This window comes from Sphingobacterium sp. InxBP1, assembly GCF_026191775.1.
Lineage (GTDB): Bacteria > Bacteroidota > Bacteroidia > Sphingobacteriales > Sphingobacteriaceae > Sphingobacterium > Sphingobacterium thalpophilum.
This window is the reverse complement of sequence record NZ_JAINDX010000035.1, coordinates 1-57,671: the sequence shown is the minus strand read 5'-3', so window position 1 is coordinate 57,671 and position 57,671 is coordinate 1. Positions and strand designations below refer to the sequence as shown.

The 57,671-nt window shown below is 43.9% G+C and carries 51 protein-coding genes (1 of these 51 running past the window's edge); 17 read left to right on the top strand and 34 right to left on the bottom strand.

Annotated features, from left to right (window positions below; translation table 11 throughout):
- On the top strand, window positions 1–529 hold the 3' portion of the coding sequence (locus K7A41_RS01060) for an N-acetylglucosamine kinase (protein ID WP_028071358.1). The gene continues 338 nt to the left of window position 1, outside the view; 529 of the gene's 867 nt are visible here — the last part of the coding sequence; the start codon falls outside the window, past its left edge; it ends in the stop codon at window positions 527–529.
- A gap of 11 nt (window positions 530–540) precedes the next feature.
- Entirely contained in the window at window positions 541–1,062 is a 522-nt protein-coding gene (locus K7A41_RS01055) for a glutathione peroxidase (protein ID WP_265712229.1), read from the top strand.
- Between the two features lie 55 nt (window positions 1,063–1,117).
- On the opposite strand, the gene K7A41_RS01050 is transcribed toward K7A41_RS01055, so the two are convergent.
- Together K7A41_RS01050 and K7A41_RS01045 are read right to left on the bottom strand one after the other, a co-directional pair.
- Window positions 1,118–2,254: a serine hydrolase domain-containing protein gene (locus K7A41_RS01050; protein WP_265712228.1), complete on the bottom strand. Its 1,137-nt coding sequence runs from the start codon at window positions 2,252–2,254 to the stop codon at window positions 1,118–1,120.
- Window positions 2,255–2,286: 32 nt separating this feature from the next.
- Window positions 2,287–3,165, bottom strand: coding sequence for a LysR family transcriptional regulator (locus K7A41_RS01045; protein ID WP_265712227.1), 879 nt, complete (start codon window positions 3,163–3,165; stop codon window positions 2,287–2,289).
- A gap of 92 nt (window positions 3,166–3,257) precedes the next feature.
- On the opposite strand from K7A41_RS01045, the gene K7A41_RS01040 reads away from it, so the two are divergent.
- Window positions 3,258–3,971 carry a class I SAM-dependent methyltransferase gene (locus K7A41_RS01040; RefSeq protein ID WP_265712226.1) on the top strand — a complete coding sequence of 238 codons (714 nt, stop codon included), beginning with the start codon at window positions 3,258–3,260 and terminating at the stop codon, window positions 3,969–3,971.
- Between the two features lie 321 nt (window positions 3,972–4,292).
- Here K7A41_RS01040 and K7A41_RS01035 read toward each other — a convergent pair whose 3' ends face one another.
- The 3 genes from K7A41_RS01035 to K7A41_RS01025 are packed head-to-tail and all read right to left on the bottom strand — an operon-like array spanning window position 4,293 to window position 6,861.
- Window positions 4,293–4,754 carry an NUDIX domain-containing protein gene (locus K7A41_RS01035; RefSeq protein ID WP_265712225.1) on the bottom strand — a complete coding sequence of 154 codons (462 nt, stop codon included), beginning with the start codon at window positions 4,752–4,754 and terminating at the stop codon, window positions 4,293–4,295.
- A gap of 33 nt (window positions 4,755–4,787) precedes the next feature.
- The gene (locus tag K7A41_RS01030; RefSeq protein ID WP_265712224.1) at window positions 4,788–5,534 is read right to left on the bottom strand and encodes a hypothetical protein; all 747 of its coding nucleotides are present in this window, start codon (window positions 5,532–5,534) and stop codon (window positions 4,788–4,790) included.
- Between the two features lie 52 nt (window positions 5,535–5,586).
- A complete protein-coding gene (locus K7A41_RS01025) occupies window positions 5,587–6,861 on the bottom strand; it encodes a DEAD/DEAH box helicase (RefSeq protein ID WP_265712223.1) in 1,275 nt (424 codons plus the stop codon).
- Window positions 6,862–7,006: 145 nt separating this feature from the next.
- On the opposite strand from K7A41_RS01025, the gene K7A41_RS01020 reads away from it, so the two are divergent.
- On the top strand, window positions 7,007–9,421 hold the full coding sequence (locus K7A41_RS01020) for an alpha-ketoacid dehydrogenase subunit alpha/beta (protein WP_265712222.1): 2,415 nt from the start codon (window positions 7,007–7,009) through the stop codon (window positions 9,419–9,421).
- A 61-nt stretch (window positions 9,422–9,482) separates the two neighbouring features.
- Here K7A41_RS01020 and K7A41_RS01015 read toward each other — a convergent pair whose 3' ends face one another.
- The 5 genes from K7A41_RS01015 to K7A41_RS00995 form a co-directional block, all read right to left on the bottom strand.
- On the bottom strand, window positions 9,483–10,337 hold the full coding sequence (locus tag K7A41_RS01015; RefSeq protein ID WP_265712221.1) for an ROK family protein: 855 nt from the start codon (window positions 10,335–10,337) through the stop codon (window positions 9,483–9,485).
- On the bottom strand, window positions 10,324–11,430 hold the full coding sequence (aroC, locus tag K7A41_RS01010; protein ID WP_265712220.1) for a chorismate synthase: 1,107 nt from the start codon (window positions 11,428–11,430) through the stop codon (window positions 10,324–10,326). Before aroC ends, K7A41_RS01015 begins: the two co-directional genes overlap by 14 nt.
- Window positions 11,431–11,629: 199 nt before the next feature.
- Window positions 11,630–12,880, bottom strand: coding sequence for a 3-phosphoshikimate 1-carboxyvinyltransferase (gene aroA, locus K7A41_RS01005; protein WP_265712219.1), 1,251 nt, complete (start codon window positions 12,878–12,880; stop codon window positions 11,630–11,632).
- Complete coding sequence (locus tag K7A41_RS01000) at window positions 12,880–13,992, bottom strand: chorismate mutase (protein WP_028071370.1); 1,113 nt, start codon at window positions 13,990–13,992, stop codon at window positions 12,880–12,882. The genes aroA and K7A41_RS01000 overlap by 1 nt, the downstream gene beginning before the upstream one ends.
- 119 nt (window positions 13,993–14,111) lie before the next feature.
- On the bottom strand, window positions 14,112–14,936 hold the full coding sequence (locus K7A41_RS00995; RefSeq protein WP_028071371.1) for a prephenate dehydratase: 825 nt from the start codon (window positions 14,934–14,936) through the stop codon (window positions 14,112–14,114).
- A 532-nt stretch (window positions 14,937–15,468) separates the two neighbouring features.
- Between K7A41_RS00995 and K7A41_RS00990 the strand changes: the two genes are divergently transcribed.
- Genes K7A41_RS00990 through K7A41_RS00975 form a run of 4 tightly spaced genes read left to right on the top strand, consistent with a single transcriptional unit; the run spans window position 15,469 to window position 18,297 of the window.
- On the top strand, window positions 15,469–15,945 hold the full coding sequence (locus K7A41_RS00990; protein ID WP_265712218.1) for a thermonuclease family protein: 477 nt from the start codon (window positions 15,469–15,471) through the stop codon (window positions 15,943–15,945).
- A gap of 17 nt (window positions 15,946–15,962) precedes the next feature.
- Entirely contained in the window at window positions 15,963–16,832 is an 870-nt protein-coding gene (locus K7A41_RS00985; RefSeq protein WP_265712217.1) for an EamA/RhaT family transporter, read from the top strand.
- A complete protein-coding gene (locus K7A41_RS00980) occupies window positions 16,829–17,446 on the top strand; it encodes an IMPACT family protein (protein WP_265712216.1) in 618 nt (205 codons plus the stop codon). Before K7A41_RS00985 ends, K7A41_RS00980 begins: the two co-directional genes overlap by 4 nt.
- A complete protein-coding gene (locus K7A41_RS00975) occupies window positions 17,443–18,297 on the top strand; it encodes a nucleoside phosphorylase (protein ID WP_265712215.1) in 855 nt (284 codons plus the stop codon). The genes K7A41_RS00980 and K7A41_RS00975 overlap by 4 nt, the downstream gene beginning before the upstream one ends.
- Before the next feature lies 1 nt (window position 18,298).
- Here K7A41_RS00975 and rodA read toward each other — a convergent pair whose 3' ends face one another.
- The 11 genes from rodA to K7A41_RS00920 form a co-directional block, all read right to left on the bottom strand.
- Window positions 18,299–19,564, bottom strand: a complete 1,266-nt coding sequence (gene rodA / locus K7A41_RS00970) for a rod shape-determining protein RodA (protein WP_265712214.1) — start codon at window positions 19,562–19,564, stop codon at window positions 18,299–18,301.
- A complete protein-coding gene (gene mrdA, locus K7A41_RS00965) occupies window positions 19,557–21,542 on the bottom strand; it encodes a penicillin-binding protein 2 (RefSeq protein ID WP_265712213.1) in 1,986 nt (661 codons plus the stop codon). The genes rodA and mrdA overlap by 8 nt, the downstream gene beginning before the upstream one ends.
- A 27-nt stretch (window positions 21,543–21,569) precedes the next feature.
- The gene (locus K7A41_RS00960) at window positions 21,570–22,088 is read right to left on the bottom strand and encodes a hypothetical protein (protein WP_028071377.1); all 519 of its coding nucleotides are present in this window, start codon (window positions 22,086–22,088) and stop codon (window positions 21,570–21,572) included.
- A complete protein-coding gene (gene mreC / locus K7A41_RS00955) occupies window positions 22,081–22,923 on the bottom strand; it encodes a rod shape-determining protein MreC (RefSeq protein WP_028071378.1) in 843 nt (280 codons plus the stop codon). Before mreC ends, K7A41_RS00960 begins: the two co-directional genes overlap by 8 nt.
- Window positions 22,924–23,024: 101 nt before the next feature.
- Window positions 23,025–24,047: a rod shape-determining protein gene (locus K7A41_RS00950; RefSeq protein WP_028071379.1), complete on the bottom strand. Its 1,023-nt coding sequence runs from the start codon at window positions 24,045–24,047 to the stop codon at window positions 23,025–23,027.
- Between the two features lie 319 nt (window positions 24,048–24,366).
- Window positions 24,367–25,674 (bottom strand): NAD(P)/FAD-dependent oxidoreductase, encoded by a 1,308-nt coding sequence (locus tag K7A41_RS00945; protein WP_265712212.1) that lies wholly within the window; start codon window positions 25,672–25,674, stop codon window positions 24,367–24,369.
- Between the two features lie 254 nt (window positions 25,675–25,928).
- On the bottom strand, window positions 25,929–26,261 hold the full coding sequence (locus tag K7A41_RS00940; RefSeq protein WP_265712211.1) for a 2Fe-2S iron-sulfur cluster-binding protein: 333 nt from the start codon (window positions 26,259–26,261) through the stop codon (window positions 25,929–25,931).
- A gap of 2 nt (window positions 26,262–26,263) precedes the next feature.
- Window positions 26,264–27,268: an NAD(P)/FAD-dependent oxidoreductase gene (locus K7A41_RS00935; RefSeq protein WP_028071382.1), complete on the bottom strand. Its 1,005-nt coding sequence runs from the start codon at window positions 27,266–27,268 to the stop codon at window positions 26,264–26,266.
- Between the two features lie 5 nt (window positions 27,269–27,273).
- A complete protein-coding gene (locus K7A41_RS00930; RefSeq protein ID WP_265712210.1) occupies window positions 27,274–27,708 on the bottom strand; it encodes a MarR family winged helix-turn-helix transcriptional regulator in 435 nt (144 codons plus the stop codon).
- 108 nt (window positions 27,709–27,816) lie between these two features.
- The gene (gene secDF / locus K7A41_RS00925; RefSeq protein ID WP_265712209.1) at window positions 27,817–30,804 is read right to left on the bottom strand and encodes a protein translocase subunit SecDF; all 2,988 of its coding nucleotides are present in this window, start codon (window positions 30,802–30,804) and stop codon (window positions 27,817–27,819) included.
- A 262-nt stretch (window positions 30,805–31,066) separates the two neighbouring features.
- Entirely contained in the window at window positions 31,067–31,540 is a 474-nt protein-coding gene (locus tag K7A41_RS00920) for a hypothetical protein (RefSeq protein WP_028071385.1), read from the bottom strand.
- A gap of 225 nt (window positions 31,541–31,765) precedes the next feature.
- On the opposite strand from K7A41_RS00920, the gene guaB reads away from it, so the two are divergent.
- From guaB to murA, 4 genes are all read left to right on the top strand, one after another.
- Window positions 31,766–33,241 (top strand): IMP dehydrogenase, encoded by a 1,476-nt coding sequence (gene guaB, locus K7A41_RS00915; protein WP_028071386.1) that lies wholly within the window; start codon window positions 31,766–31,768, stop codon window positions 33,239–33,241.
- 142 nt (window positions 33,242–33,383) lie between these two features.
- Entirely contained in the window at window positions 33,384–35,663 is a 2,280-nt protein-coding gene (locus K7A41_RS00910; protein ID WP_028071387.1) for an ATP-dependent helicase, read from the top strand.
- Between the two features lie 52 nt (window positions 35,664–35,715).
- On the top strand, window positions 35,716–36,489 hold the full coding sequence (locus tag K7A41_RS00905; protein WP_028071388.1) for a DUF4290 domain-containing protein: 774 nt from the start codon (window positions 35,716–35,718) through the stop codon (window positions 36,487–36,489).
- Window positions 36,490–36,636: 147 nt separating this feature from the next.
- On the top strand, window positions 36,637–37,962 hold the full coding sequence (gene murA, locus K7A41_RS00900) for a UDP-N-acetylglucosamine 1-carboxyvinyltransferase (RefSeq protein WP_028071389.1): 1,326 nt from the start codon (window positions 36,637–36,639) through the stop codon (window positions 37,960–37,962).
- Window positions 37,963–38,151: 189 nt separating this feature from the next.
- Here murA and K7A41_RS00895 read toward each other — a convergent pair whose 3' ends face one another.
- Both K7A41_RS00895 and K7A41_RS00890 read right to left on the bottom strand, forming a co-directional pair.
- Entirely contained in the window at window positions 38,152–38,556 is a 405-nt protein-coding gene (locus K7A41_RS00895) for a DUF5606 domain-containing protein (RefSeq protein ID WP_265712208.1), read from the bottom strand.
- A 27-nt stretch (window positions 38,557–38,583) separates the two neighbouring features.
- The gene (locus tag K7A41_RS00890; RefSeq protein WP_265712207.1) at window positions 38,584–39,042 is read right to left on the bottom strand and encodes a peptidylprolyl isomerase; all 459 of its coding nucleotides are present in this window, start codon (window positions 39,040–39,042) and stop codon (window positions 38,584–38,586) included.
- Between the two features lie 169 nt (window positions 39,043–39,211).
- Between K7A41_RS00890 and radC the strand changes: the two genes are divergently transcribed.
- Together radC and K7A41_RS00880 are read left to right on the top strand one after the other, a co-directional pair.
- Window positions 39,212–39,910 carry a RadC family protein gene (radC, locus tag K7A41_RS00885; RefSeq protein ID WP_265712206.1) on the top strand — a complete coding sequence of 233 codons (699 nt, stop codon included), beginning with the start codon at window positions 39,212–39,214 and terminating at the stop codon, window positions 39,908–39,910.
- Between the two features lie 15 nt (window positions 39,911–39,925).
- A complete protein-coding gene (locus K7A41_RS00880; RefSeq protein ID WP_265712205.1) occupies window positions 39,926–40,675 on the top strand; it encodes a class I SAM-dependent methyltransferase in 750 nt (249 codons plus the stop codon).
- 1 nt (window position 40,676) lies between these two features.
- Here K7A41_RS00880 and K7A41_RS00875 read toward each other — a convergent pair whose 3' ends face one another.
- Genes K7A41_RS00875 through K7A41_RS00865 form a run of 3 tightly spaced genes read right to left on the bottom strand, consistent with a single transcriptional unit; the run spans window position 40,677 to window position 43,780 of the window.
- Window positions 40,677–42,221, bottom strand: a complete 1,545-nt coding sequence (locus K7A41_RS00875; protein WP_265712204.1) for an MFS transporter — start codon at window positions 42,219–42,221, stop codon at window positions 40,677–40,679.
- A gap of 3 nt (window positions 42,222–42,224) precedes the next feature.
- On the bottom strand, window positions 42,225–43,286 hold the full coding sequence (locus tag K7A41_RS00870; RefSeq protein ID WP_265712203.1) for an HlyD family secretion protein: 1,062 nt from the start codon (window positions 43,284–43,286) through the stop codon (window positions 42,225–42,227).
- A 47-nt stretch (window positions 43,287–43,333) separates the two neighbouring features.
- Entirely contained in the window at window positions 43,334–43,780 is a 447-nt protein-coding gene (locus K7A41_RS00865; RefSeq protein ID WP_265712202.1) for a MarR family winged helix-turn-helix transcriptional regulator, read from the bottom strand.
- Window positions 43,781–43,914: 134 nt separating this feature from the next.
- Here K7A41_RS00865 and K7A41_RS00860 point away from each other — a divergent pair, with 134 nt between their 5' ends.
- Window positions 43,915–44,391, top strand: a complete 477-nt coding sequence (locus tag K7A41_RS00860) for a hypothetical protein (protein WP_265712201.1) — start codon at window positions 43,915–43,917, stop codon at window positions 44,389–44,391.
- A gap of 110 nt (window positions 44,392–44,501) precedes the next feature.
- Window positions 44,502–44,978 (top strand): hypothetical protein, encoded by a 477-nt coding sequence (locus K7A41_RS00855; RefSeq protein WP_265712200.1) that lies wholly within the window; start codon window positions 44,502–44,504, stop codon window positions 44,976–44,978.
- A gap of 48 nt (window positions 44,979–45,026) precedes the next feature.
- Here the strand turns inward: K7A41_RS00855 and K7A41_RS00850 are convergent, their stop codons facing one another.
- The 3 genes from K7A41_RS00850 to K7A41_RS00840 all read right to left on the bottom strand — a co-directional run bounded on the left by K7A41_RS00850 (window position 45,027) and on the right by K7A41_RS00840 (window position 51,870).
- A complete protein-coding gene (locus tag K7A41_RS00850; RefSeq protein WP_265712199.1) occupies window positions 45,027–48,350 on the bottom strand; it encodes a DEAD/DEAH box helicase in 3,324 nt (1,107 codons plus the stop codon).
- A gap of 2 nt (window positions 48,351–48,352) precedes the next feature.
- Window positions 48,353–50,422 carry a TonB-dependent receptor gene (locus tag K7A41_RS00845; protein ID WP_265712198.1) on the bottom strand — a complete coding sequence of 690 codons (2,070 nt, stop codon included), beginning with the start codon at window positions 50,420–50,422 and terminating at the stop codon, window positions 48,353–48,355.
- A 137-nt stretch (window positions 50,423–50,559) separates the two neighbouring features.
- A complete protein-coding gene (locus K7A41_RS00840) occupies window positions 50,560–51,870 on the bottom strand; it encodes a BamA/TamA family outer membrane protein (protein ID WP_265712197.1) in 1,311 nt (436 codons plus the stop codon).
- Between the two features lie 271 nt (window positions 51,871–52,141).
- Between K7A41_RS00840 and K7A41_RS00835 the strand changes: the two genes are divergently transcribed.
- Window positions 52,142–53,992, top strand: coding sequence for a M1 family metallopeptidase (locus tag K7A41_RS00835; RefSeq protein ID WP_265712196.1), 1,851 nt, complete (start codon window positions 52,142–52,144; stop codon window positions 53,990–53,992).
- Window positions 53,993–54,065: 73 nt separating this feature from the next.
- Here the strand turns inward: K7A41_RS00835 and K7A41_RS00830 are convergent, their stop codons facing one another.
- From K7A41_RS00830 to K7A41_RS00810, 5 genes are all read right to left on the bottom strand, one after another.
- Window positions 54,066–54,686, bottom strand: a complete 621-nt coding sequence (locus tag K7A41_RS00830) for an alpha-ketoglutarate-dependent dioxygenase AlkB family protein (protein ID WP_028071401.1) — start codon at window positions 54,684–54,686, stop codon at window positions 54,066–54,068.
- 24 nt (window positions 54,687–54,710) lie between these two features.
- On the bottom strand, window positions 54,711–55,547 hold the full coding sequence (locus K7A41_RS00825; RefSeq protein ID WP_028071402.1) for a methylated-DNA--[protein]-cysteine S-methyltransferase: 837 nt from the start codon (window positions 55,545–55,547) through the stop codon (window positions 54,711–54,713).
- A 78-nt stretch (window positions 55,548–55,625) separates the two neighbouring features.
- Window positions 55,626–55,913 carry a SelT/SelW/SelH family protein gene (locus tag K7A41_RS00820; protein WP_051607223.1) on the bottom strand — a complete coding sequence of 96 codons (288 nt, stop codon included), beginning with the start codon at window positions 55,911–55,913 and terminating at the stop codon, window positions 55,626–55,628.
- 123 nt (window positions 55,914–56,036) lie between these two features.
- Window positions 56,037–56,894 carry a 4,5-DOPA dioxygenase extradiol gene (gene ygiD, locus K7A41_RS00815; RefSeq protein WP_265712195.1) on the bottom strand — a complete coding sequence of 286 codons (858 nt, stop codon included), beginning with the start codon at window positions 56,892–56,894 and terminating at the stop codon, window positions 56,037–56,039.
- A 445-nt stretch (window positions 56,895–57,339) separates the two neighbouring features.
- Complete coding sequence (locus K7A41_RS00810) at window positions 57,340–57,561, bottom strand: hypothetical protein (protein WP_265712194.1); 222 nt, start codon at window positions 57,559–57,561, stop codon at window positions 57,340–57,342.
- Between the last annotated feature and the right edge of the window lie 110 nt (window positions 57,562–57,671).

Sequence of the window (57,671 nt, the reverse complement as noted above, 5' to 3'; positions counted from 1 at the left end):
GATGGGTACGGGCTCGGATCTAAGCTTTTTTGATGGGGAGGAGCTCCTTCCGTCGCATAATGGTAACGGGTATGTCTTGGGTGATGAGGGCTCTGGAGCATATTTTGGCAAAAAGCTACTGTGTTTATTCCTCTATGGCCGTATGCCGAAGGATTTAAATGAAAAATTCGCTACCAAATACAGGATCAACAAAGAAATTGTAATCAAAAACGTTTATCAGAAAGAACGACCCAATGCTTTCTTAGCATCTTTTGCCCCCTTCATGTCTGATAATATTACCCATCCATTTATCATTGATCTCATTAAGAGTGGTTTTGAGGAATTTGTACAGGCCTCCATACTAACCTATCCGGATTATAATCAGTACGAATGTCACTTTGTAGGTTCCATTGCGTATAGCTTTGATCTACTGCTACGGGAAGTATGTGCCACGCACCAAATAAAAGTAGGAACAATTCTAAAGTCGCCCATTAACGAATTATTCGATGCTGTATTGGAGCGGGAGAGCAATTCATTGTTAAGTCTTTAAACTATATAAATATGATTATAGCAACTATTATGGTGTATATGTCGATGTTATTTGGCAATCCCGCGATTTATAATTTCACTTTCAAGACGTTGGAAGGACAAGAAGTGAAGATGTCCGAATTCAAAGGCAAAAAGATATTAATCGTAAACACGGCATCCAAATGCGGTTTTACAAAGCAGTATAAGGATCTCCAGGAATTGCATAAAACATTTGGTGATAAATTGGTAATCATCGGTTTTCCGGCCAATAACTTTGGACAGCAGGAGCCGGGGTCCAATACGGAGATTCAGGAGTTCTGTGAGCAGAATTATGGGGTAGATTTTCTAATGGCTGAGAAAGTTGAGGTGAAAGGCGAGCAGATTTCACCGCTTTTTAAATATCTCACTACACAGGACAATCCGGATTTCACCGGCGATATTAAATGGAATTTTGAAAAATTCCTCATCGACGAAAATGGTAAGTTGGTGCATCGTTTCCGTTCAGCTACCAATCCGTTGGACCCTGCGATCGTAAGTTGGGTACAAAACAAGTAATAAAACAGAAAGCCGCTACCGTAAGCGGCTTTCTTGTTTTTTATACCCTCTGAAGCTATTGGATGTAAGTCTCGTGAAGGGCACGGATACAATCTCGCAGAAGGGGATTGAAATCGTCGTTGTCAGGAATATTACAGCCATTCGTAATCACTACAAACCCGTATTTGCGTTTAGCATCAAAAAACATTGCACTATAAAGGCCATAAGCGGACCCCGTATGCCCGGTTAGGGTAACACCAGGGACGACGTCCTTTTTGTTCATGATGGCGAGCCCATAACCCGCATCTTTATTAACCGATTTTTGCATCAGCTTTGCATATCGCCGTGGCATAATGCTTACGCCCTGGCTTTTGCCGTAATTCATGTGCACGAGCATATACCGCGCTAGATCCATTGCTGATATTTTCATCCCACCGGTAGGGGATAGCACCGGCGTACTATATCCTAAATGATAAGACGACAGTTCTTCACGTCGCGGATGATAAGCATTTGGTTCGGGCCGATAATTTCCCTTTCCATCAAAGGAATATAGGGGCACAAATCTGTTCTTGTCGAGTGAATCAACGCAGTAACCGCCATATAAATGCAGTGGACTAAGAATATGGTGGACGATATAGCTGTCAAAGCGGGTTTGCGTTAGCCGCTCTAAGGCGGCACCTGCCATATTAAAGTTTAAATTGCAATATTCATACCGACTACCGGGTTTATAGCTGTTGTAGGACTTCTTCCAGTTCGGATTTTTAGATGGATTGATCACATCAAGATTGAAGTAACCATTGCTGTCGTTGATACTGGAGGTATGTGAAAGTATCATGCGGAGTGTAATTTTCGCATCGGGATACTCCGGGTTGCGGACAGGGAAACCTACTAAGTCGCCAAAATCATCGTCCAGTTTGCAAATACCTTTCGCAACGAGCTGCATAAAAGATGTTGCGGTAAAAGATTTTGAAATGGAAGCAATCCGAAAGATGTCATCGTCCTGTAATGCTTTCTTCTCTGCCAGCTGCTTATAACCATAATTCTTGTGGAAACTAATTTTGTTGTTTTTGACCAGTACCACGCTCAGCCCTACAGCCTGATACTGTTGCATGATCGCAGCCAGTTTTTGGTCGATCACTGTGCTGCTCTGCGCCATAAGTAGAGTTGGGAACAACAGGACCAGTTGCAAGAAAAGAATAAATGTCTTTTTCATATGTTTAGTAGCTTAAAATATTATCTGGCGCGTTAGATGATGAATTTTCGATACTCGGTTTGAATACAGTCAATAAATTCGCCCAAAGCGCTGTTCTTACTTTTTATATTTGAAACGAGGATGAGTTCTGTTTTGCTGTCTACATCCAGGATATCCATTGTTTTTAGTTTGAGATGCGGATACTGCCGGACCGTGGATGCAGGTACGACTGCCAGACCCAGACCCTGCGAAACGAGTTCAAGAATCGATGACATGGAATTGCTCTGGTGAACAATACGCGGCTCAAATCCCATCCTATTACAAGTATTGATGACCAGTCTGTGGTATTCTGCGGCGTACTTTTGATTAAAGGAAATGAAATTCTCATGAAAGAAGTTGAGGGTTTGGAAATCGGTTTCCACTGATCCGGCGATAATCAGAGGGTCCTCAAACAATGAAGTTACGCGGAGTTCACTCGAATAAATCGGAGCGCGCATAATACCAAGATCCAGCTTTCCGTTTTCCAGCGCGGCTTTCTGCTTTTGGGTCGATGTTTCGAACAGACTGACCCTTAGGTACGGAAATTTACCCTGGATTTGTTTTAATACCGTGGCGAGCATCTGTTTCGGGGTGGAACTGATATACCCGAGTTTAAACTCGCCTGAAATGTTGTTGTGGATTTGCTTGGTAATTGTTTTGCTGTGCTCAATATTCTGGAGGATATCAATCACCTCTTCCAAAAAGTATTTGCCTGCTTCCGTCAGTTCTACCCTTTTGTTTGTCCGGAAGAACAGGATGACTCCCAGCTCATCTTCAAGGTCTTTAATTTGCCTGCTCAAAGGGGGCTGGGACATAAATAAACGTTCGGCGGCCCTTCCAAAATGAAGTTCTTCAGCTACAGTTTTGAAATAAATTAGATGTCGAATTTCCATTGATACTTTTTTGGTATGAATTGATGACAAAATAAATATTTTTAATGAAATCAGCTTAACACTACCTTTAAATAATCAAAATTTATTCTCAAATGAACAAAGCAACATTGAAAGAAATAGAAGCAAGATTCGACAACGATGTCGAACGGTTTTCGAATTTGGAAACAGGGCAGGCGACGACGCTGGATGCGGTATGGAATATGGAACTGATCACAGATGCGATAAGAGGGCTTTATCCCGATCTGGCAGATGTTCTTGACATTGGCTGCGGTGCGGGTAATTACGATGTAAAGTTATTGCAAAAAGTACAGTCAAACCCTAACGTTACGTTGGTAGATCTGAGTTTGCCGATGCTAAATAGGGCTAAGGAACGCGTTTCTACGCTGACCAAGGGTAAGGTAGATATTGTTAAAGGTGACTTTCGTGAAGCGCCTCTCGCTGGACAACAGTATGATGTAATTATTGCCACCTCGGTTCTGCATCATTTGAGAGATGATCATGATTGGGAGAATGCCTTTAGGAAACTCTTTGGATTGCTTAGAGAAGGTGGCAGCCTATGGGTTTTTGATCTGGTCGAGCAAAGTGCTGAAGGACTTCAGCAGCTAATTTACCATGAAAAATATGGCGAGTACCTCACTCAGCTTAAGGACGAGCAATACCGCGATCATGTTTTTGCCTATATTGCGCACGAGGATACGCCCAAATCACTGATGTATCAGCTTAATCTGTTAACGAAGGTCGGCTTCAGCAATATTGATGTTCTGCATAAGAATCTCTGTTTTGCATCATTTGTTGGGTTCAAATAAAAACGGTAGACGGCAGCTGCAATGAGTATAGGCTTGCTCACTACCGAAACGAAAAAAATAAGGCGATACGGGGAGTATCGCCATAAAATCACACTAACTATTAAAAAACCTATAGGACTAGGAATTTGCAAATTCAATTAACCAACGTTTGTTCGATATCTATTTTCCCTTCATACATCCCGTCGGTAACGAGATATCAAATAAATAATAAAATGTAATTATTAAGGCTAATACTTCAAAAAAACGAAGTATCTGCATTGGTTTACGTAAAGATATGTGTTTATTTTTAAAAAACAAATAAAAATGACGAAAATTAAAAAATTAGTATGATTTAATTGTTTTCAAAAACTCTAACCATGCGATCTGGTCGGTTTTAAAGGTCAAATCCGCAATCGACAATTTCTCCAAAGGCACCCACCGAAAGGATTGTAGCTTGTTGTCTTCATCGCGCTGCTGTGGATCAAAATCAAAAGCTTTGGTAGTGGTTCTGATGTGTATGGCTGATGTATTTTTTACCTGGTAGTAAATTGAAATAATCTGGCTGTCATTGAAACTGGACTTTTCGTAAAAATCTGTTGTGTAGATATGCTTTAAGATAGCGATGTCAAATGCACATTCTTCTTTGTATTCCCGGATCAGTGCGTCCAATAGGCCTTCCCCATATTCGAGCCCGCCGCCGGGAAACTTTGTAAACGAAACATTTTCCGTCCGTTCGTCACTAATCAATACTTCTTCTCGGTCATTGACCAATATCCCGTATACTCTTACGTTAAATGGAAACATGATGTAATTATGTGTTATTTAGTTGATTTCTTGTTACAATGGCATGAAACCATTTTCTACGGCAAATTCATCCAATCCGATATAAGAGTAATGTCTCGGCAGAAACCAGCCTATTGCCTCCATGATGTCGGTAAATTCTTTCTCTGTTCTGAACTGATTGGCCACAATATTGAAAACTAGATCCTGAGAGACTTTCTTCTCGTCCTTATAGTTGCGGGCAATCAGCATCACTTTCGGATTCTTAACACCGTAATAATCTAAGAATTCACGGAGCTGTGCACGAGCAACCTGTGGCAGGATCACTTCGGAAGGCTGTCCAACCAGTATCTCTTCATCTTTGCCGATAACGGTTTGCTCATTTTTTCTGGAGAAAATACTATTGTCTGTATAAAACTCGTCGTTCAGGAAGTAGTTGACGAGATCACCGTACGTAAATACCCAGTCTGGATTTTCATATTGTGTGTTGATGGCAATACCGAAACCCTTCGGTAATACAAAATCTTTTAACCGGTTTTTTATAACAAAAGCCTGGAAGTTCTGATCTTTCGGCGCGCTTTCCAATTGAAAATAAGGAAAGCCATCTGGACCGATAACCACTTCAGTTTCGGCGAGTTTTAATGTGCTGGCCGCAATATTCGTTAAAAATGTATCCCGCCATTCTTCGTCCCGTTCTCCAAAAGGCACCTCCATTAAATTATTAATAATGATGGTCTTTTCAAGATCTCCTAACCTATTGTCGCTGGCGTTATTGCTATCGTCAAATAAATGTATTGTACTCATCTTGGATCTGTGATTTATTAATTGCAGGTAAAAGTAACAGAATAATTAGAATTTAACGACGTTTTCTGGATTTTGATTGCGCGTTCCGGCTATTACTGTGGCTGCTCGACAGCATTTTTTTCCAGCTCAGCAAATAAGGGTGCTGATCGTCAATTTTTATCTGACGTTTTAAGGACAGTTGTAGATTGATCCACTTCTGGTTGTCCTCGGCGTCACAAAATGTTAGTGCCGTCCCATTTAAATGCGAACGGCCTGTGCGGCCAATGCGGTGGGTATAGGTGTCGGGTGAATCCGGTACTTCATAGTTTATGATAGCCTCCAGATCTGGAAAGTCTATCCCCCGTGCCAACAGATCAGTGGCTATTAATATGCGGCTTTCTTTGTTTCGGAATTTCGTGATGATTTCCTCGCGTTGTTGCTGTGACTTATTGCCATAGAGTGCCAGGGCGGCGATGCCGTTTTTCACGAGATCAGCCTGTATGCGTTCCACACCGTGCACTGTTCGTGTAAAAATAATCGCTTGTGCCTGAATTTTGTTCTCGAGCAAATAACGCACAAGATTTTTTTTGTCATTTTTGTCCACATATAGGACATACTCAGTTATTCCTCCTGTCTTCCGTTCTTCCACCAAAATTTCGACCGGATCGCGGAGTTTCTTCCGGACGATTTTTTCAATTTCAGGCGTTTTCGTTGCAGACTGGAAGATTGATTGCCTCGTTGTAGGAAGTGTACCCATAATCGTATGGATTGCTTTGGCAAAACCCATGTCCAGCAGTTGGTCAAATTCGTCGATGACTAATGTGGTTATACTGTTAAGGTCGATAACACCCTGTGCCATAAAATCCATGAGCCTTCCCGGTGTTGCAAGAATGATCTGTGCATCTGCATACGCTGCCAGCTGCTTTTCGTAGCTTCCTCCGCCATAAAAGCTCACCGTGTGTATTTCGGTCCCAACGGTTAGATTCGCTATCCGCTCCTGTGTCTGGATACAGAGTTCCCTCGTAGGAAGCAGAACAAGGACTGTCGGCCCTTCATCTTTTCGCTGACGCAGCAACTGTTCTAAAATGGGAATGGCAAAAGCTTCCGTTTTACCAGTTCCGGTAGGTGCAATGGTTAAACAGTCACGGCCAGTCAAAATAGCTGGTATTGCCTGTTCCTGTACAGGAGTAAGGCTCGAAAGACCCTGCTTTTCCAGATTATGAAAAAGTTGTCGGTTAAGTGTTAATGCTGAAAAATCCAAAATATATTGCAATGATAAGTCCGTGGCAGAGAAACTAGCAGGTGCAGATCTCTCCGTCTGAAGCTTAATGTAATTAAAAATCCACAAAAATTAGGAATTTTTCTCAAAAAGTACTAATTTGAGAAATTAGAATATTCTATCTCAAATAACAGCTATTGATTGTCAATTTATTTGACAAACGCCAATTATATAGAATAATATTTTTGTTAAATTTGTTGAAACAAAAAAGAATATGTTTGATACTGCATTTGACCAAAACAATGAATCTACTTCTACTTTGAGCTTTGAAGAGTTCAAAAAGATCATTGTGAATGACTATCGAACTGCCTTGGAGAGTCGTTATGTGAGCCTATTGGGACGTAAAGAAGTACTTACGGGTAAGGCAAAGTTCGGTATTTTTGGCGATGGAAAAGAGCTGGCGCAGATTGCTATGGCCAAGGTCTTCCGGAATGGTGACTGGCGGTCAGGTTATTACCGTGACCAGACGTTTATATTTGCTTCGGGCATCAGTAATATCTATCATTTTTTCTCCCAATTGTACGCGCATCCTGACGTGGAAGCGGACCCGTCTTCGGCAGGTCGGCAGATGAACTGTCATTTCGCCACACGCGTTTTGGATAATCGGGGCAACTGGCTCGATCAGATGAGTCAGAAAAACTCTTTCTCAGATATATCGACTACTGGTGGTCAGATGGCAAGGATGCTTGGACTTGGGCTTGCCTCTAAATTGTATAGGCAAAACCGTAACCTGGATTATTTGTCCTATTTTTCCAATATGGGGAATGAGGTGGTGTTCTGTTCAATTGGTAATGCCTCCACTTCAGAGGGTGTATTTTTTGAGGTTATTAATGCTGCTGGCGTACACCAAATACCGGCTGTGATCTCTATTTGGGACGATGGCTATGGTATATCGGTACCGAACGATATTCAGACGACCAAGGGTGACATTTCCGAAGTGCTGAAAGGTTTCCAAAAAGAAGAACTGACCAATGGAATTGAGATCTTTAAGGTCAGAGGATGGGATTATGCGGGCTTATGTGAAACATACGAGCTCGCAGCCAATATCGCCCGGGAAAAGCATGTGCCTTGTCTGATCCATGTTACCGAGATGACGCAGCCGCAGGGGCACTCCACATCAGGTTCTCACGAACGCTATAAATCATCCGAACGTCTACAGTGGGAGGCTGATTTTGACTGCATCGCCAAGATGAAAGAATGGATACTGAGCTCGGGCATTGCAACGGAAGATGAGCTGGATCAGCTGGAACGTACAGCTAAGGAGCATGTCCGTCAGGAGCAGAAAAGAGCTTGGGCAGATTATATCCGGACGTTAAATCTGGAAGCAAAGGAAGCAATCGAGCTGCTGGCACGTATACCTCATGAAAAAGCAGATTTCGCAGCCAAAAAACTGCAATCCATGATCGAACCGTCCTTAAAGGAAGTGTATGGGCAGGTACGTAAGGTCTTGCATGAGCTTAAAGGACAGCATACTGCGGGGCGACAAGAACTGCTGGATTGGTATAAACAAAAACAAGAAATTAACGAAAAACGTTATAATTCCAAATTATTTACTGAGGGCGAGGACTCTCCCTTTGGGGTTCCATCAGTGGCTGCAGTCTACGACGAAAACTCCAAAATCGTAGACGGCCGTGAAGTGCTGAATCTATGCTTTGAGCAAAATTTTCAGCGTGACGAGCGACTGCTCGCTTTTGGAGAAGATGTTGGAAAAATCGGCGACGTCAACCAGGGCTTTGCTGGTCTACAGGACAAGTTGGGAGCACATCGTATCTTCGACACTGGAATCCGTGAAAACTCGATTATAGGGAAGGGGATAGGTCTGGCCATCCGTGGTTTGAGACCTATTGCTGAAATTCAATACCTGGATTATTTGATCTATGGAATCACTGTAGCCAGCGATGATTTAGCCAGCCTGAGCTACCGCACATTTGCCGGGCAAAAAGCGCCGGTAATTATTCGTACCCGTGGACATCGCTTGGAGGGGATATGGCATTCGGGCTCGCCCATGTCTGTTATCTTAGGTTCTTTGAGGGGGCTGCATGTCTGTGTACCACGCAATATGACGCAGGCGGCAGGGATGTATAATACGCTCTTCCGCTCGGACGAACCTGCAATTGTCATTGAATGTCTCAATGGATATCGTCTCAAAGAGCGCCTACCTGAAAATGTCGGTGAATTTACGGTCCCTATCGGTTATGCTGACTGTGTAAAAGAAGGACAGGACATTACCGTGGTTTCCTATGGCTCAACTTTAAGGGTTGTTGAGGAGGCAGCAGTGGAACTGGAACGTCTGGGGATAATGATCGAAATTATAGATGCACAGACCCTTCAGCCATTTGACAAGGGGCAGCTCTGTGCCCAGTCCCTGAAGAAAACAAATAAGTTGCTGATTGTCGATGAGGATGTTCCGGGCGGGGCCTCGGCATTTCTATTACAGGAAATACTCGAAAAACAAAACGGTTATTACTTCTTGGATAGTCAGCCAAAGACATTGACTGCGAAAGCGCACCGTCCGCCGTATGGCTCGGATGGTGATTACTTCTCGAAGCCTTCTTCTGATGATGTTGTGGAAACAGTCTACGCCATTATGCATGAAGCTAAACCAGAAAAATATCCATCTATGTTTTAATAGGTGGATATCTTTCTGGTAGAAATAATGCAGTTATTTGCGACTGCCGCAACTACCCCAATTAGCTAAATATACTGGCAGCGCCGATCATGGCGGCCTTCTCGCCGAGTACAGCGGTATAGAGTTTGAAGGCATCGAACTGCTCGCGTCCGGCGATAAAAATAGGGAGGGCTTTGGCGATGTTGCCACCGATCACGAAAATATTAGATTGATATTTTTTCGAGAAAAACGCCATAAAGTCAAATAAGTGGGTGGCATACTCTGATTTTATCAATTCAAATGCATCGCTCTCGCGGTAGTTTTCCAGAATTTCTTTCAGGCCGCTTACATCTTTTCCGGTAAGTTCCTTAAACCGTCTGACAAACCATCGCGTTACAAGATATTCTTCGAAGATACTCTCCGCATAAGGCGTATTCCATAGATCCGCGTCAAAAGCTTTTTCACCTTGGTTCCACACAGCAGATCCCAGACCGGTTCCTAAGGTAATCCCTAATATTCTGTTGTTTGACTGTAGGTTCTGCACAAAAATTTCGCCCTGTAGGAAAGCAGCCGCATCATTGATAAAATGAATGGCAGTAGGCGCCAGGTTCAATTCTGCCGCTAAGAGACTTTTAATGTCTTTATTATATAGCTTGTCGTACTTGCTCTGTCCTTGCATTTTGGAGATGCCATTCTCATAGTCAAATGGTCCGGGCATGGCGATGCCGACAAACTGAATGGCGGCGGGAGCACTGCAGACAATATCCTGAATGGTTGAGGCCCAGGTTTGTAAAATCGTTTTAGCATCTCCTTGCGAAAAAACGTGGTTTCTGACCACGTTCTCTAAATGTATATTCCATTGTTTGGTGTCAATGATACAGGCGGAAATATGGGTGCCGCCAATATCCACACCCACGACATAATTATCTTGCAGCATGTTTGTAACTTTGATGTTTAAGCAGATGATCCGCAATAACAAGTGCCGCCATGGCTTCAACAATGATTACCGCCCTCGAAACAACACAAGGATCATGTCTTCCCTTGCCACTGGCGATGGCGGGGTTGCCATGGACATCGACTGTTTCCTGATCTCTCATGATGGTAGCGACAGGCTTGAATGCTACTTTAAAAGTAATATCCATACCATTTGAAATTCCACCCTGTATTCCTCCGGAGAAGTTGGTATGTGTATGCACTTGATTTAAATCATGGTCATCTGCTACAAATATATCATTATGTTCGGAACCTCGCAACTCTGAACCTGCAAAACCTGATCCGTATTCAAAACCGTGCACAGCATTGATACTCATCATAGCTTTGGCCAGGTCGGCATGTAGCTTGTCAAACACAGGCTCTCCCAGCCCCACTGGAACGTGTCTAATGACGGCCGAAATACGTCCTCCGACAGTATCGCCCGCTTTACGCACCGAGTCGATAAATTCGATCATCTCATTTGCTGTGGCTGGATCTGCACAGCGCGCTATGTTGGATTCCCTGAGTTCATGCAGTGCTCCGAGATCTTTTGTGTCCAGATTGGGTGCCTCGATAGTGCCCACCCCCGATACATGGGCAAAGATTTCTATGCCAAATTGTTGTAGGAAGCTTTTCGCTACCGCTCCAGCGGCAACCCGTGCGGCTGTTTCCCGCGCCGAAGAGCGCCCTCCACCGCGGTAATCTCGAATGCCGTATTTCATCTGATAGGTGAAATCCGCATGTGAAGGTCTGAAGATATCCTTGATGTGTGTGTAATCTTTGGACCGTTGGTCCTCATTTGGTATTACGATGGCAATGGGCGTTCCCGTGGATTTGCCCTCAAATACGCCCGAAAGGATTTGTGCGGTATCGCTTTCTTTCCGCTGTGTGGTTATCCTGGATTGTCCGGGTTTCCGTTTGTCTAGTTCGGACTGTATAAATTCTTCGTCTATCGTTATGTTTGAAGGACAACCATCAATGATCACACCTATAGCTTTACCATGTGATTCGCCAAAAGTGGTGATCCTGAATAAATCGCCAAATGAATTTCCTGCCATAAAAATTAAATTTCAATAAACTTAGATAAAATTGCGTTTAAATCCAACCTTAGCTCAACAGTAAAACACAAAATTGTTCCCTCGCCTGGTCATGGCTATGTCCTGAATCCACTTTGCCAGAGTTGCCTTCTCGTGTTGCTTGCGGTTAAAAACGATAAGAAACTGGGTGACCAACGATGTTGCCCACCCAGTTATTTTATTATTCAATGATAAATGCCTGGGCCTGTAGATGTTTCCAGAAGTCAGGGTATGATTTCTCTACAACCTTCGGTTCGGCAATCTTGATCTGATCAAAAACGAGCGCCAATGGCGCAAAAGCCATAGCCATCCGATGGTCCTCGTAGGTGTCGAAAGTGAGATCTTGAGGACAATAGACTGCCTCAGTTTTCAAATGGTAAGTTCCATTGTCTTCGATCAATGCGGCGCCGAATTTTGCGATTTCCGCCTGCAGTGCTGCAATACGATCCGTCTCCTTGATTTTTAATGTTTCAAGTCCCGTGAACGAGACGTCACGACGTAATGCTGCTGCAACGACAACGACAGTCTGGGCAAGATCTGGGCATTCCTTGAAATCAAATAATGTTTTGTCCGTGGTCACCGGTTTTTTGATCAGATGCAGGCCGTCTGTCTGAAAACTAGACTGTACGCCAAAATGTTCCATAATATCAATAATCGCGATATCACCTTGTAGACTGTCTTTCCGAAGTCCCGGTAGGACAATGGCGGCATCCGGCCCCGCCAAAGCCACAATAGCATACCAATATGACGCAGCGCTCCAGTCCGGTTCAACATAAATTGTGCTTTTCAGGAAGGGTTGAGGCGCAATCTTTATGGCATTTTCTGTCCATTGGTGCTCAATGCCAGCACTTTTTAGCATATCCAATGTCATGGATACATAGGGCCTGGAGGTCAGCTCACCTTCGATTTCCAGTGTAAGTCCCTTCTTTAGTGCTGGTGCAATTAAGAGTAAGGCAGATATATACTGACTGCTTATATTACCCTTAATGCGGACACGGTCCCTTCCTTGAAACATCCCGCCAATTATTTTTAATGGAGGATAGCCCGCTTTTTTTTCATAATGGATGTCGGCACCGATTTCCTTCATCGCATCCACCAGGATACCGATGGGCCGTTGCTGCATACGTTCGGTACCAGTAAGGGTGAAGCTGCCCTTCACAAGGTTCAGGTATGCCGTCAGGAAACGCATCGCAGTACCAGCAGGGCCGATGTCAATTGTATTATCGCCAGGCTGAGGGTTGGCAGCAATCTGAAGTACACGGTTCAATGTTACTGTGTCTGCGGCCTCCGAAAGATTTTGAATATCAACCTGACCCTTACTCAGTGATTGGATAATGAGAGCACGATTGCTCTCGGATTTTGATCCCGTCAACTGAACCGTGCCTTTTATTTTCCTCGAGGGATGCGTCAGCTTGATCACGTGTCGACTCATTATGCTTCTGCTGTTGGTTGTTCTTGTACATTCATTACCGCATTTTGTTTGCGGATGGACTCGTTGTGAATTAATTCTAAGAATTTTGTAGCAAACTCATTGCTCAATGAAAGTGCTTCAGCAAGCTTGGTACGTTTTTGTACAATTTCATCCCAACGGTTGACTTGTAGGATAGTTACATTATTGTCACGTTTATATTCACCGATTTTCTCGGCAATTTTCATACGCTCACCGATTTTTTGGATAATCAAATCGTCCAATTTGTCAATATTGCTGCGTAGCTCGGCTAATTTATCTTCGAATGAAGGATTGTTTGAAGCCGCTTTACGCAAGGTCAAATGATCGATTAACTCTGCCAATGCCGCTGGTGTCACCTGTTGTTTAGCATCTGTCCAAGCAACGGATGGATCAATGTGTGACTCCATGATCAAGCCCTGCATATCCATATCCATCGCCTTTTGTGCGATGTAAGGCAGTAATTCGCGATTGCCGCAGATGTGGCTAGGGTCGTTAATGATGGGCAGGTCAGGGCAGGCAGTTTTTAGTTGAATTGCTAGATCCCACATCGGCTCATTGCGGAAAGCAGTTTTTTCGTACGAAGAGAACCCTCTGTGGATGGCGCCTAATTTCTTGATGCCGGCGCGGTTAATGCGTTCAAGAGCACCGATCCATAACGACAGATCTGGGTTGACAGGGTTTTTAACGAAAACAGGAACGTCTATGCCCTGTAGTGCATCGGCAATTTCCTGTACGGTAAACGGATTCGCCGTTGAGCGCGCACCCACCCAAAGGACATCAACACCCGCAGCCAGCGCTTCCTCGACGTGTTTTGCTGTAGCCACTTCTGTCGCTGTCAATAAGCCTGTTTCCGCTTTCGCTCTTTTTAACCATTCTAGGCCTACGGAACCTATACCTTCGAACTCTCCCGGACGTGTTCGCGGTTTCCAGATACCAGCACGCAAAATATTTACTTTTCCGGTATTTGCTAAAAGGTGTGCCGTTGATACTAACTGCTCTTCTGTCTCTGCGCTACATGGACCAGCAATGATTAAAGGTTTGTCTCCTGTGTCCAACCAAGATTTCAAAGGAGCGATGTCTAATGTATTTTTCATCGGAATAAAATTTTAAAGGTAAATGAAGCTGCTGTGAAGACCTTTATTCGCCTATGCTAAAGAAGGTATACCCAGGACAGATTCAGATTCAGTTTGATTATTTTTTATGTATGAGTTGATTATAGTTTTTCATTTTTGACGTATTCGCCCATAATATTAAAATTAATACTATGTTTCAGTACTTTACGGATCGCGGCTTCGTAGTCAGATTGCTTTTTCCATTCTACATCCACGAAAAAGTCATATTCGTTACGTTTTCCGATGACAGGCATGGATTGAATCTTGCTGAGGTTGATGTTCTGTTCAGCAAAGCACTGTAGGATGGTAGCCAATGAGCCTACTGTATTTCCTGTCTGAAATGATAATGAAGCTTTATTTGCATTTTTATGTTCAATCACCTCGTTTGACAGCACCAAAAAACGTGTAGCATTCTTTTTGTTGGTTTCGATTCTTTTTTCAAGGATCTCAAGGCCATAAATCTCGGCAGCCATAGTGCCTGCTATCGCCGCGGTATCCGTCAGCTTGCGTTCGGCAATCATCTTTGCCGTTGCAGCTGTGTCAGAACCCTCAGTGATTCGCACTCCCTCTAGTTCGGATAAAAATTCTTCGCACTGTCGAATCGCAATGGGATGCGATTCAATATGCTTGATGTCTTTTAACTTGACCCCAGGCAAAGCCATCAGGTTTTGCTGGATATTGAGGTACACTTCGCCTGTGATATGAAATTTATAGTCCCGCAACAAATTATAGTTGGGCAACAGGCTGCCTGCAATCGAATTTTCGATGGCCATGACAATATAGTCCACTTTCCGATGCTTAAGTAATTCGCAGGTTTTCTTGAATGAATCACATTCAACAATTTCGACATCCCGTCCAAAATACTTAAATGCTGCTTCCTCATGGAAAGAAGCCTTAGCTCCTTGTATTGCAATTTTTAAACTCATTGTTGTATCGCTATTTAGCCTTTAAACAAGAAGAGTCCCGGTCATTTTCACCGGGACTCTTCTTGTTTATATTTCATATGTATACACAATCTAATCCCGGCTCTTATTTTTAAAATAAAAGAAGTTAAAATAGAAATATGTATACGTTCTGTTCATCCTTTTGTTGTTTGACTCTTCAAATGTACGAATGTTTTCGGAATATCAAAGAAAAAAATATTTTTTTTGTAAAAATTTAGATGTTTATATTGTTGTTTTTAACTACATTTTTACGTTAAAATTTGGCGTTATTTTCTTCTTAATTTTATTGTGTTTATTTATTTTAAATTGCTTTATTTTAGTATAATAGCTTTATTTATCTCTTTTTTTTATGTGTTTTTATGTGGTTTTTTTATCTAAAAATATGGCAAAATTTAGCGTTTTTTATAGTAGTTTTTTGATATGAGAATGTGTCTTTTTTGAGGAATAAATGATGTGTTTATAAGCTGTTTTGTTAAAAAACAAATTTAGTACCTTTGCCCAAAATATTCAGTTTATGCTAAAGCGTGTAAGTTTTCTAAGTGTAATCAGCATCGTCGGTTTTGTGTTGTCAAGTTTTGTTTTCAAAGGCGAGGAGAAAGAAGCGAAAGTAAAAAGAGTAATTGACGGGGATACCTTTGTCATTGAAAACGGGTATCGAAAAGGTGAAAAGGTCAGGCTAATCGGGATTGATGCCCCCGAAACACGACGAACTACCCGTAAAGAAATTGGTTATTATGGAGAAGAGGCAAAAGAATACCTGAGATCCATGCTTGCAGGTAAGACAGTGCGGCTGGTATTTGATGTAGGAAAGAGAGACCGTTATGGAAGACTTCTGGCTTATGTGTATCTTGGAGACAAATTTGTGAATGCAGATCTGGTGAAAGAAGGCTATGCGGTGACGTACACCCTGACGCCGAATGTTCAATATGCCGGGCTTTTTGCAAAACTGGAACGCCAGGCCCGTCAGGCAAAACGCGGTCTATGGAAATAAATAAATTTAAATAAATAATGATCTTTGTCCTATTCAGTGTAATCTGCAGCGTTACTGTTGCCGTGTTGCTTAAAGTAGCAAAACAGAATAACATCGAGACAAAACAAGTCATCGTATGGAATTATCCGGTCGCAGTAGCATTGTGCTATTTTGTCTTGCAACCAGACTTGCTTGCTTTCTCTTGGAGGAACTTGCCTTTGTCGTTGTACGGTGTGCTTGCTGCACTATTGCCAGGTATGTTCATTTGCATAGCCTTATCCATCCGATATAGTGGTCTGGTAAAAACGGAAGTCGCACAGCGCTTGTCACTATTTATTCCTTTGTTGGCTTCTTTTTTTCTGTTCAACGAGCAGTTGCACGGGAATAAGGCTCTTGGGATAGGGGTAGGCTTGCTGGCTATCGTATGCTCTTTCAGTTGGCAAAAAGCCAGCATATCTGCTGGCAAGATCTCCGGTCGTTACGGGAGCCTGTATCCGTTACTGGTCTTTATCGGTATGGGCATCATTGATATTCTTTTTAAACAGGTCGCTCTGCATGGGACGATTCCTTATGTCAGCGCAATGTTTATTATCTTTGTGATGGCAATGTTGATCGCTTTTGGCATGCTGCTTTATTTTCTAGGGGTGGAAAAACAGCGCTTTTCAATACCTGCTGTCGGGTACGGTGTGGTCTTAGGTACATTCAATTTCTGCAATATATTGTTTTATATGAAAGCCCACAGGGCTTTGCCCGAAAATCCGTCGGTTGTGTTTACCGGAATGAATATCGGTGTCATTTCTTTGGGCGCATTAGTTGGTGTACTTTTTTTTAAAGAAAGACTATCGCGCTTAAACTATCTGGGTGTAGTACTTTCCATGGTTTCAGTTTTAATTATAGCTTATCTGTGAGTTTATTTGAGGATACATATCGTACCGTTGAGAGGACGTATGAAGGAATTTTTAGGGACAAGGGAAGTAAATTTATTGCTTATGCCTTTCCATTCCGGTCGGAGGATAGGTTGAAAGACATCCTGCAGGAAGTTAAAGCTCTGCATCCAAAAGCCAGACATCATTGCTGGGCATATCGCCTGACTCCGGACCGCAATGTATTCCGTTTCAATGACGACGGGGAACCCTCAGGAACAGCAGGGCGGCCGATTCTTAATGCTTTGCTTTCCGCAGATATCACCAATATAATCGTTGTTGTGGTACGCTACTTTGGTGGCACCTTATTGGGCGTGCCCGGATTAATCAATGCCTACAAATCGGCCACCCAGGATGCAATAGATCAGGCAGCAATTATTGAGCGCACGGTAAATGATATTTATGGGCTCAGCTTCAGTTACTTGAATATGAATGATGTGATGCGAGTTATAAAGGAAGAGGGACTTGAAATAATAAGACAGGAATTTGACAACAGCTGTTACCTGGAATTTGAGGTGCGCAAAATGCAGGTGAATACCGTCGTGGAGCGCTTTTCCAAAATTGAAGACAGTCAGTTAACATACTTACGGACGATATGATCAATGATTCAGAACTGATTTTAAATGCGGATGGTAGCATCTACCACCTAAACTTGTTGCCCGAAGATCTGGCCGAAACAGTGATCACGGTGGGAGATCCGGAGCGTGTAGCCAAGGTGTCGAAATATTTTGACCATATTGAGGTCAAAAAAGGAAAGCGAGAGTTTATTACGCATACCGGATATGTCGGCAGTAAACGCTTGTCCGTCGTTTCTACGGGTATTGGTACAGACAATATTGATATTGTACTTAACGAGCTCGATGCATTGGTCAACATTGACTTGCAGCGCAGGCTGGTAAAGACGGAACTGACAGCATTGGAAATTATCCGTATCGGCACATCCGGCGCTGTTCAGCAAGATATCGAAATGGGGACTATTTTAGCATCCGCTTATGGCGTAGGGATGGATGCGCTGATGCACTATTACGAAAAGCCCGACGATGCCGCCGAACGGAATATTCAGCATGCGCTGATTCAGTATTTGCCGCAATTAGGTCTCAAACCCTATGTGGCCCGTGCCAGTCAACCTCTCCTGGAACGTATAGCTTTTGATCTGCCACAGGGGATGACGCTGACAGCTCCCGGTTTTTATGCACCTCAGGGACGCTGTGTCAGGTCTTCAAATGTCATCCCTGATTTTATTCCCTTAGTTAGCGGCTTTCGCTGTAGTGACTTGCGTTTTACCAATCTGGAAATGGAAACCGCCGGTATCTATGCCATGTCACGCATGTTCGGCCATCAGGCGATTTCTATCAATGCTATTTTAGCAAGCCGGGTGGCGGGTAAATTCTCAGCAGATCCGGAGTCTATAGTGGACAAGGCCATTCGGCTTGTTCTGGAAAGAATTTAGATTAGACAACCCCCTTCCGGTTCGAGTCAAATTTCAACATGATAAACAGCAGAATGGTGAAGCTCCAGAGGGAGGACCCACCATAACTAATAAACGGTAAAGGGATGCCAATAACCGGTACTATCCCTATGGTCATTCCGATATTGATGAAGAAATGGAAAAATAGGATGGAGGCCACACCATAAGCATAGATCCGTGCAAAAGCTGACCGCTGTCGCTCGGCGATATGGATAATACGCAAAAGGAGGGTCACATAGATGGCCAGCAATGTGACTGAGCCTACAAAGCCCCATTCCTCCCCAACTGTACAGAAAATAAAATCCGTACTCTGTTCGGGCACGAAATTGTATTTTGTCTGTGTACCCTGTAAATATCCCTTTCCCCAGAACTGTCCCGAACCAATAGCAATTTTAGACTGATTCAAATTGTAACCCTGGCCTCTTGGGTCGTCCATTTTTCCAAGAATAATATCGATCCGGTTGCGTTGATGTGGCTGCAGTACGTGGTCGTACACAAGATCCACGCATAAAATAAATACCGAGCATGCGGCAAGAAGAATACTCAAATTAATCAGATATTTTCTCTTTTTGCGAAAGCTCCACATAAAAAAGCCAATAATGACGGCAAGCACAAGGATAAGTATCCAGGGGTTGAACAGCAGGGCGAGGACAAATAACAGGATACATAGCCCTCCAAATATCAAGAGTTCATTGTTAACATACCCTTCGCGATAAAAAACGAAGATTAAGGAGAAGAAAGCCAACGCGGATCCCGTGTCGGGCTGGAGCATTACCAAAAAAACCGGGAACAATACAATTCCGGCGCCCATAGCAAGCGTCTGCATCGTTGGTGCTTTGTTGCTTTGTGCACTTAAAAAGTTTGCCAATAACAGGCAGGTGGACAGCTTCGCAAACTCCGACGGTTGTAACCGGAAGAAGCCCAGGTCAATCCAGGCCTGATTGCCGCCCACATTGCGACCCACCACCAGTACGATAATCAGCAGGATGACCGTAATGCCGTAAAAAATAGGCGATGCCGAACTAAAAAATTTCGCATCAATGATCAGAATAGAAACACCCAGTATAATAGCGGATATCAGGTAAAGAGACTGTTTCCCATAGTTGGTGCCCAAGGTGAAAAAACTGGGCATCTCCGGATTGAAAACTGCGGCGCGGATATTGAACAGGCCGATAAGACACAAGGAAAACCATAAGATGATGGTCAGCCAGTCTATTTTTCCAAAGAAACTATTTTTTTGGTTATTCATATCTTCTTCTTATCGCGCTATGGTGAACAATGGTTTCTTTTGATTTTGTCAATGCCGCTAGTTGACGTTTTGATTTCGTGCTGTCGGTTTTTGTTTTGATGGTATCCGTCTTTTTGACATCTTTATTTTTCGGGTCCGTTACATCCTTTGGAGTCGGCAGGAAGTTAGCCTTATAGATGCGGTCCTGAATATATTTTGGTGTAGTTATTGTATCTTTAAGATACTTCTCGACCATCATACTGGCAATAGGACCAGCCCAGGTACCTCCATAGCCTGCATTTTCAACAAATACCGCAATGGCAATTTTCGGATTTTCACGGGGCGCGAATGCAAAAAAAACAGCATGATTCTCTCCATGCGGGTTTTGTGCTGTACCCGTCTTGCCGCACATTTCAATGCCGGCGATGCGGTTCGACCAAGCTGTTCCCTCTGGTGTGTTGACTGCATCGCTCATCCCCTGGATCACAACAGGATAGTATTTCTCATCTACACCGGCGCTGATCTTCTCGGTAAATTCTTTTTTGATAATCTTCTTTGCGCCTATGCCTTTGATAAGATGTGGCCTATAATAAAAGCCTTTATTGGCCACAATGGCCATGATATTTGCCATTTGTAATGGTGTTATCCCCATTTCGCCCTGTCCGATGGATAGGGAGATATTGAAGCTCGAACGCCATTTGTCGTTGCCATAACGCTTTGTATAGAACTCGGAGGTGGGTAGTAGTCCTGCTTTTTCACCCGGTAGATCGATACCCAATTTATGTCCTATACCAAATTTTGTGACGGCGTTGCGCCATAGATCATAGGCTTTTGGCCCTGAAAGTCCTCTTCCATCTATCATTTTGGCATAGGTAAATCCGTAATATGTGTTACAGGATACTGCCACAGAGCGCTGCAGTGTCGTCGATCCGTGATAATGGGTGCACCCCATCCAGCCCCGTCCGCCCCCGTAACTATAGCCATGCGGGCAGAAAAATACCGTGTTGCGGTCGATCACCCCAGCCTGCTGTGCTGTCAGCGCCGAAACCACTTTAAATACGGATCCGGGCGGGTAGGAGGCCTGAATAGGGCGGTTAAATAAAGGGTTGTTTGTTTTGTCCTCCAGCAATTTCATATAATTATTACCCGCCTGCCTGCCGACCATCAAGTTGGGGTTGTAACTAGGGCTACTGACATAAGCGAGGATTTCGCCCGTCGCCGGTTCGATTGCAACGATAGAGCCCAGCTTGTTCTTCATAAGCTTCTCACCCAATATTTGCAGATCCCTGTCTAGTGACGATATAAGCCCTTCACCTGCGACAGCAACGGTATCATATTTACCCTCCATAAATATGCCCTTAGGACGATTGAGCGCATCCACCATCAGATTGTTTACTCCTCTTTTTCCGCGAAGTAGATCCTCATAGGAACGCTCAACACCACTGCGCCCAATATAGTCACCGCTACGGTAAAAACCATTGGAGCGCTCGATGTCCCGTTCGTTTACTTCGCTCACATAACCAAGAAAATGGGATGCTATGCTATCTGGATAATTTCTGATCGTTCTTTTTTGTACATAGAAGCCACGGAATTGGTACTGATATTCTTGGTACTGTGCCCAGGTCCGGACCGAAAGCTGCTTTTCAAAGATGGAAGCCCGATAAGGCGAATGCGCCCTGGCCTTTTCCATCCGCTTGATGAAACCTTCTTTGTCGATTTCGACTAATTTACAAAATAAAGCAGTATCAATTTCTTTGACCTCCCGGGGAGTAACCATAAGGTCATAGACAGGTTCGTTTTGGACCAGCACTTTGCCGTTACGGTCCAAGATCACACCTCGGGCAGGGTAGACAATCACTTTGCGCATCACATTGCTGTTGGCCGAATGTATATAAGAGTCGTCAATGATCTGCAGATAAAATAAGCGGGCGACCAAGGTCAATGCAATGGCAATAAAAATTCCGGAAACGACGTACTTACGAGCAAAATAACTGTTCATAGAAATAAATTTCTATCCACCGGCCAATTACAGCCGATCTTTCTTTTTGTAGAATAATATGCTAAATACTAGCATGATAATTACCGTAAATATACAACTTAAAACAATACTGAGCAGTGTATACTGAATGTGCTGAAAGGAAAATGATTCCAACAGGTATAAGAACGTATGATGAATCAATGTTCCAAAGAAAAGATATGGAAAGAACCACCTGAAATTCATCAGGCCCAACATGGGGGTCAGAAATGATTCGCGCTCTTCGATTTCAAGTGTAATTTTCATGAAGAAAATCCGGAAGGCCGCCAGGGCTATACAAGCCGCTGTGTTTACCCCCAAGGTATCATAAAAAGAATCTACAGTAAGTCCCGTAAGAAATGCCAGCAGGTAGACAAGGAAATTTGGCGTGCCGGTAGGCAGCAAAAAAATAAATAAGACATAAGGAAAGGCAGCTACCAGATTGTAATACCCGATATTCTTGAATAAGAATACCTGTATCCCAATCAAAACGATAAACCGAATAATATTAAATATCAGAATCCTAGCCATTGTCTTTCGTCGCTTCTTCCAGTGTTTTTAGTTCATTGTTTAATAAGTCCTTGACAACATACACGTGCTGCAGATTGGAGAAATTGGTACTTAAAAGAATCCTTAGATCCAAAAATGCATCCCCGGAGGAAATTCCCGTCTGTATAACCGTGCCGACAAAAATGCCTTTTGGAAAATGGCCCGAATATCCTGAGGTGTATACTTTATCGCCTTTCTTTACTTTTACATGGTTGGGAATTTCCTTGACCATGGCTGCGCGGTAATCAATATTGTTTCCCCAGACCAAAGAACCAAAGACTTCGGTATGTCCTAATGTCACTGAGATACGTGTATCTGGATGTAATAAAGACTGTACCGTGGAAAAGTTGGGCGACACATTCAGCACGATGCCGACGACACCATTGGGAGCGATCACTCCCATGCCTTTTTCGATACCATCTTTAGTACCTTTGTCCAATGTTATGGTATTCGCTTTTTGATGAATGCTATTATTGATCACATTGGCCACGATAAACTGATATCGGCCAAACTCGCTGCTGTCTATGGGGGGGATAGGACCTATCTTGATGCTATCAGTGGATTTGTAAGCCTGAAGATCTTTTCGTAATTGGGCATTTTCTTTAGCCAGCGCTTCATTGGTTTCGCCCAGATGCAGATAGCTCTTCCATGAATTTATCCTCGCATAGAGATTGCCGATCACCTCATTGGAAGAGTTGAAAACTGCATTGCGCTGATAGGAGTTGTTGGTGATAACCAAAAACAGCGAGAACCCAAAAAATAGGATAAACCAAAAGAATGCATTATATCGTCTCAGGAATAACCACAGGTTTCTCATGTGCTGCTGTCGGTGTTGTATTTAATAAGCAAGCGATATAATAATTTTGCATATTATATCGCTCTTTAATAAAATATTGTTAATTAATTATCGAACGTTACTTATTGCATCAAAAATTTGAAACGGCCAATATTTTTAAGTGCAATACCGGTTCCCCTGACGACAGCGCGAAGCGGATCTTCGGCAATATGAACAGGAAGTTTTGTTTTGGCTTGAATACGGCGGTCCAGACCGCGTAATAAAGCACCGCCACCAGTGAGGTAAATGCCCGTTTGATAAATATCTGCCGATAATTCAGGAGGGGTAATCTCCAGCGCTTTTAAGATAGCCTCCTCAATTTTAGAGATCGATTTATCCAGACAATGAGCGATTTCTGTATAAGATACGGTAATCTGTTTAGGAACACCGGTCATCAGGTCCCGGCCCTGAACGGCAAAATCCGCGGGTGGCTCCTGCAGTTCGGGAAGGGCGGCACCGACTTCGATCTTAATTTTTTCTGCCGTGCGCTCACCGATCATAATATTATGTTGTCTACGGATATACTGTACGATATCCGAGTCGAAATTATCTCCGGCAACACGGATAGATTGGTCACACACAATGCCCGATAGTGCGATGACAGCAATTTCCGTCGTACCGCCACCAATATCAATGATCATGTTCCCCATCGGCTCTTCGACGTCGATGCCGATACCGACCGCTGCCGCCATAGGCTCGTGAATGAGATAAACTTCTTTGGCTCCAGCTATCTCAGCAGAATCGCGGACCGCCCGTTTCTCAACTTCCGTAATGCCCGAAGGGATACAGACCACCATTCGCAAGGAAGGAAAAAACCAGCTTTTGCCATTGTTGACCAATTTGACCATACCTCTGATTAGATGTTCGGCAGCGGTAAAATCAGCAATCACCCCATCACGTAAAGGTCGTACCGTTTTTATGTTATCATGTGTCTTTCCCTCCATTTGCATCGCCTGACGTCCGATCGCAATGACTTTGTTCGTCGTGCGGTCAAATGCGACAATAGAAGGTTCGTCCACTACTACTTTGTCATTATGAATGATGAGGGTATTTGCAGTACCCAAGTCAATCGCAACTTCTTGCGTAAACCAGTTAAATAAGCCCATCTGCTAATCCTTAAGCTATTTTAAAATAATATGCAAACCTACACAAAAAAAATTAATCTTTTTGAGGTTCTGCATCAAAAAAAACTATATTGTGAAAGTAAATTCTATCTGGAAAAAACTGTCTTTAAATTTAACGAATAATATCTACAATTCTTGTCTTGGGAGGACTAATTTTTTATTTTCTCAAAGAGAATGGGCAAGAAGCGGGAGTATGCTGTATTTTTTGCTCTTCCTGCATCGGTGCTGTCGAGGCGTACGAAAAAGGCACTACTACAACCAGTAATGCCTTTTTTATAATTTGTCAAGCTTTTAGGACGTTTCACTCTGCTATGTTCGTCTGCTCTTCGGGAACCGGTTTGTTGTATTTATGGAAGATCAGTCGGACACCACTGTTCTTTGTGAAGAATTTCACGGTCCAGTTGATGAAAGTGACGAGTTTATTTCTAAATCCATAAATGGACATCAGGTGGACAAACATCCAGGTCATCCAGCCGAAGAACCCATTGAAATGTATTTTGCCCATATCCACCACAGCCTTGTTACGGCCTACAGTGGCCATTGAACCCTTGTCAAAATAGCTGAATTTTTCCGTCGGCTGATTAGACATAGTTTGCAGGATATGTTTGGCTACATAACGGCCTTGCTGCTGTGCAACCGGGGCAACGCCTGGTAGACCGCGGGGCAGATCTTCCGTAATGAAAGCTGACACATCACCGATGGCATATACTCCAGGCATATCGATTACACGGCACTGATCATCTGTCTGTATACGGTTGCCCCGTTGAATCACGTCTTTTTTGAAACCTTCTGGATATTGGCCGGCCACTCCTGCGCCCCAGATTACCGTTTTGGTTTCGATGCTTCGACCATCTGCAAAGGTAATGGTCTTACCGTCGTACCCAGTCACCTGTACGTTCAGCATCACTTCCACGCCGAGGTCCTTCAGGTATTTCTCAGAATCCCGGGACGATTTTTCAGAAAGGTTAGCCAGCACTTTAGGAAGCCCTTCGACCAAGTACACCGACATTTCCGATTTTTTAAGTTCCGGATAGTCTTTTTCAAGCACATTGTTCTTGATTTCCGCTATCGCGCCCGAAAGTTCTACCCCTGTGGGACCGCCACCAACGATGACAAAGTTCAGGTTTGGTTTCCGATCTTCCGGATTGGAAATCCTGACCGCCTCTTCCAGATTTTGAAGAACATAACTCCGGATATTTAACGCTTCCTGAATGTTTTTCATGGGCAGCGCATATTTTGTGATCTGCTGGTTGCCGAAGAAGTTGGTTGTGGCACCGGTTGCTACAACCAAATAGTCATATTCAAAATCGCCAACATCTGTTTTCACTATTTTAGCTCCATTGTCTACGCTTTTGACGTCCGCAAGTCTAAAATGGAAGTTTTCCTGGTTTTTGAACATTTTACGGACAGGGAAGGATATCGAGTCCGCAGAGAGGGTACCTGTGGCAACCTGGTACATCAATGGCTGAAAGGTGTGAAAATTGTTTCTGTCTAGTAGTAGAACTTCAACTTCCTTATTTTTAAGCTTTTTAGCAACTTCAATTCCTCCAAATCCAGCACCAATTATGATGACTCTTGGGAATTTTCTATCTGAACTATTGCTTGGCATATTTTTAATAGTTTGTTGTAACAATTCGGTACAATCGAATTAAGTTGCAAATATCCTAAATTTCGGGGCAAAAAGCTAAAAAATATTTATTTATTATACCGATTAATTGTCAATTTTATTGCTTATCTACCATTTACCGCTTTTTCTTAGTAGTATATCGTATTGGTTGTTAGTGTGTTATCGTTTCAAAAAAGTGACAAAAAATATTTAAAATGTGTATAACATGCATTGTGTATTTTATACACAATGCTTGCTTACTGCAGCGCTCCTCTGATTTTTATTTTCAGCCCATTATTAGCATTGTGTAAATGCAGTTGGCAGGCCAGCCTGCTGGAGTTGTCTGCATCAGGTAAGGTATCGAGCATGTCCAGTTCCTGATCATTGGCCGCAGGGAGGTGTTCCATCCCTTCGAGTACGGTAATATGGCAGGTAGCACATAGTGCCATGCCCCCACAGGTGGCCAAAATCTCATATTCGGAAGCTTTAAGTATTTCCATTAATGAAAGATTGACATCCGTAGGCACCTCGATTGTGTTTTCGGTACCGTCGCGATCGACGACGGTCATTCGTATGATGTTTTCTTCCATGCTTAAAAAGTGTTGATGCCGTTTACCGTCGTGTATTTAAATGTCAGCTTCTGATCAGGATAGACAAACTTAAAAGCACTCTGGCACATCAGCGCTGCTTCATGATAACCACAGAGGATCAGCTTTAGTTTGCCCGGATAGGTATTAATGTCGCCGATGGCATAGATACGTTCAACGTTTGTCGAATAATCGAATGTATTCACTTCAATGGCATTTTTATCGATATTCAGTCCCCAATTGGCAATTGGCCCTAGTTTGGGCGTCAGTCCATAGAGCGGTATTAAGTAATCTGCGCCAAAGGATATTGTTTCGTTATCCCTGTTGGTCGTTTCGACAGCGGACAATATCCCATTGCCCCTTACATTGCTGAGGTTGTGGGACAGGAGCAGGTTGATTTTTCCCTGTTGAGCAAGCTTAAAAACCTTCTCAGCTGAATCGGGCGCACCACGGAAAGAGTCGCTGCGATGGATCAGTGTGACTTGCTGGGCGATTTCTGCCAAATGCAGGGTCCAGTCAAGCGCAGAATCACCGCCGCCGGCAATAATAATCCTCTTGTCGGCATATTTAGCAGGGTCTTTTACCATGTAATCCACTCCTTTTCCCTCGTAACGCTGTAGATTTGGAATATCCGGTTTACGGGGTTCAAAACAACCTAGCCCGCCAGCAATCACGATCACCTGTGCATGAACATTCGTGCCGTCTGCTGTGGTGACTATAAAAGATCCGTCCTGTTGCTTTTCAAGCTGCTCCACTCGCTCACCTAAGGTAAACGTAGGAGCAAATGGCTTTATCTGCTCGAGCTGTCTGTCTATAAGCTCCTGGGCGGTAATGCTTGGATAGCCCGGAATGTCATATATCGGCTTGTGCGGATAGATTTCGGAAAGCTGTCCCCCGACTTGGGGTAACACATCGATCAGATGGCACCGCATTTTCAGCAGACCCGCTTCAAACACGGCAAATAGCCCCACAGGGCCAGCTCCAATAATACAGATATCAGTATTGATCATGACCTTTATACATTTAAGTTGTTGTAAATTTTACTTAATATTCTCGTGAAATGCGCGAAATCTTCTTCTGTCAGCTGTTCCCAAGCTTTCATACGGATCTGTGTCACAATAGGAGAGAGTGACTCCACTTTCTGTTTTCCCACAGGCGTCAAGTGCAGATAAAGGGTCCGGCGATCACTCTCGGCAACAACACGCTCAGCCAGCCCTTTTTTTAACAGCAGGTCGACAATACGTGTCAGTGTTGGCTGATCTTTTCCGCAGCGTCGCGCCAGCTCTTTCTGTGAAAGCTCGTCCGTCTCATACAGCGTCTTCAATACCGACCATTGGTCCACGGTTACATCAAAGCCTTGTTCTGCAAATGAAGATTGTGCAAACTGCTTCACTTTCTTGGCAGTCTGGTCCAAGATAAAAGAATACCGGTCAAATTTTTCGTTTAGCATACAAATATTTAGTATGACAAATATATAAAAAAATTTAGTGTGACAAGTAATTTTTATGCCATAAAAAAGGCGTTCAGAATGAACGCCTTTTTTATCATTTTATAGATGTTATGGTCTTACCGGAACTGCTTTTTGAGCTTTGCCCGCTTCAGCCAGATGCTTTCCCTTACGTAAGTCATATACGGAAGGTGCAGCTAGAATAATCGAAGAATAAGTACCTACGATAACACCGATCAGGATGGCAAATGAGAAGCCACGGATCACCTCACCACCGAAGATAAACAAGACTGCCAACACGAAAACAATCGTCAACGAGGTAATGATGGTTCTACTCAATGTCGAATTGATCGCATGATTGACCACATCTCCCAGGTCTTCATTGTGTGCATTGGGTTTGGAAACGAATTCCCGTAGACGGTCAAATACAACCACCGTATCGTTTACTGAGTAGGCTATTACTGTCAATATCGCGGCCACAAAGTGCTGATCGATATCCAGTGAGAACGGCACGATACCATCTAGTAACGAAAACAGGCCCAATAAGATGATCGCATCGTGGATTGTTGCAATGGCGGCGCCCACTGAATATTCCCATTTGTGGAAACGGATCAGGATGTAAGCTGCCACGATGATGATGGAGAAGATCGCTGAGCTCGTTGCTCTTGATTTGATATCCGAGGCGATGCTGGGACCGACTTTTTGAGAAGAAAGAATCTCATGTTTGTTGGAAGCATCAACTTTTGATAACCCTTGGTTCAATTTATCAAGGACTTCTTTATCTGCTGCATCAGAAGTCTCCTCAATATGATAAGTGGTCGTTACACGGACTTGGTTTGAGGCGCCAAAGACTTTGACCTCTGTTGTTTTTTGGAAAATATCATCGAGGTTGGTCCGTACTGCTTCCAAGTCAACCGGTTTTTCGTAACGAACTGTATAGGTACGTCCACCCTGAAAATCAACACCTAGACTAAAGCCTTTTGTAAAAACCGAAGCCAGTGAAATCAATACAGCGACGATCGAGATGGCGTAGAATATTTTGCGTTTTTGAACGAACTTGAAGTTTGCATTGTGCAAGGTATTAGCAGACCAGGGGAAAGAGACTTTGATCTTCATATCTTTCTCCAGCATCCATTCAAATATTACGCGGGTTACCAGGATCGCTGTAAACAATGATGTGATAATTCCGACCATCAATGTTGTTGCAAAACCCAGAATCGGACCACTACCAAATAGAAATAAGATAATACCGATCAAGAAAGTGGTGATCTGAGAATCGAGGATCGAAGGTAAAGCATGTTTGTAGCCATCTGCAACAGCCTGACGTACGGATTTGCCTAAGCCGAGTTCCTCACGGATGCGCTCGTAGATCAGGACGTTTGCATCCACTGCAGTACCCATGGTCAATACGATACCTGCGATACCGGGAAGTGTCAGTACAGCGTTGAGGGAAGCGAGCACACCCATGATGATGAATACGTTCAATAATACAGCAATGTTTGCGACGATACCCGCTGTGTTATAATAGGCGATCATAAAGATCATCACGACGATGATACCGATGACAGCAGAGTTGATACCAGCGTCAATCGCGGCCTGTCCCAAGGTAGGACCAACGATGGCTTCTTCAACGATCTTAGCTGTTGTCGGAAGACGGCCGGCTTTTAGTACGTTTGCTAAATCTTTGGTATCTTCAACAGTGAATGAACCGGAGATAGACGAACTTCCATTTGGAATCTCGCCGTTAACCGACGGAGCGGAGTATACAACGTTATCCAGAACAATCGCGATGGCATCTCTGTTTTGAGCAGCTTTGGCTGTGATTTTTTTCCATTCGCGTGCGCCTTCACTGTTCATCTGCATACCAACTACAGGTTGATTTTTCTCATCAAAGTTTGCGTTGGCATCCGTAATCACGTCGCCTGTCAATACCGAACCATTATCGGGACCTACAGCTTTGATGGCATATAGTGACAGCTGTTCAGGTGTTTTTTGCTCAGGTTTTACTGCCCATAATAGTTTGAGGTTGCCCGGTAAGATAGATTTAACTTCGGGGCGCTGTAGGTAAGCATTCACTTTGGCAGTGTCCTTTAATGCAGCGATACCTACCATAGCACCTGGCATAAGCGCCATCTGCTGGTTTTCACCCATGTAAACAGCTGGACGCAATACTTCAAACAAAGGATTTTTCTGCCCCAGATTAAGCGCAGCACTGTCTTTCTTTGCTTTGCTGTCTTTCTGGCCTCCGGTCAGATTGGATAATAAATCATCCGATTTTTTACTTGTGTCGGCAGCCGCTTGATTCGCCACCGCAGGAGCCGCCTTTAACGTGCTGGCTAAGGTTCTGTCAATATTTTCAAGTATTGGATAAACTTCTTGGTTGGTGAAGGTTTCGTAGAATTCCAGTTTGGCCGAACCCTGTAGCAGATTGCGTACACGGCTTTCGTCTTTTACACCTGGCAATTCAATCAGGATACGGTTGGTACCTTGCTGAATCTGAATGTTTGGCGAAGCAACCCCAAATTTGTCAATACGCGTGCGTAATACCTTATAGGAATTCTGGATGGCATTGTCTGCTTCTTTCTGTAAAAACGCTTCGACTTTCGAGTCTGAGTCGCCTGGTTTAATTAAAGAAGCATTGTCTTTCGTCGAAAAAAATGTCGAAAGTGGAGTGGGAGCACCGATCGCTTTGTACTCTTCGATAAACAAAGCTACTACCGTTTTTGTACTGGATTTGCTTTTTGCTACAGCCTGCTCCAGTGCTTTGTTGAATTTCTCATCTTTTGGATTGTTGGCCAGATTGCGGATCAGTTCATCAAGAGAGATCTCCATGGTAACGTTCATACCACCTTTTAAGTCCAATCCTAAAGCCAGCTCGTTCGCTTTCGCTTCGCGATAGGTGTATTTCGCAAATCCCAAATTGTACACTACTTCACCGGCCATGGAATCCAGATAGCTCTTCTCTTTTGCCAAATCTCCCTTGGCAAAATTCTCAGCATCTCGCTCCACCTTGCGGGTCACCCAAGTAAATGATAGGGAGTATAGACACGCTAATGACACCACTATCACTAAAAGTTTAATCAGCCCTTTACCTTGCATCGTCTGTTATTAATTGTATTAATTTTTAATGTTAAATACTGTTTATGTAATTGATAATTAGTTCTTGTTTATTCACACTTTACCAAGAATGGCAAAGGTATAAAATTTTTATAGAATGAAAAGCTTTATTTCTGCCAATTAGGTCAAAGGCATAAAATTAGAAGAATTGAGGAAAAAATGAAATATGTGGAGCAATTTATTTTATAAAAAAAAAGACCCTGCTCATTCGAACAAGGCCTTCTGTCCTGTTAGTTGTTTAATGTTATCTCAATGTGTATTTAATACCGAAAGAAAACGTAGAAGCATCAAAATCACTATTGTGGTTTAATCTCCAGTCTGGTTTCCAGTCTGCATGGAATCCGATAGGTGCCGCCGGAATTTTAAATTCCAAACCTAATTGTGGTCTTAAACCTACAAGCGTCATATTATCGCCGGCATCTACAAAAGTCAATTGTGCACCCACACCTGCATACCAACCCAAACCGTTTACACCACGGAAAGGTCTTGCGTATTGCCAGTCAGCACCTACAGCCACAACGTTGTCATCAAACATCACTTGTGCCTGGCCGTTGTTGGCGCCGCCCATAGACTGTTTGTATTGGACACCCCAAAGATCACCACCTGTGCCATCAAATACAACGCCGATAGCAGCGCGTTGTGGGGATTGTGCTTTTGCTTCGTTTGCTCCTAAAGCTAATGCTGCAACTGCAGCTAAAGAAAGTAAGGTCTTTTTCATAATTATCTTATCTTTATATTCTCAATTAATTAAAATTACTTTTCGTGTTACCAAAAGCAAATAGCTTGCCAAAAAAATAGCAACCCGCTGTGTAACCTCTGAAGACTGTATGATTCATCATGTTTATCATTTGTCTACAGATTGTAATTTGTATATTTTATTTTTTAATATTGCTAATTTTTCTTAAATTTGCCTGGCAAATAGAAAACCCAATACATATTTGCCATGCAATTAGATCCACAAAAATTCGTAGCAGAAGGTCTCACTTACGATGACGTCTTATTAATTCCAGCTTATTCTGAAATTTTACCCCGTGACGTCGATACGAGTACTTCGCTGACAAAAAAAATCAAATTAAATATTCCACTGGTTTCTGCAGCCATGGATACGGTAACTGGTGCTGATTTAGCTATTGCAATCGCACAAGCTGGCGGTATTGGTATGTTGCATAAAAACATGACTATTGCAGAACAGGCTGCCGAAGTACGCAAAGTGAAGCGTTCGGAAAGCGGTATGATTCAGGATCCGGTAACCTTATTGGCAACAGCAACCGTCGGAGATGCCTTCAATATTATGAAAGAACATAAGATCGGTGGTATTCCCGTAGTCAACGAAAGAGGTCAGCTGGTCGGAATTGTAACCAATCGTGATCTTCGTTTCCAAAAGGATATGCGCCGTCCGATCAACGAGCTGATGACCAAGGATAATCTGGTTGTGGCACCAGAAGGGACGGATCTGGTCAAGGCGGAAGAGATTCTACAGAATGAAAAAATTGAAAAACTTCCTGTGGTCAATGAAGAGGGGATATTAAAAGGGCTCATCACCTTTAAAGATATACAGAAATATAAACATTATCCGAATGCAGCCAAAGATAGCCATGGCCGCTTATTGGTCGGTGCGGCGGTAGGGGTTACGCCAGATACATTGGACCGGGTGGACGCGCTGGTCAAAGCCGGGGTAGATGTGATCACTATAGATACGGCTCATGGTCACTCCAAAGGAGTAATTGATAAACTGAAGTTGGTGAAATCTCAATTTCCTGAACTCCAGGTTATCGTTGGTAATATTGCTACAGGCGCTGCGGCGACAGCGCTGGCAGAAGCCGGTGCAGACGCAGTGAAGGTGGGGATAGGTCCGGGCTCTATCTGCACGACGCGCATTATTGCAGGTGTGGGGGTGCCGCAGCTGTATGCTGTTTATGAGGTAGCCAAAGCACTTAAAGGAACTGGTGTGCCGATCATTGCGGACGGCGGGATCAAACAAACCGGTGATATTGCAAAAGCAATTGCCGCTGGCGCAAGTACCATTATGGCCGGTTCTCTATTTGCAGGTGTTGAGGAAGCGCCCGGCGAAACGATCATTTATGAAGGCCGTAAATTTAAATCATACCGTGGTATGGGCTCCATTGAAGCTATGGAAAAAGGGTCTAAAGACCGTTATTTCCAGGATGTGGAGGACGATATCAAAAAGTTGGTGCCTGAGGGAATCGTTGGACGTGTGCCTTACAAAGGTACCTTGGCGGAAGTCGTCTATCAATATATCGGTGGGCTGCGTGCCTCCATGGGCTATTGCGGTGCTGCGACTATTGAAAAGCTGCAGGAAGCACAGTTTGTCCGCATCACTGGAGCCGGACTGAGAGAGTCTCACCCGCACAATATCTCGATCACAAAAGAAGCGCCAAATTATAATAGCAGAGGTTAACTATCATTTTGTCCATAGATTATCCGGCAATTTAGATTGCCGGATTTTTTTTGCAAAAAATAGACTTCATATGACCTAGTGATCGGCAGGAAATTTGTACTTTTATACCCTATTCTCAGGTTTAAAAAATTAAGGAGTTAATTTGGATTATTTAGCGGGTTTAAACCCTTCACAACGAGGAGCCGTAGAGCAAACAGAAGGTCCTGTCATGATTGTCGCAGGAGCCGGTTCAGGAAAAACACGGGTGATTACATATCGAGTAGCGCACCTGATTCAAAAAGGTGTCGACCCATTCAATATCTTGGTGCTGACATTTACCAATAAGGCGGCCAAAGAAATGCGTGAGCGTATCATGTCCGTCGTCGGTAGGGAAGCAAAAAATATCTGGATGGGTACCTTTCACTCTGTATTTGCAAAGATACTACGTGTAGAAGCTGAGTTGATAGGCTATCCAAGAAATTTTACCATCTATGATACCGATGATACCAAAAGTTTGTTGCGTTCGATCTTGAAAGAAATGAACCTGGACGATAAGCTCTACAATGTCAATCATGTCTATGGACGTATATCGCAGGCCAAAAATAACCTCATATCACCGCAAGAATACAATAAAAATGAGGCGATCCTCGCTGAAGATATCTCCAACGGACGCGGGCAGATGGGACAGATCTATATGACTTATGCGCAGCGCTGTTATCGCGCTGGCGCCATGGACTTTGACGACCTGCTGTTCAAAACAAACGTCCTGCTCAACAAACATCCCGAGGTATTGCATAAATACCAGCACCAATTTCGTTACCTGATGGTGGACGAGTATCAGGATACCAACTTCTCCCAGTATCTGATTGTAAAAAGGCTGGCCGCAGTCAACGAAAATATATGTGTCGTGGGGGATGATGCACAGTCGATATATGCTTTCCGCGGTGCGAATATTCAAAATATCCTGAATTTCCAGAAGGATTATCCTGACGTGAAGATATTCAAATTGGAACAGAATTACCGGTCCACCAAAATGATCGTCAATGCGGCCAATTCGGTAATTGCGAATAACAAAAACCAGCTGGAAAAGAATGTCTTTTCGGATAATGAGGACGGGGAAAAGATCAAGGTATCCCGTGCATTTTCGGATAATGAGGAGGGTAAGATTGTCGCTGACCAGATTATCGAAGAAAAGGCCTTAAAAGGCCTCAACTATAAAGATTTTGCTATTCTCTATCGTACCAATGCCCAGTCCAGAGCGATGGAGGAGGCTTTGCGCAAGATTAATATACCTTATAAAATCTACGGGGGCACCTCGTTTTACCAACGGAAAGAAATCAAAGATCTGATCGCTTATTTTCGGCTGACCTTTAATCCCAACGACGAAGAGGCGCTGAAGAGGGTCATCAATTATCCGCGCCGTGGTATAGGTGATTCAACGATCGAAAAGATCATGATTGCCGCGGATCAAAATCAATACCGTATATGGGACGTGGTCGCCAATGCAGCTCATTTTCTGGACGGAAGGAGTGCAAGCTCTGTCGGCGGATTCGCACAGATGATACAGAGCTTTCAGGCATTAGCCAAAAATAATAATGCCTTCGATACAGCGATGCACATTGCACAGCACTGTGGTATACTCAAAGAGCTGTACGAAGACAAATCCGTCGAAGGTCTGGCACGTTATGAAAACATTCAGGAACTGCTCAATGGCATTAAGGAGTTCTCAGAACGGGAAGATATCGAAGACAGAGGCCTGGATGTCTATATGCAGGATATTGCGCTATTGACCAACGATGACAATGACAAAGACCCCAATGCTGATACGGTATCCCTGATGACCATACACTCTTCCAAAGGTCTGGAATTCCCGGTAGTGTTTATCGTAGGGCTCGAAGAAAACCTGTTCCCATCGCAGCTGTCGCTCAACTCCCGGTCAGAATTGGAAGAAGAACGTAGACTTTTTTACGTAGCTGTTACCAGAGCTGAAAAAAAATTGCTACTTTCGTATGCTACTTCGCGATACCGCTGGGGGACACTCAATAATTGTGAACCCAGCCGTTTTTTGGATGAACTGAATCCCGCCTGTCTTGCGTTGGATTTCAGACCTAGACAAACTTCTGCTTCTGCCGGAAGTTTTCAGGGCGAACGCATCGCCTGGCAGCAAAAAGACAGCGATGACATGTTTTCGAAACCTAAGCCCAAGCCTATGGTAAAGACGACATCCATCCTGCCCAAGGCCCACAAACCTACAGCGGGTTTTGCTCCTTCGGACACTTCAAACCTTCAGGTCGGCATGGAAGTTGAACATGAACGATTTGGATTTGGAAAGGTGGTCAATCTCGAAGGAAACAAAGGAGATATAAAAGCAACTATTTTCTTTAAAGAGTTGGGTCAGAAACAATTGTTGCTTAAATTTGCAAAACTTAGAATAATTCAATAAGAAAATACCAAAACGGGATCTTAATCGTTTATTAGGTACTTATATTAGCTATATGAACTTTGACTACAACAGCACTAGACCAAAATTGATCCTTGCAGAATATGGTCGCAATGTGCAAAATATGGTAGACTACATCTGTACTTTACCCACTAAGGAAGAAAGAAATAAACATGCGCAGATCGTCATTGATATGATGGGGGTGTTAAATCCACATTTGCGGGACGTCTCGGACTTTAAGCATAAACTTTGGGATCACCTACAGATTATCTCTGACTTCAAGCTTGATATCGATTCACCTTATCCAATTGCGACAGCCAAAAGCGTGAAGCACGAGGTAGAGCATCTGGGGTATCCGCAACATGCTATCAAGTACAAACACTACGGTTATACCGTGGAGAAGATGATCGAAAAGGCACTGAAGCTGACAGATGATACCAAGAAGGAGCAGATGGTATTAGGGATAGCCAACTTTATGAAAATGGCCTACTTGACCTGGAATAAGGATTCTGTGTCTGACGAATTGATCATTCAGGATCTGAAAGAACTGTCAGGTTACCAATTAACTCTGCCCGAAGGTACTGTATTGACTAAGCTGGATTTTAAAACGCCGCCTCCGGGTAACCGCGTGAAGGGTGCTGCGAATAGCAATTCAGGTAATAATAACAATAACAACAATAATAATGCTTCCGGACAGTCAAAGGGTGGAAGCAAGCCGCGCATCGCCAACAGCAACAATAATGCAAAGCGGAGCAATTTTAGCAACAACAACAATAACAACAACAGAAATAGAAAACCTCAGAACAACTACAGCAACAAAAGAGGCTAATTCTTCACTGAATATTAAAGAAGCGGGCAATTGCGAAGTGATTAAGATTTCTTTACAATTGCCTTCTTTTTTAGGGTAATACCCGTCCAGACAATGAATATGCAAAGCCTTAGGTGTTAGAGTAATGAGAAGATATCAGTTTTATAGATGAATGCATTTGAAATAATCGGTGGTAAACCGTTGAAAGGGGAAATTATTCCTCAGGGAGCAAAAAATGAAGCGTTGCAAATTCTGTCTGCAGTATTGCTGACCGAAGAGCCGATGACAATCAGCAATATTCCGGATATCAAAGATGTCAATAAGTTGATAGACTTGTTGGGCGCGTTGGGCGTAAAGATTAACCGGATTGATAAGGATACATATGTCTTCGAAGCAAGGGACATTAATATAGACTATTTTCAGTCGCCCGAGTTCAAAGAGAAAGGTGGCGGTTTACGAGGCTCCATCATGATTGTGGGGCCTTTATTGGCCCGCTTTGGAAAAGCGGCGATTCCCAAACCGGGCGGTGATAAAATCGGGCGCAGGCGGTTGGATACCCATTTTCTCGGTTTTGAAAAATTGGGTGCTAAATTTGTCTATGATTCTTCAACACATTTTTTTAACGTGGACGCCACAGAGTTAAAGGGAAGTTACATCCTCCTGGATGAAGCTTCTGTAACGGGTACTGCAAATATTGTAATGGCTGCCGTTTTGGCCAAAGGCACAACAACCATCTACAATGCGGCTTGTGAACCTTATTTGCAGCAGCTTTGTAAGATGTTGAACCGCATGGGAGCAAAGATTACAGGCATTGGTTCCAATTTACTGACTATTGAAGGGGTGGAACGCCTTGGTGGAACCTCACACCGTATGTTGCCTGACATGATTGAAATTGGCTCTTTTATTGGTCTTGCAGCCATGACCGGTTCAGAAATTACGATTAAGGATGTGTGTTTCCAGGAGCTAGGAATCATTCCTTCCGTTTTTTCGCGACTGGGTATCCAGTTTGAACTAAGGGGTGACGACATTTTCATTCCCGCGCAGGATTCCTATGAAATTGACACCTTCATTGACGGTTCCATTCTGACTATCTCTGACGCTCCATGGCCGGGCTTCACGCCGGATTTATTGAGTATCATCCTAGTAGTTGCCACACAGGCTAAAGGGAACGTCCTGATTCACCAAAAAATGTTTGAAAGCAGACTGTTCTTTGTGGATAAGCTGATCGATATGGGGGCGCAGATTATCTTATGTGACCCGCATCGTGCGACAGTGATTGGTTTAAATAAATCCCATCATCTGCGTGGTATCGAAATGACTTCACCCGACATCCGTGCCGGAGTATCATTACTGATCGCTGCATTGTCGGCGAAAGGGAAATCGGTGATCCACAATATTGAACAGATCGAACGCGGATATCAGGACATTGAAGAGCGCCTGCGTAGGCTGGGGGCTGACATCAAACGAGTAGATGTGGAGCCGAAAGGACATTAATCCGGTATACAAGACGCATTCTTGCTTACGACCATCCGCCTCGTGCCGGCCGACTGCTTATTTCCTCGGCCGAAAGCTGAAGTGGGGCAGCATACGAAAATCCTGGAACAAAATAAAACAAAATGCCTCCATAAGCGGCACGCTTATGGAGGCATTTATTGTAATTCCTGTTGATAATGCAATGACGGATTACATTAATGGAGCAGGAGCTTCTTCTTCAAACAAAGGAAATTCCTTGATGATATTGTACCAGGTAATAATTTTTTTGATATCAGAAGTATATACACGGGATTCATCATGGCCCGGAGCAACTTCACGAAAGAAATTCCGCAATGTCACGCCATCGGATTTCGTATCGGGCAGTGTCATCCCTTTTTCTTTGATCGTCTCAAACACATCCAAAAGACGAATTTCTTCTTCTTCACCGTATATGGTGATGTCTTCCAATGTAGCCATTTTGGTTGAGGACAGACTCACCACAGTTTTAATTTTAGCTTGGTCCAATGTTTCCAGAATGAAACCGCCTTTATTTTGTCCCACCAGTTTAAACAAGCCTGGCTTACCAGTAACAGATACTAATGCTCTTAAATTCATTTTAAATTTCTTTTAAATGTCCGGAAATTAATCTTCGATTACTTCAACTGATAATATACGATCTCCTTGTCTGATATCGTCCACTATATCAACGTTTTCGATTACTTTTCCAAAACAAGTATGGTTACGGTCCAAGTGAGCCGTATTATTGCGGCTATGGCAGATAAAAAACTGTGAACCGCCAGTGTTGCGCCCAGCATGCGCCATGGACAATACGCCTCTGTCGTGGTATTGGTTTTCTCCGGTTAACTCGCAGTCGATTTTATAGCCAGGACCACCTGTCCCTGGAATACCTGTAGCACCTTCGCGTGAGTTAGGGCAACCGCCCTGAATGACGAAATCAGGGATAACACGGTGAAAAGCCAGACCGTCGTAATAACCGGATTTGGCAAGTTTAATAAAATTCGCTACTGTATTTGGAGCATCTGCTGTGTAGAATTCCACAGTCATGTCGCCTTTTTCTGTTTTAATAATCGCTTTACTCATGTTCAAAATTTTTATCAAATACAAAGATAAGATTTCGGACTGAATTGAGAAGTAAAATCAGGGCTGCCAAATTTTTTTTAGTTCTTTCTGTAGCAAGTTTATTTGTCCGGACAAATAATCCTAAATATTTTATATCTTTAGGATTATTAGCCAATTGTTGTGAACTGTGATGTCAAATCTGCAAAAATTAGTCATTCGGGAATGGTCAGAAGCGGACCGTCCACGCGAAAAATTGTTGAGCCAAGGACGCAGAGCTCTCTCTGACGCCGAGTTATTGGCGATCCTGATCGGATCGGGATCCACAGACGAAAGTGCTGTAGCCCTATGCAGACGTATACTCGCCGACGCGAAAAATAGTCTACATATTCTTTCGACGATGGAGGTCAAAGAACTGAGTCGCTATAAAGGGATCGGCGAAGCAAAAGCGATTGCGATTGTTGCCGCGCTTGAACTAGGCCGACGTAAAAAAGATGCTCCCACAGAGGAAAAAAAAACCTTGAATAGTAGCAAGCGTGTATATGATTATGTGAAACCCATATTACAGGATCTGCCACATGAAGAGTTCTGGGCACTTTATCTCAATACCGGTTGTAAACTTTTGGATCAACAGCTTATCGGCCGTGGTGGAAATGATTTTACACCGGTCGATGTACGCATTATTTTGCGTAATGCACTGACGGTCAAAGCGCACAGTATCGTTTTGGTACACAATCATCCTTCCGGCACCCTCCAACCGAGCAATGCTGACAGAATTCTGACGCAAAAAATTGTGGCTGCATCAAAAATTATGGATATTAGAGTAAATGATCATCTCATTTATACAGACAACGGTTATTTTAGTTTCAGAGACGAAGGAATAATTGATTAGCTATAGTAAATCTATATGAATAAAAACAGTATTGAGCGGTTTACTGACAGGGTCGTAGACTACGAAAGATATAGGCCCAGTTATCCGAAAGAAATTATTCAGATTCTTAAAGAGCGTATAGGTTTGAACAAAAAGTGGCTAGTTGCCGATATCGGCAGCGGCACAGGGCTGTCTACCCAGTTATTCCTGGAGAATGGAAATGATGTTTTTGCTGTAGAACCCAATAGGCAGATGCGGGAATCTCTGGTACACCATTTTAAGACGTATAGAAATCTCATCGCCTTGAATGCTACTGCCGAAGACACCTCGATTGAGCCGGGATGCGTCGATCTCATTTTTGCGGGACAGTCTTTTCACTGGTTTGACCGTAACGCCTGTCGTGTCGAATTCGATCGAATCCTGGCAAAGAATGGTCATATCGTACTGGCTTGGAACCAGCGCGACCCCGAGGATGCATTTCAGCAGGAATACGAACAGTTTTTATGCGATCATATCCCCAACTACCGATCCCTGACGCATAAGCATATTTCGGATCAGGATATACAGGAGTTTCTTGCTCCGCGACCTATGATTAAAGTATCGCTTCCCAACCAGCAAATCTTTGATCTCCGGTCTTTCTTGGGTAGAGTAAGGTCTTCGTCCTATTTCCCGAAAAACCAGACAGAAAACAAAAGTCTCTACGATGAACTGCATGTTCTTTTTGACAGGTACGCCATATCCGAGAAAATTGTATTTAAATATATAACCGAGATCTATATCAGTTAGATTAAGATACTGGTATCTGCTGAGCATCTTTTGCTGTATTCCGATTCCGCCAGTCGAAAACTTTTCGGATGGATGACGAATGAAAAGGGAAGATCAAGATGATGAAAGTCAGCAACAGTCCCGCTATAAAAAGCCAGTTATAGCTGTCACGGATCGCCAACAGCGAGGATTGTATTTGTACCGTTTTACCCAGGCTGGCATGTCCGGCTATAAAAACGCTGGTCTTATCCATAAGTGTGGCGAGATGGTTTGCGTGTATAAGCTGTAGTCTATAATATCCATTCGCAAGCACATTGGCCCATATCACGGGCACCAGAAATGACCGGGTAAGTATCAGGAATACCAGGCCGGAGAGATAGTATCTGGATGGAATATTGCCCGCCATATAGACGCCGATGCCGATATAGGACGTGATAACGCCCATGCCTCTAAGAATCATGGGTAGCCAAAAGAGTGACTGTGCGGCTTCAGAGCTGACAATATGGGCGAAGAAAAAGCAGGATAGCGTATAGCATAGAGCAGAGAAGGCCAGGATGAACTTGCATTTTTTCGTGATCCTGAAATATAGGTACGCTATCCCTGTACCGAGGATATAGCCCGGTATCACATAGGTGTTTACTGCAGCCGTTTCTTCGGGGTTGACACCCAGCGTAATATTTAATAAAGAGGTGTAGAGTGAGGTGGAACTATAAAAAATCCCGAACAAAAATATGGTTACGACCGAAATGGGCAGAATCCTGGAAGCGAACGAGCTAAAATTCATGAGGGACTTCCTGATGAGCAGACTTCGGTTGACAAATAGGACGAGGAACGCTATGCTGGCAAGACCCGTTATCAGGATCCTAGGAGAATGGAGCCAGTTTTGTGTCAATCCATAAGTCGTAAAATACGAAAGATTCAGTAAGGAAATGCAAAGCAGGATATTGCCAAACCAGTCGTACTGGTATAATGGAATTCTTTTGAACTGGGAGGACTGCATAAACAGAATGCAGATCAGTAGGCCAATGCCTAATAGTATGTTCTGAAATAAAAATACAGCTTCCCAGTAGAATACGCCAGCTAAACGGGCGGCGATATAGCTCGCCAGGGCTGGTATGATCATCGTCATTGGATAATACACGGCATACAGCTGATAGCGCTCACCTCGCGGCATTAAAAATGGAATCATCTCTCCAATAATAGCCATGGTGACAATCATCTTGGCGCTTCCCACAAAAAACGTGGCCATGCAAATATTAATACCATTGCTCGCATGTTCGAGAATCATATTGGAAAAAAGCAGGATAACAATACAAACAATCAGCACAGCTTTCTTCGGACTGAGCTTGAATAGGCGAAATACCAAAGGAATAGCGCACACCATACCGGCATAATAACAGTATGTTGCCATGCTGAGGTCAGCACTGATACCAGCGTAACCATTCATCACATAGGTGTTGATGGAGGATGGAATCCCGTTATTAAAGGAGAATATAATATTAAGTATAAATAGCAAGAAGAGTTCCCAACGAGGGGAGACCCAATCTCTGAAAATTCGATCTCTCATGATTTATTTAACACGTATGATGGCATTCATGCCGGCGCGGAGCAGATCTAAATCGGACTTGGCATTGGCCGCTGTAAAATTGATCCGTACTGGAATACGCTGTTGTACTTTAACGAAATTGCCGGTGGAATTATCGACGGGGACGGCAGCATATTTTGAGCCAGTTGCTTCTGAAATGGCTATGACCTCACCTTCAAAGGTCTTTCCGGGCAGGGCGTCCATTTCAATACTCACTTTTTTCCCGATCTGTATGTTTTTCATCTGACGCTCGGTATAGTTGGCCGTGATCCACTTTTGTTCATCACGTACGATATGAACGAGGGGTGTTCCATTCTGAACGAGCTGCCCTTGCTCAATAGTCCGTCTGCCCAGTACCCCATCATATGGGGCGGTAATGACGGTGTAGGAAAGATTTAGCTTTGCCAGATCAATGGCAGCCTGTGCCCGTTGTAATGACGCATCATTTACTGACAATTTTTGCTCCGATTCACGTGTGCTGAGTTTTGATGTCTGTTGCTGGGCAAGCAAGGCCTTGTATTTAGCCGCCATTGCCTCATATTCTGCCTTGATCTGATCAAACTGATAACGCGTTACTGCTTCGTCCTTCACGAGACTTGCGTATCTCCTGTAATTGGCCTCCATGTTGTCCAGACGTGCTTTCATCTCCTCGATGTTAGCGTTCACAATCGTGGTGCTGTTGTTGGCAATAGCTATTCCTGATCGGACTACGGTCCGGTTGGCTTTGGCATCCGACCACGCCGCCCTTGCATTCTGCAATAGAATCCTGTACTCCGAATCATCCAGGATGACAAGTGTGTCACCCCGATGTACTTTTTGATGCTCTTCAAATCGGATATCTTTGATATAACCGCTGATGCGGGCATTGATCGGTGTAATATGGGCGTCCACCTGCGCGTCGTCTGTATAAACAGATTCGTTGATGTGGAAGAAGACCATAACGCCCCAAATGATAGTTACGGCGATCACTAAAGCGGATATGCTATTAATTACCCATATCCTTCTTCTTCTTTTTATCTCTTTCTCACTTAATGTTGGATTATTCATGGCTCATCGTTACTGTTCTACAACTTTTAATTAATCTCACGCCCGCATTATTGGGCGCCAATGATACGGGCCAACCTCTCCAGGAGCTCCGTGATTTCCGAGACTTGCTGTGGAGGAATTTCCCTTAAAATTGATGCGTAAAGATCTTGTTGTACCGGATTGAGCAGCGCTCTATAAGCGTGGCCTTTGTCCGTCAGTTCTATGAGATTGTTGCGCCGGTCGTTGGGATCACTGACACGTTTCACCAGTTCACGTTTACATAGATTGTCGATGAGTGGTGTGACACTGGCTTTATTTTTTTGGATAGCAGCTGCGATATCCTGCTGATTCATCTGCTCTCTTTTCCAGAGTACCGCCAGCACCTGCAGCATTTCGTACGTAATATCTAGTTGCTGCTCCTTAATTTTTTGGATGTAATATTGTTTTAAGCTTGTTCTTAGAGCAATGATACTATCCACCAAAGGTTTTACGGGATTGATCATTTCGTTTTTCATAGTGCAAAGTTAAATATAAAACAGTTAAATATCAAACTATTTATTCTTATGTAGTTAAATATATGTTAAACCTTCCTCGTCAGAAACTAATGGCATTTAAATTGAAAGTACATGAAAGATAAGTGAAAAAAAGTATGGTCAGAGTTGAATTCATATTCCTAAAGCGTTGTGTGCTTCTCCTGCCGATTTTAATTTGGGCAGGGAAGACGAAGGGTCAGCAGTTACTGTCTTTTGGCAGTATCGGTATGGATTCCCGTTTCGTACAGCGTTGGATAGACCCTTTTTACCCGATAATAATGCAGCCGAATGATAGCGACCCTGATGTAGTGTATACTGCTTCAGCAGAAAACGCACACCTGCATACCGGAGCGACGCTAAAGGCGAAGGCAACCAAAAAGGTCTTCAATGTTTCGGAGTTTGGGGGAAATCATGCTCACCGCGAGCGCCAGACAGATACCATAGCTTACGTATCTTCATCTTCAGGTGCAGTCTATCGCGTTGCACTTGATAGAAAGACCCAAGAACGACATGATGGGAAACCAGTTTTTATCGATGCAAAAGGTGAAAAATATATTATCGATTCCAAATATCAAAAGAAGTTAATCAAGTAACCCTACTCAAAGTTAAAGTTACGTTAAAAGGTGGTTGCGGATCGTTCGCAAACTCGTTATGGCATTCGTATTGCACATTTATTTTCGACTATTTAAATAACAATTGCGTTATGAAAGCAATAAATCGTTTCAAGAACATCACAGCTGCGTTAGCCGTGATGGGCGTATTAGGATTAGGACAATCCTATGCACAGACTGCTCCAAAGAAAATAGAAAAAGCAGCTAAAAAGACTGAACACAAAACAGCCATATTAACCAAGGGGATAACCACGTCGGAGGCAAAAGCAAAAAAAGCACCAACAGCGACGGCCGAAAAGAAAAATGCTGCATTGAAACCACAGGTAACGCAGACAAAAAAGGTTAGCGCGAAAGAGCCTGTCCATACCGCAGGCACAGAAAAAGCGGTGAAACAAGAAGTGAACAAAACGCAAAAAACAATTACAGCAGTAAAAAAAGAGACGGCTGTACATGCAGACAGAGCAACACGCGAAAAATATAATGGACATACCGTCTACGCTGGTCCAAAAGGAGGTCGTTATTATATGAACGCAAATGGCAATAAGACCTATCTTTCGGATAAAAAGTAAATCAGCGGAAGCGCAGTAATAAAAAGGGACATCTGTCCCTTTTTTAGTTTAGAGACTGTTGTGAAGTATATCGAGCAAGTAGTCTCTATCCAGATAAAATGTGTTTAAACTTCCCCCTTCCTCAAGGATACTGCTGCTAATTTCTTTTTTATGCTGTTGGAGCTGCTGTATTTTGTCTTCAACTGTATCGGGGCTGATCAGTCGAACGGCAGTGACCTGCTTTTGCTGCCCTATGCGATAGATGCGGTCGATGGCCTGTTGCTCTACAGCCGGATTCCACCAGGGATCCACTAGGTAGACCACATCGGCAGCCGTCAGATTCAGCCCTGTACCACCAGCTTTTAAACTGATGAGAAATACCCGTAAGTCCTGGTTAGACTGGAACTCGCTCACCAGCTGACCCCGATTTTTGGATTGGCCAGTCATCATGAGTGTGGGAATACCGTTTTTGTTCAGTGCATGGCGAATGAGATCGAGCATACTGACAAACTGTGAGAACACGATGATTTTATGCTGTTCCTTTTTATGCTGGATTTGTTCGACCAGCATTTCGATCTTAGCAGAGTCCTCAGCCACAGTTAGCTCCTCGCCTTGGAGCAGTTTGCTTGAATTGCAGATCTGGCGCAATTTTGTCAGGCCCTTAAGAACGTGCATGGGACTCTTTCTAATTTCGTCACCGTCTTTGGCTGAGATAAATTCGCGGAATTCCTTTTCGTAGAGATCGTAGATACGCCGCTGGGCGGTCTTCATTTCGCAGTACAGCACAAGCTCATTTTTTGCCGGAAGATCCTCCAGTACATCCTGCTTGGTTCTGCGAAGGATAAAAGGCCTGATTTTTTCGCGCAACATTTGTTTTCTCTTTCGGTCGTGAAAAGCATCAATAGGCATGGTATAGACGTCCTTAAAATATTTTTTATCTCCCAAGAGCCCGGGGACAATAAAAGAAATCTGCGAAAACAAGTCCATGGTATTATTCTCAATGGGCGTGCCCGTTAAAATGATCCGGTTTCTCGAACGTAATAAGTTGACCGCTTTATAGCGTTGCGAATCTGGATTTTTAATTTGCTGGGACTCGTCGAGTATTACGTAGTTGAATGTATATTTTTTCAGTACATTGATGTCCGTCAGTAGATTATGATAGGAGATCAGTGCGATATCAGCATTGGCGAGCTGGCCGGTCATTGATAGCCGTTTACTGCCATCCAGTACAAGAACCTCAAACGACGGGAGAAATTGCTGGATTTCACGCCTCCAATTGAAAATTAAGGTTGTGGGAAGCACCAGAAGCGTAGGGTCAGCGTGTCCCAATTTCTTTTGTAGGGACAGAAAAGCCAAAACCTGTACGGTTTTTCCAAGCCCCATGTCATCAGCGAGACATGCGCCAAAATGGAGCTGATCCAGAATGCTAAGCCATTGTACTCCTTGTTGCTGATAGGGGCGCAGGGTTCCTTTGAAGCTGTCGGGGATTTCGGTTGGCGGGAGAGCTGCCCAAGAGGAAAGCCGGTGGCGAAGACTTTTTAGTTCGTCTGATACGGATTGATCAAGCTCGTTCGGATCGAAGATGCTGTCGATCTCGTTAAACCGATATTTGGGAATCTGGATAGATGAATCCTCGACGACCGTCGCAGCACTAAAGTAGCCTTCAAATTTGTCTAACCATTCCGTTGGTAAAATCCCCAAAGTCCCGTCATCCAAGGTGATAAATTGAGAACGGTTGCGGACAGCTTTTTCCATCTTCTTGAGCGAAACGCTTTTTGGGCCAAACTGGACCTGTATTGTTGCGTTGAACCAGTTCAGACCACTTAGCACCTCTACGTGTATCTTCCCCTTAAAGCGGCTTAACTTATTGCCACGTAACGTATTGAATCCAATAATATGAATTCCTTGCCTATGCCATTCATCAAACGCTTCCAAAAACCAGTCCTTATCTAAAAAATACCTACGGTGCAGGTAGAAATGCTGAAAGCTGCCCTCATCCAATTGTTCCTGAAAATAGGGGTGCTGTTTTAGCAGCAGCGCTATGACTTTGCTTTCCGCCTCTTTCTTGCGGTCCACCAAAAACTGTTTTCCCTTGGTATCCGTCCCGAATATGTTCCGCTTGCTGAGTATCGGGACTTCCACATCTCCATAACGCATGACCGGAATAATATTTACGAAATCTTCTGATTCCTCTAGAAAAAGCAAGGGCTGCATATCCTGATAATAGAGGTTTTCCTTTAGCTGCAGCTTGTTTGCTTTGGGAATATCCTTGAACCGCAATTCCACTGTATTTGCGAGAGGATCCAAAAAAAGCTTGCTAAATGCATTGAACTTGCTTTGGTGTACCCGTAGGCATTGGCCCTTTTGTATGAATAGGCGAAAGAGCTTCAGATGAATTTTGTCGTCCAACAGATAAAGCTGCTTGTTGACCATAATGAAATGGTCGAAAACAATGTTAATGTCCTGCAGATTATAGGCGATACCATGGATACACCATTTCCCCCGGATGGTGTAAAAGGTTTTATCCTGTTCGATGCTGAGCTGTATTTCGCCTTTGTGCAGGCTGATCTGTATTGGAGACAGTGCGCTGGCGGTGATATGTTCTCCCTTATCAAAGTCGTGGAGATAAAAAGGCAAAGAAAGCGGGTTCCTAACGAGCGCCTTCAAAGCCGGCACAATATCTTGTTCCTGTTGGAGAATAGGTTGAGCCAGCTGGCTGACCGCTGTAAAAAATTGCGTTTCTTCCACCGCATTGGTGCGCCAGATACCTATTTGGCTGTCTTTGACAGAAACAGGGTTTTTGGGCGCTCCCGATTTCGCAAGTGGTGCCTGGCAAAGCCGCACCTGTAAATGCCGGTAATAGCGGCTACGTGTCAGAACAATAAAACTGTGCTGTTCTTCATCCGCTGGTAGTGCGGCTGCTGTCACTGGTTCCAGAAGGTCAAAATCGTCAACGGAGGTCAGCTGTTTGTCCTTCAGCACAAATTGCAGCTCACCATCGCGGATTTCTGCTCCAAAGTACTGCTCCAGCGACATTTCATTTTCGAGCCCATACTGTGAAGCTACTTTTTGTAACAGCTTGCCATAGCGCTGTGAATCGAAAAACGAAAGCCAGCTTTCCTGCCCAAACAACTTCGTCAATGTAGCTTTCTGATGACTGCAAAAGCCTTTCTGACTACAATTACAAAAGACGGTCGTGATCGGTGGTTGGTGTACGACCATCACTTGGAAGCGAGTATATTGGTCCTGTACGTAGAATATGCCGCGGTTTAGCTCAATTGCGACAGGATTGACCTGGCTAGATGAACTGGAGGTATCCATCCACGGAAAATATGAATAGCGGCTGATGATCTTAAAATCTATTGTCGATAAGCTGTGTTCGTGGAAGTCCATAGTTAAAAGTTAAAGCTCATGCCACCATAGTAATTTCGTAAAGGCGCTGGATTAAAATAACGGCCCCCAAAAGCGTTAATATCGTTGCCGAGACTATATTTTTGGTTCAATACATTGTCTGCCCCCGCAAATAGCACAATTTTATGGCCTGCTCTTACGGATTTCGTCCAGGATATTTTTCCTTGCAGGAGATGATAACGGTCTGCATATACGGTATTTGCATCATCCAACGGTAGTCTTCCTGTTAGATTGGAAAGTACATCCAGCTGAACCCCCTCTGGGAACAGCATACGCAATGTATTTACCCAGACCGTCTTGGGCACTGCTGTCAGTCTGTTGCCACTATAATCTTTATCGGCTACCTTATAATCGCTGAACACATAATCATGGAAGGAAAAGTTGCTCGACATTTGTACACTGCGGATAGGACCATCCTTGCGTGGCACGATCAGATAGGCCATGACGGACGCTTCAATACCTTTTTGGCCAATTTTTCCGGCATTCTGAAAATACTCCGCACCGCTCTCGCGGACCTGCCTGATGATGGCATTGTCCATTTGATAACTATAGACTGCGGCGTCGAGTGCCAGCCGGCGGTTCCATAAGTGCCACCGGAATCCGAGTTCATGATTGGTGCCAGTTTCGGGTAGCAGGTCGGCATTGAATAGGTTGTCGGACGACCGAACTTCAGCGATGGTCGGTGCTGAAAATCCCTTCGAAACCGAAGCTCTAACCGCCAATGACGGATTGATTAAATAGGAGGCTGCAGCGCGGGGCATCCAGGTATTACCAAAGTCTATTGCTGTCGCACGATCTTGTTCGAGTGGATACTGCTGTTGGTAGCCGAGCTTATTGCCATTCAATCCAATGGATAACTCTAGCTGCAGCCGCTCCATCCATTCCAGTTGTGTGCGGGCAAAGAATGCGCGTTGCCTGTTTTCCAGTTCGTCCTTGGCCTGAGGATTTCCCGTTTGCCCTCCATTATTATCATAATTATCGATATCATACCAGCCTTTTTGTGCCTCCACCCCGAATTGGAATTCATAGCTCAGGCTCTTTGTGATCACGTCGGTGTAGGATAGGTATATTTTTGTTCCCAGATTTTTCTCATTCCGCTTTTCATAATTGGTTATAAATGGATTCTTGATCAGGTTGGATGATCCAAAAATATTTGCAAACAAAGTTAATTTTGAATTGACGTTGATTTGGTTGCTGATACCTCCAAAAAATGTTTTGTCATAGATGGCTGCTTCCTGTTCCGCCGCGCCGGGGTTAGGTCCGCCCTTAGGCCGCGATTGCCGTCGGTCGCTCTCTAGTTGGGCGAGTGTCAGTCCTCCCGGTGTCTGATAGTCCAAATCGGCATATAAACCTGTGAATTTCAATTCAGCCTGTTTGGCATATTGCCAGTTGTAATTTAATTGGAGAGTCTTCTTGTTTAGGTTTGAATGTTGCCTATAACCGTCGCTGCGTGTCCAGCTTTGGTTGACAGCGAGCTGCTGGGTCGCATTTACAGGTAGGACAACACTGAGCTGCTGTTGCACAAGACCATAAGAACCTCCGGTGACCTGCAAGTCCGCCTTTGGGCCGGTGGTTCTATTAAAACCTTTGCTGTATAGGGATATCACGCCGCCCGAATTGGCCCCATAAAGGGAACCATCCGGTCCTTTTAATATATTTATCTGATCGATGGAGTAGGGGTCGATCAAGTTGAGATAAGTGTTGCCCCCTGCATCCGTGAGTGGAAAGTCGTCCAGATAGATTTTTACATTGCGCACACCAAAGGGCGAGCGGATCATACTGCCGCGCAAGGCCAAACGATAGCTGCCCGGAGACCGTTCCTCCATACGGATTCCGGGCACGGTATTCATCGCAGATACCAGTGAAGGCGATTGCTGTGCCAGCAGTGTCTGCGAGCGTAGTACAGCAGCTGAAGAAGTCAGCCAGAGCAGGGGCTGCTTGTTGAAATAAGCTTTGATTTCTACAGAGTCAAGCCTATAGCTGCTGCTGTCTGCCATTTGTGCATATAGCTTGCTGCTGAGACAGGCCACAGCAAGAAAATAATATTTTTTCATTTCAAAGTTAAGGTTGCTTACACTGCATCTCTGCCTCCCTGAAGGCGAGAAGAAAACGCCTGCTGTCACCCGCTTTTGATAACAACAATCTCGGCTAATTTAATCATTTTATGCAAGAAGTTTCAGGATCCCCTAAATTAGAAAGCTTCGTTCAGGCCTAGGAAAAAGCCGCGTGACCCATATTTTCCGATGGCATAATCCAAGCAGAGATTCGTCCGGGTGGCCTTATTGAACAGAACCCGCAGTCCTGCGCCCCCGCCCGGCTGCCATCTTTCAAACAGTTTGGTGCCCAGTTCATCGCTTGCGCTTTGCAGGTTGAAGAAAGCTGCACCGCTCAGAAAGCGGTTTTTTAAAATAGGGAAACGGTACTCAGCTTCGGCATATGCAAAAGAAATTCCTTTGAAATAACCGATGGTATAGCCGCGTCCTGTCCGCACTGCTGCATCTCTTCCCGTGCCGGGCAAATCAAAGTAGGGAAGGGTACCTCCTAATTTGTAGGAACCCCAGTACCAGAATGCTAATATATGTGCTGGGTCCGACTTTGAGAGGCTGAAATATTTGCGGAAATCGGTGGTCAGCTGCACAGCGTTTTTACTGCTGCCCAAGATTGTAGTGTTCCACCGAATGCCGACATCGGAATAAATACCTTTATACGGCCTATTGGGATTGTCTCTGGTCGTATACTGCATGTTTAACAGCACTCCGTTGGAATTATAACTATCGGGAGAAAATCCATGTTTCTGGGTGTAAATGGTATTGGGCGTAACATCACCCAAGGGGCCGCTGCTCGTAATTTTGCGGCGGAGGTCAAAAGCCAGGCCAGCACCAAGGAATAGACCATCGGCCACTCGTTTATACACTTTTTCGTTGAATGTAAAGGCATTGTATTTGGCTCCGTATTTCCTATGTTCGGGATTCGCCAGTACTTCTTCGTCTTCATTGGTCCATTTGCCATGCGGAGTCATACCCAGTCCGGCATCCAGAGCGACCATCTTCACCAAGGCAAATGCACCTTGAAAATTGAGTTTGTTATTTGGCGTAAAAACATTGTGGCTGATATAAAAGACCATAATGTTTTTTGTTGTGATAGATGCCGATGTGGCTGCAATGGACATTGTCGTTGTCTTTGGGTCCCCCAGTACTTTGCCTGCAACAGCTTTTATGCCGATCTGTCCGCCAATTGTTGGATTATAGGCGACGTTTGGCATCAATGTGATCGGTGAGCGTTTACTGGACCTTTCTCTTTTTCGTTTGGGATGGATAATTCGACCAATAAGGTCCGATATGTCGTATTGGCTCGCCAATATGGAATCACGCTGATGCTTATATAGTAGCGTCGAGTCTGTTTCGTGTGCAGATTGAGCATCCGCCCGAATCGGGAATAATAAAAAACAGAAGATGGAGAAGCAAAAAGTGATTAAATATGTATATCGTAAATAATGCTGCATATATTCGGGTTTATCTCCAAACTAAACGTCGAAAATACCAAAATTGTTTTACGGCGAGGATGGCTATTAAGGTGAGTGCTTTGCACAAAATTCCGCCTATTATCCCGCACATGTGCGGCCGCTGTACGGATGGATACACTATTGCGTGATAGTATTAGGGTAAACTCCCTCGGAAACCCTGACAATAAACTTGCAAATTAGTGGGAATTTATCTTAGTTTTGGTGATGTAATTCGGAATATATGATAAAATCAACGATACGTTACTGCAGTATGGCATTACTGTTATCAGCAGGCTATGCGCAAGCACAGGATCTATATACCCCCCGTAATATTAGGGTGGCGATGGAAAAGGGTACGCGGGCGGCAAATGGTGCGCCGGGCAAAAAATATTGGCAGAACTTCGGTAAATATAATATCAGTTTTAGGCTGGATCCTGCTAAAAGGAAAGTGACTGGGAGTGAAACTATCCAATATTCGAACAACAGCCCCGATACCTTGACCAAGTTGGCCATCCGGTTCGTCAATAATGTACATAAGCCGAATGCCGTCCGGGCCAACTATGCTTCGGACGACTATCTGACCTCCGGTTTGAAGATTACATCATTGAAGCTCAATGGGCAGGCTTATCAGGTGAACAGTCAGGACTGGGGCACGGTGAAATTGACTGATTTTGCACAAAAAATGCTCCCGGGAAGTATATCAACCTTGGAGATCAGCTGGGAATATCCACTTTCAGCCGAAAGTGACCGCGATGGAATGCTCAACGAATCAACATTTTATTGTGCCTATGCTTATCCACGCGTGTCGGTATATGACGATTATAATGGCTGGGATCTTTTGGAGCACAATGGCAGACAGGAGTTTTACAATGATTTCAACGATTATCAAGTGACGATAACTGTTCCCAAAAACTTTGTTGTATGGGCAACAGGCGAGCTTCAGAATGCAGCAGAAGTATTGCAGCAACCTATACTGGCCCGTTTTGAAAAGTCAAAGCATACTGATGCGGTCATACATGTCGCAACAGCAGCAGAGATGAAAGCAGGTAAGGTAACGGCGCAGCATGAGTGGAATAGCTGGAAATTTAAGGCAAGCTATGTCTCTGATTTTTGTTTCAGTGTGAGTGACAATTACATTTGGGACGCTTCCAGTGTGGACTTGGGAAGCAAACGTGTAAGTGTACAGTCCAGCTATGTTGCCGGGACACCCGATTTTGAACAGTATATAGGCTGGCAGCAGTACTGCATTGAGTGGTTTTCGAACAACTGGCCCGGAGTCACGTACCCGTATCCAACGATGACTGCAGTGCAAGGTTTCGCCGATATGGAATATCCCATGATGATCAATGATTCCAGTGTACCGGACAATTTTGTTGATGCCCGTCAGACCGCCGATCATGAAATTGCACATACGTATTTCCCATTTTATATGGGGATCAACGAAACCCGCTATGGATATATGGATGAGGGTTGGGCCACAGCCCTGGAATATTGGATCGGTAATGCCGAAATCGGCGAAGAAAAAAACAAAGAACTTTTCAAGGACTCTCGTGTAAAGCGTTATATCTTTGATCCTTCAGCAGAAGAAGATCAGCCGCTGATAACCATGACCTCGCAACTGAATGGATTGGGCTACGGCAACAACGCCTATATCAAAGCTGCGTTATCTTATATCGCCTTGCGGGATTACTTGGGTGATGTGGTGTTTAAAAAGGCCCTGCATCATTATATGGATCTTTGGCACGGCAAACACCCCACCCCATGGGACTTCTTTTATAGTATCAATGCTGGTGCGGGCCAAAACCTGAACTGGTTTTGGAAGAACTGGTATTTTAGCAATCACTATATAGATTTAAAGGTGGATAGCTTTGACCAATCCGGTCACAACAAAAAGCTGACTATTGCCAATGTGGGCGGATTTGCTGTTCCTTTCGAGGTGAAGATTACCTATGCGGACGGATCGGTGGAGACCAAGCATCAGACCCCTGCAATCTGGCAGCAGGATGAAAAACGAGCTATTATCACTTGGACATCTTCTAAGAAGGTTCAGAACATAACATTGGATGGCGGTGTGTTTATGGACTACACGGCCAAAGATAATAGCTGGCAAAATGTAGATTAACAGGTAGCTTTGTGCCGGCCATGGGGACCAGTGGAATGGCCGGCACAAGATCCTCACACGGGACCTTTGCCAGTTATGACGTTTGGAGGTTGTCAATGGTTCTGAATGTCAAGTTGATCCGCGGTTCAAGTACCTTTTTAGTAGGAGGTAGGCGGTGCAACCAATAGGTCTGCGTACGGTCCTTCATGACCAGAAGGCTGCCATTTCCCAATGTAAGTTCGACTTTTTCCTTTGTCGTCTTGTGCTTAAATGCAAACTTGCGTTCGGCTCCAAAGCTCAAGGAAGCAATGGCACCATTCTTTTTCAGGTCTTTTTCTCCGTCACTATGCCAGGCCATACCCTCATCGCCGTTGTGATAGAGATTAAGTAAACAGGAGTTGTAAGTCTCTTTCGTGTGCGCTTCGGCAAGGGCTTTCAGTTCAAGCAGCTCCTTTGTCCAGGGCAGGGCTTTTTTAGTCGTATTGGAATAAGTGTATTCAAACGCACGCTCGCCGTACCAGGCGACTTTACGTTTGGTGATGATTTCATTCCCAAAGATGACAGCCCGGTCATTGACCCATTGAATGGAGCGAAGCAGCAAATCAAAATACTGGTTAGCCTGCTGATCGTTCAATATCTTACCATAGTAATTGGCAGTACCGTCATAAGGAAGCAGGTTTTTATTACTATCAAATAGGTTGTCGAAAAGTTCCATGATATCTCTATTAAGTTAAGTCCTTTATATGGCAGTGTACAAGCCTTCCCAGCCGATCATCGCTGTTTTTCGCATCGGATCCCAGCGGTAGCCACCAAAAATGCCACTGTTCTGAATCACACGGTGACAAGGGATGAGATAGGCGATGGGGTTACTTCCCACTGCCGTGCCGACCGCCCTGGATGCCGTTGGTTTTCCGATCTGTGCCGCAATGGAGCCATAGGTGCTTAAATTGCCCATAGGGATTTTTAGTAATGCTTCCCATACTTTCAATTGAAACTCTGTACCCTTCAGATGCAGCTTTACGAGACTCAGATCGTTGTTTTGAGGGTTTAACGCTTTTAATGCGCTCCCGTGCATGCTATCGCTTTCAAGCCTAAAGTTTGCTTTTGGAAATCGCTGTCGCAGGATTTCGAAAGCAGCTATATGATCTTCCTCATATGCGATGTGGCAGATTCCTTTGGGAGTGGAGGCAATGATAATTGGACCAAAAAGCGTTTGATAGTAATTATAGGAAATTAACAGATTTGCGCCTTCATTTCTGTACTCAGCCGGAGACATGCCTTCGATGTTGATAAACAGTTCGTGCAGCCTGCTGCTGCTGGACAGTCCCAGCTGAAATGTCGTTTCAGCGATGTTATTCTCCTTCAATAAGGATTTGGCGTGGTTTAAGCTAATATATTGAAGAAACTTCTTGGGGCTAGTTCCAGCCCAAGAGGTAAACATTCGCTGGAAATGTGCTTCACTCATATAAACGTGAGAAGCGATCTGTGCCAAGCTGGGTTGCGTCTTATAGTTATTTTGTAAGAAATGAATTGCCTTGGCGATACGTTGAAAATCTACTTCTTGCTGAATAGTCATGATTGTCCTTTTAGTTTATACAAAGTTGCGAAGAACAAGACACTCCTAAAATCCGATTTATGCTAAACCAGAGAATGGTTAGACGGTTTTGTCCGAATGGCCGAGGGACTTTTCGGGTGCAACAACATTACGTATCAGCTGTTTCAGTTCTTTGATTTCCGGAAAGCGGCCTTCTCTCTTCCGGTCGAAGATTTCGTTGCCATCTACACGTACTGTATAACGGCCGGCAATTTCACTCGGGACAAGCGTTACGCCGTATACGTCTTCAGTAAATGAGCTTAATACTTCCTGAGCCATATAGGCAGCGCGCAGCATCCAATTGCATTTAGGACAGTATTCTATTTCGATAATGGGTTTTGTTGCCATGAGGGTTTTCGGTATCTTTTTACCTTAAAACAAAGATACCGAACTCGTTGCTGGTATCAAAGGATATTGGGAAAAAGCTGTGGCAGGCTAGTGGTCTCCTTGTCTAGGCGTATCCATTTCCGTTTAGCCTATCTTTAAAGATGTCATATAGAGTGAACCAGCGACCGAATTATCGTTGAAGAGGAGCAGGTCTTCATTTTTTTCCTGCAGCGCCAATGTGTAGATCAAAGGTATATAATGTTCAGGCGTAGGGATGGCAAGGTCAAATTCACGCCCCTGTTTTCTAAAGTCGATCAATGCCTGATGGTTGCCGTTCTGGATAAATGTTTTCATTCTCTCATTTGCTATCGCTGCCCATTCGTAGGCGTATCCTGAGCTATGGAGTTTGTCCCAGTCGACCATCCTGAGATTGTGGACCATGTTGCCGCTTCCGATAATCAATATACCTTTATTTCGGAGGGCAGCCAGCTGTTTGGCAATTTCATAATGGTAAGACGCTGGTTGTGTATAATCAATGCTCATCTGTATGACGGGGACGTCGGCAAGCGGATAAAGGTGTTTTACGACCGACCAGGAACCATGATCCAGTCCCCATTTTTCGTCTAGGTGTACAGGCGTTCTTGTAACCAGACGCTGTGTCTCTATTGCCAGTGAAGGGCTGCCGGGGGCAGGATATTGCACATCAAATAAAGCCCGGGGAAAGCCGCTAAAGTCATGTATGGTGCTAGGATGCTCCATCGCAGTAACATATGTTCCACGTGTTTCCCAATGGGCAGAGATCACAAGCATTGCTTTTGGCTTTTCAAAGGTTTGGCCTATGGCTTTGAAACCTTGTACAAATTCGTTGTCTTCAATGGCATTCATAGGACTTCCATGACCAAGAAATAATGCCGGAAATTTCGCTGTTGCCGTCAATGCGGCACTGAATTTCGCCAATGTGCCTGCCTTGCCAGCGATGCCAGATAGGGGGAAGGTTGTCATACTCGTTTTAGATTGCTGAATTGCGTATATCTTCTTTGTATATCGATGTAATAAACTTTGAAGAGTTTGTTCCAAAGATTGACTTATGTGATTTTTCCGGATACGAATATACTAAATTAGATGGTATTAACTTAAAACTGCGATACGACCTCAGAAAGGTAAAGTTTAAATTGTAAGGCGGATTGTCGGCCAAGTGTATATTAATTTCTGAATAATTTCCTATCAATTTCAGCAATAAAACCAGATTTATAGTAGTTTTACAAGGATATAACAAGGGATTAACAAGGGTACACCCCTATAATACCCCTGTTAACCCCCTGTTAACCCGCTGTTATATCCCTATTAATGCAGAATTTAGGCATAACTTGGTGAAATTTAGTTAGGAGTAGGGGCAAAATGCTGTAAACTGATTGGGATACTGCAGTTGCTTGTATCAGTACGTTTGCTATTTATCGGCCGAAGTCTTTCCGTTCATATCGTTTGCCCCGGGCCGGATTTTCCGGCCCCGTCTCAAACGCCCGTCCATTTTTCCTGGGAGCTGGCTGCTCTGCCCTCTGCTGTCCGGTTCGGCTTTCCGGTAGAACTGCGCCCGGCTCCGGGCAGCTTGTCGTGCTTTCGGACCCTGTTTGCGGTCCCGGCGCAGCAAGTTTGAAAAACAATCGTGCACCTGTCCAGCGTGTTAGGGCAAAAACAAAAAAAATAAGGACAAAAGTCTTGGAAGTTTGTTCCAAAAGTTTCTATCTTTGCACCACTCCGCAAGGGAGGGCGGGCTGCTGC

What these genes read in the sequence shown, in the direction of transcription:
- K7A41_RS01055 (WP_265712229.1), top strand. Translation starts at nt 541, where the DNA reads ATGATTATAGCAACTATTATGGTGTATATGTCGATGTTATTTGGCAAT.
- K7A41_RS01050 (WP_265712228.1), bottom strand. Translation starts at nt 2,254, where the DNA reads ATGAAAAAGACATTTATTCTTTTCTTGCAACTGGTCCTGTTGTTCCCA.
- K7A41_RS01045 (WP_265712227.1), bottom strand. Translation starts at nt 3,165, where the DNA reads ATGGAAATTCGACATCTAATTTATTTCAAAACTGTAGCTGAAGAACTT.
- K7A41_RS01040 (WP_265712226.1), top strand. Translation starts at nt 3,258, where the DNA reads ATGAACAAAGCAACATTGAAAGAAATAGAAGCAAGATTCGACAACGAT.
- K7A41_RS01035 (WP_265712225.1), bottom strand. Translation starts at nt 4,754, where the DNA reads ATGTTTCCATTTAACGTAAGAGTATACGGGATATTGGTCAATGACCGA.
- K7A41_RS01030 (WP_265712224.1), bottom strand. Translation starts at nt 5,534, where the DNA reads ATGAGTACAATACATTTATTTGACGATAGCAATAACGCCAGCGACAAT.
- K7A41_RS01020 (WP_265712222.1), top strand. Translation starts at nt 7,007, where the DNA reads ATGTTTGATACTGCATTTGACCAAAACAATGAATCTACTTCTACTTTG.
- K7A41_RS01015 (WP_265712221.1), bottom strand. Translation starts at nt 10,337, where the DNA reads ATGCTGCAAGATAATTATGTCGTGGGTGTGGATATTGGCGGCACCCAT.
- aroC (WP_265712220.1), bottom strand. Translation starts at nt 11,430, where the DNA reads ATGGCAGGAAATTCATTTGGCGATTTATTCAGGATCACCACTTTTGGC.
- aroA (WP_265712219.1), bottom strand. Translation starts at nt 12,880, where the DNA reads ATGAGTCGACACGTGATCAAGCTGACGCATCCCTCGAGGAAAATAAAA.
- K7A41_RS01000 (WP_028071370.1), bottom strand. Translation starts at nt 13,992, where the DNA reads ATGAAAAATACATTAGACATCGCTCCTTTGAAATCTTGGTTGGACACA.
- K7A41_RS00995 (WP_028071371.1), bottom strand. Translation starts at nt 14,936, where the DNA reads ATGAGTTTAAAAATTGCAATACAAGGAGCTAAGGCTTCTTTCCATGAG.
- K7A41_RS00990 (WP_265712218.1), top strand. Translation starts at nt 15,469, where the DNA reads ATGCTAAAGCGTGTAAGTTTTCTAAGTGTAATCAGCATCGTCGGTTTT.
- K7A41_RS00985 (WP_265712217.1), top strand. Translation starts at nt 15,963, where the DNA reads ATGATCTTTGTCCTATTCAGTGTAATCTGCAGCGTTACTGTTGCCGTG.
- K7A41_RS00975 (WP_265712215.1), top strand. Translation starts at nt 17,443, where the DNA reads ATGATCAATGATTCAGAACTGATTTTAAATGCGGATGGTAGCATCTAC.
- rodA (WP_265712214.1), bottom strand. Translation starts at nt 19,564, where the DNA reads ATGAATAACCAAAAAAATAGTTTCTTTGGAAAAATAGACTGGCTGACC.
- mrdA (WP_265712213.1), bottom strand. Translation starts at nt 21,542, where the DNA reads ATGAACAGTTATTTTGCTCGTAAGTACGTCGTTTCCGGAATTTTTATT.
- K7A41_RS00960 (WP_028071377.1), bottom strand. Translation starts at nt 22,088, where the DNA reads ATGGCTAGGATTCTGATATTTAATATTATTCGGTTTATCGTTTTGATT.
- mreC (WP_028071378.1), bottom strand. Translation starts at nt 22,923, where the DNA reads ATGAGAAACCTGTGGTTATTCCTGAGACGATATAATGCATTCTTTTGG.
- K7A41_RS00950 (WP_028071379.1), bottom strand. Translation starts at nt 24,047, where the DNA reads ATGGGCTTATTTAACTGGTTTACGCAAGAAGTTGCGATTGACTTGGGT.
- K7A41_RS00945 (WP_265712212.1), bottom strand. Translation starts at nt 25,674, where the DNA reads ATGCCAAGCAATAGTTCAGATAGAAAATTCCCAAGAGTCATCATAATT.
- K7A41_RS00940 (WP_265712211.1), bottom strand. Translation starts at nt 26,261, where the DNA reads ATGGAAGAAAACATCATACGAATGACCGTCGTCGATCGCGACGGTACC.
- K7A41_RS00935 (WP_028071382.1), bottom strand. Translation starts at nt 27,268, where the DNA reads ATGATCAATACTGATATCTGTATTATTGGAGCTGGCCCTGTGGGGCTA.
- K7A41_RS00930 (WP_265712210.1), bottom strand. Translation starts at nt 27,708, where the DNA reads ATGCTAAACGAAAAATTTGACCGGTATTCTTTTATCTTGGACCAGACT.
- secDF (WP_265712209.1), bottom strand. Translation starts at nt 30,804, where the DNA reads ATGCAAGGTAAAGGGCTGATTAAACTTTTAGTGATAGTGGTGTCATTA.
- K7A41_RS00920 (WP_028071385.1), bottom strand. Translation starts at nt 31,540, where the DNA reads ATGAAAAAGACCTTACTTTCTTTAGCTGCAGTTGCAGCATTAGCTTTA.
- guaB (WP_028071386.1), top strand. Translation starts at nt 31,766, where the DNA reads ATGCAATTAGATCCACAAAAATTCGTAGCAGAAGGTCTCACTTACGAT.
- K7A41_RS00905 (WP_028071388.1), top strand. Translation starts at nt 35,716, where the DNA reads ATGAACTTTGACTACAACAGCACTAGACCAAAATTGATCCTTGCAGAA.
- murA (WP_028071389.1), top strand. Translation starts at nt 36,637, where the DNA reads ATGAATGCATTTGAAATAATCGGTGGTAAACCGTTGAAAGGGGAAATT.
- K7A41_RS00895 (WP_265712208.1), bottom strand. Translation starts at nt 38,556, where the DNA reads ATGAATTTAAGAGCATTAGTATCTGTTACTGGTAAGCCAGGCTTGTTT.
- K7A41_RS00890 (WP_265712207.1), bottom strand. Translation starts at nt 39,042, where the DNA reads ATGAGTAAAGCGATTATTAAAACAGAAAAAGGCGACATGACTGTGGAA.
- radC (WP_265712206.1), top strand. Translation starts at nt 39,212, where the DNA reads ATGTCAAATCTGCAAAAATTAGTCATTCGGGAATGGTCAGAAGCGGAC.
- K7A41_RS00880 (WP_265712205.1), top strand. Translation starts at nt 39,926, where the DNA reads ATGAATAAAAACAGTATTGAGCGGTTTACTGACAGGGTCGTAGACTAC.
- K7A41_RS00875 (WP_265712204.1), bottom strand. Translation starts at nt 42,221, where the DNA reads ATGAGAGATCGAATTTTCAGAGATTGGGTCTCCCCTCGTTGGGAACTC.
- K7A41_RS00870 (WP_265712203.1), bottom strand. Translation starts at nt 43,286, where the DNA reads ATGAATAATCCAACATTAAGTGAGAAAGAGATAAAAAGAAGAAGAAGG.
- K7A41_RS00865 (WP_265712202.1), bottom strand. Translation starts at nt 43,780, where the DNA reads ATGAAAAACGAAATGATCAATCCCGTAAAACCTTTGGTGGATAGTATC.
- K7A41_RS00860 (WP_265712201.1), top strand. Translation starts at nt 43,915, where the DNA reads ATGGTCAGAGTTGAATTCATATTCCTAAAGCGTTGTGTGCTTCTCCTG.
- K7A41_RS00855 (WP_265712200.1), top strand. Translation starts at nt 44,502, where the DNA reads ATGAAAGCAATAAATCGTTTCAAGAACATCACAGCTGCGTTAGCCGTG.
- K7A41_RS00850 (WP_265712199.1), bottom strand. Translation starts at nt 48,350, where the DNA reads ATGGACTTCCACGAACACAGCTTATCGACAATAGATTTTAAGATCATC.
- K7A41_RS00845 (WP_265712198.1), bottom strand. Translation starts at nt 50,422, where the DNA reads ATGAAAAAATATTATTTTCTTGCTGTGGCCTGTCTCAGCAGCAAGCTA.
- K7A41_RS00840 (WP_265712197.1), bottom strand. Translation starts at nt 51,870, where the DNA reads ATGCAGCATTATTTACGATATACATATTTAATCACTTTTTGCTTCTCC.
- K7A41_RS00835 (WP_265712196.1), top strand. Translation starts at nt 52,142, where the DNA reads ATGGCATTACTGTTATCAGCAGGCTATGCGCAAGCACAGGATCTATAT.
- K7A41_RS00830 (WP_028071401.1), bottom strand. Translation starts at nt 54,686, where the DNA reads ATGGAACTTTTCGACAACCTATTTGATAGTAATAAAAACCTGCTTCCT.
- K7A41_RS00825 (WP_028071402.1), bottom strand. Translation starts at nt 55,547, where the DNA reads ATGACTATTCAGCAAGAAGTAGATTTTCAACGTATCGCCAAGGCAATT.
- K7A41_RS00820 (WP_051607223.1), bottom strand. Translation starts at nt 55,913, where the DNA reads ATGGCAACAAAACCCATTATCGAAATAGAATACTGTCCTAAATGCAAT.
- ygiD (WP_265712195.1), bottom strand. Translation starts at nt 56,894, where the DNA reads ATGACAACCTTCCCCCTATCTGGCATCGCTGGCAAGGCAGGCACATTG.